The following is a 41710-nucleotide window of genomic DNA, read 5'->3' on the forward strand; positions in this document are numbered from 1 at the left end:
AAAACAGCTTGAAGTCTTCCAATCTGGACAGACCGGCAATGATCTCGCCGAAACGCTCCTGCAGGGCAGTCAACGCGACTTGCCAGCGATCATCGTCCCGCGCCACCACCTCGGCACTGGCATCGAAGGTGAGGCGTTTGCGAGCAAACAGCTCACGAGCACCGCTTTCATCTTCAATCAACATCAGTGAGACCTGAGGCACCTGTTGCAAGTTACGGGCATGACGCGCTATCTCGGAGATAAGCACGTAGTAACCATCGGATTGCAGTACAAAGGGGGCATAGCTGGCATTGGGTCGGCCCTCGCTGTCGACCGTTGCCAACTGCAGGGTGCGGCAAGCGTCACGAAACTCACGGATTTCCGGCTGCAACCGATTCTGAAGACGCTCCTGACGTTCACTCATGCTTTGACTTCCTCTTGATGCTGATGGCGTAGGGCCATGAAACGCTCGACTTGGGCGGGGAGCAGCTGGCGCTTCTCATCCCGCCCCAGATAGACCTTGAAGATGCAGCGGCCAGTGTGGCCAAAGAACTGGAAGGAGTGACCCTCCTTGCCCATGAACAGCTTGCTGACCAGGGCCAGACGTGCATGACGTTGTCGAGTTTGAGATGGCCGTGCATCTCGCCATCACGCCCCATCAGGTTGTAATAACCCCGGGCATTCTTACCCTTGGGGAAAGGCGCCTTCACTTCGAAGATGGATCCCTCAGATTCCACAATGGTGGTCACCTGCCCCCAATCGGCCAGATCCGCCAGCAGCCCCTCGGCTTGCTCCCCCGCCACTAGCGTCACGAGCTCGGCTGGCAGATGGCGAACCACTTCCCATTCACTGACTGCCAGCTGGCTCGCTATGCTCGATGGGTGAGCGCCGGGATCCTGTTCCAGCAGTTCATGAATGCGCAGTGCAATGCTCATCTGTTTTCTCCCTCGGGACTCACATCCCCTCTGCAAATCGTGGTGGCACTCTAATAAAAGAAGCCCAAAAAACACAATTGATAATTATTTGCATTTATGTTCATAATTAAATTCTAGCAACCAATCCTGCTCACCCCTATCTATCTTCTGGAGATTAGCATGGCCCCACGCCTTGCCCTCGCCCTTTGGCTGAGTTGCATTCCCCTGTCCGGTTCCATCATGGCGGCAGAACGCATCATCAGCGTAGGCCCCGCCACCACTGAACTGATCCTGGCGCTGGGTGGCGAAAAACAACTCGTTGCGACCGACATCAGCAGTCAGGATCCCAAGGGGTTACCCCGGGTTGGTTATCACCGGGCCCTGGCGGCGGAGGGGATATTGAGCCTCTCCCCTACACTGGTGGTCGGCAGCGATGAGATGGGGCCCAAAGCCACACTGGAGCAGCTCGGCCGTGCTGGCGTCAAAGTGGAGGTGCAAGCCACCGCACCTACCCTGGCCAACCTGCAACTGCGCATAACCACACTTGCCAAGCTGCTCGGCGATAAGCAAGCCGGTGAAAGGTTGAACGAGCGCGTAACTCAAGAGGCAGCCCGCCTCGCCACTGACGCGAAACAGAACAAGCCGCTTACAGTGGTCTTCCTGCTGCTGCACAAGGGACAACCCACCAGCATTGCCGGTGGCGATACCACGGCCAGCACCCTGATCACCCTCGCTGGCGGTGTCAATCCAGTCGCCACTTTGCGCGGTTACAAACCCGTCTCGACCGAGTCATTGATCGAGATGCAGCCCGATCTGGTACTGGTCAGTGGCCGAGACTGGCAGCAATATCAACATCCCCAAGCCGTGTTGCAGCAAGTCTCCTCCCTTCGTGCGACACCGGCTGGCAAGCGCCTCGCCATTCATGCCATTGATGGTCACGCCCTGCAGGGCGGGCTTAGCCTGATGACCTTGGCACAAGCCAGCAAGGTCGCTGGCTGGATCAAACAGGGTTCATGATGCGACTGCCGCTTTCCTGGCTACTGCTTGGCCTCAGTCTGCTGCTAACCGCGCTCTTGCTCGGCTCCCTGGCGACAGGGCCGCTGCCTCTCTCTTTGACTGAGAGTCTGCAGGCGCTGCTGGCTGGCGAGACCAGTCAGCTTGCACCTCACAAGTTGCTGGTAGTACAGGAGATCCGTTTACCACGTACCCTGCTCTGTCTGGCAGTGGGCGGCATACTCGGCCTGTGCGGCGCCGTGATGCAGGGGCTGTTTCGCAACCCCCTTGCCGATCCCGGCATCATAGGGGTCTCCGGGGGCGCAGCCTTGGGAGCCGCCCTGGCCATCGTACTGCTGGCGCCTCTGGATCAGCAGCTGCAAGCCAAGGTTGGCCTCGGCCTGCTGCCCCTGCTTGCCTTTCTCGGCGGCGCTCTCACCACGACCCTGGTCTATCTGCTCGGCAGCCGCCAGGGGGGCACGTCCGTCACCGTCATGCTGCTGGCCGGGGTGGCCATCACCGCGTTATCGGGCGCCGCGATGGGGCTGCTCAGTTATCTGGCTGACGATCAGATGCTGAGGGATCTCAGCCTGTGGCAGATGGGGACACTCGCGGCAGGGAAGCCCGCCGACATGCTGCTTGCCCTCGCGACCCTGGCTATACTCCTGCTGCTATTTGTCCGGGATGCCGGTCCGCTCAATGCCCTGCTGCTGGGGGAGTCCGAAGCCCGTCATCTCGGTGTCAATGTGCAGTCCCTGAAGCGGCGGCTGATCCTGCTCACCGCTGCCGGTGTCGGTGTCGCCGTGGCGATCGCGGGCATGATAGGTTTCGTCGGCCTGGTCGTGCCGCACCTGGTGCGGCTGCTGTGCGGGCCCAACCATGTCCGGCTGTTACCACTGTCAGCCCTGATCGGCGCGGCCTTGCTGCTGGGGGCCGACATGCTGGCCCGAACGCTGCTGGCGCCAGCCGAATTGCCCGTCGGTATCATCACGGCCCTGCTCGGTGCTCCTTTCTTCCTCTGGCTGCTGCTACGCGGCCGCCGCACACTCTAGGCATCCATGTCCCTCGCCCCCCAACACAATCCGGCCCAGCCACTGCTCAGTTGCCAGGCCGTCAACCTGCGCCGCGGTGACAAACATATACTGCGCGATCTGAACCTGACCCTGAGTGGCGGCACTCTCACCGCTCTGCTCGGCCCCAATGGCGCGGGCAAGAGCAGCCTGCTCAAGTGCATCACCGGCGAACTCGATTATGGAGGAGAGATACGGCTATTCGGCCAGCCCCGCGCGCAGTGGCAGGCCAATATCCTGGCGCATCGACTGGGAGTGCTGCCCCAAAGCTCATCCTTGAACTTTCCGTTTCTGTGTAAAGAGGTGGTGACCATGGGCCGCTTGCCTCATAGCGAGCCGACTGCGCGCCAGGGCGAGATAGTCAGTGCTGCCATGGCACATTGCGGGGTCGAACATCTGGCCAATCGTCTCTACCCCGGGCTATCGGGAGGTGAGCGTCAGCGGGTGCAGTTCGCCCGGGTGTTGGCACAAATCTGGCAGGCGCCCAATGCATTGAGCTGCCCCAGGCTGCTGCTGCTCGATGAGCCCACCTCCGCACTGGATCTCAAATACCAGCATCAGCTGCTCACCCTGGCACGCGCCTTGGCGGCCCGAGATACCGCCGTGCTGGTGGTGTTGCACGATCTCAATCTCGCCGCCCGTTACGCCGATCGTCTGCTGATGCTGGCCGATGGCAGAGTGATGGCCGACGGCTCGCCCGCCGAGGTACTGACTCCGGCCCTTATCCAGTCTCTCTATGATTACCCCGCCGAGGTCATGCTTCACCCTCAGAGCGGCCTTCCCATCGTCAGCTAGGCAGAGTAAAGCAGCGAAAAGAGCGCCCTGAGGCGCTCTTGTCAATGGGATCGTCGTTCTGGATTCAGGCTATCTGATAACGGCCCGGCTTGTGGTTGAGTGTCAACATCAGGTTACAGATGATGGCCGCCACCACGGAAAGTGCCAGCAGCCAAGGGGATACTACGAAGAAAGAGGTGATGACGATGGCGCAATCAAGCCCCATCTGTAGCTTGCCAGCCCGGATGCCGAATCTGTCCTGGATAAATAGCGCCAGGATATTGAAGCCCCCCAGACTCGATTTATGGCGAAACATGATGAGCAGCCCCATGCCAATCAAGGTACCGCCAATCAGTGCCGCATAAATGGGCTCAATCTTGCCTATCTGCAAGACGCCATTGAGGTGATCCGTCATGAAAGATACCGCGGCGACCGAAACGAAGGTGTTGAGGGTAAAACGGGGTCCCATCCTGAGCCAGGCCAGTGCATAAAACGGCAGGTTGATGCCGAAGAACAGCAGGCCAAAACTGAGCCCCGTCAACTGTTGCAGCAGCAACGCCAGGCCAGCGGTCCCACCGGTGAGCAGTCCCACCTGATGAAACAGAAAAATACCAAGAGAGACGAAGCCTGCGGCGATCAGCAAGGCCAGCACATCCTCATAGAGAGGATGCGTACGGGGGTGGGGGGTCTTGTCCATAAGTCATATCCGTTTGCGAAGGGGGGCGCCTTCATTGAGCGAGGCGAGTGCGGGCCCTCTGTCCGGGGCCTTCTTGATTCACACCAGTCTATTTTTTGTGAACAGGATCACAATAGCGTACCGGCATGCACCAACTTGGCTTCTGTCACCTCACCTTGACAGCGGTTGCACCAATATAAAGCGATGCTACCTGACACCCGGGTCCGGGATTGCCAATCGATACCTCTGTTTTTAACAGGCAGCACTCAGCCAGTAGCAGATATTCACCAAGCGGGCATAGACGCAACGCCCATGATCAACAACACGCCATTCACTGGAAAGCCGCCGGTTACTGTCCCATCAGGACGCGGCTCAGCAGAACCCGAATGGGGATGAGAAAGGTATGGGCCAATACCTGTTTGGGTTGCAGCGCCCCCCTCTCAGGAACAGGAAGAAGCTCAGCCCCGTGTGCGGCTGGGGCACGGATCTTGGCCCGTTATATGCCGGCCCGGGCCTGCACCAATGATCCGCAGCTTTACTGATACCATGAGCCAATTGATGTCCAACTCAGGCAAAGAACGCGGGGAGCCATCCACCAGAGACTGGCTCTTCAGTGACAGGAAACAAGAACAAGCTGGACACCCGGCTACAGCGGGCCTTATTGGGAAATATCCATGTCAGCCCCTTCAGTGCAAGGCTCCTCGGCCTGCAACCCTTCAATCATGATGGCAGCAATCTCGTCATAGGCACCTGACCAGGCAAGTGCCAGGGCTGGCGTGAAGTATTCCCCCAGTCGGCATGCCATCACCCGGGTCATGGCCTCCTTGACCAGATCGAAATGGGCGGGCAGCACGCCATACTGCCGATGCCGCTCGCCAAGGTGGCGAATGATGAAGCGCAGGGAGTCAAGTTGCTCCAGGCTGGTCAGGACGGTGTTGAGGGTCTGGGCCACCTTGTCGATCAAACGGTCATCTGTCAGGGAAAACATCGTCTCTAGGCGCTCATCGAGGCGAAACAACTCCTGATAAATCTCTCGAACGAATGCATTGCTAAACAGAGAAATACGACTCCAGGCCCGCTGTACCAGATCGATCTCATCAAAGGTCATAGACAATCCTTAGCCATCCTCGCTCCTCGTCCCGAGGAAGCCACACAGCATTAATAATAAAATAGTTATTAACACTGTGTTTGACATCACCTTAATTCATCAATAGATGGCCATTGCTGCGGTTTACTTCGGCGTCATGGCGCCTGGCGATAAGTTCCAGACCATTTCGTTCTTGAACCTCGCCATACCATAACCACAGGGTCCACCCTCTGGCTGGCACTTACTCCCCGTTTCCCCTATAGGTACTGGTCATTGATGGGAGAGATATCATGGTGAACTGGCCCAATACGCTGTTGTTTATGCTATTGCCCCTGCTGTTGATCAGTACAGGGATAGCAGAGGCAGCCACCAAGGAACCCTTTCGTCAGGCCCCCCGAGCCATCAACGCTCTCCAGCAGGGCCAGGCGGCTCAAAGTCAGGGTAACATCAGCCAGGCGATACGGCTCTATTGCGTCGCCGCCAGCACGGGCAATCCTGAAGGTTATTATCGTATTGGCCGTCTGCTTGCCCCCCGCAACCCCAAACTGGCCAACGGCTATCTCTCAATGGCGATGCGCCTGGGCAACCAGCAAGCCGCCCGCTACTACAACAGCCGGGTCGGCAATGTCCCCATGGGGGACAACTGCGGCGCCGGAGTCAGTGGCGGCGGCGGCCACTTCGCCGTTCCCACAACCCCTTTCAACCTCGACGCCTATCTGGCACGACAATCCCCCGCCAAGCGCAAGCTCGCCAACCAGTTGCGTCAGGCAGCCAATCGCCACGACATAGACCCACGCCTGGTGTTGGCCATCGCCATCGCCGAATCCAATCTAGAAGCTGGCGCCATCTCCCCCAAGAATGCCCAGGGTGTGATGCAACTCATCCCCGCCACCCAGGTCCGCTTTGGTGTTACTCGCCCTTTCGATCCCGAGCAGAACATCCGTGGCGCCATGGCCTATCTCAAGTGGCTGCATCGCCGCTTCGACGGTGACTGGGTATTGATGTCGGCGGCCTACAACGCCGGGGAAAAATCCGTGGATCAATACGGCGGCATTCCCCCCTATGCCGAGACCCAGCAGTATGTGCGCAAGGTGCTCTACTTCGCGGGCAAGGATCCCGCCCCCAATCAGGTCAGCAGCCGAACCATCAAGCCGCCAGCCCACCGCTGAGTCCGCACAAAACCTTGTGCGGCACCTCACTCCTCACCACCATCGCCTGCCATTATCGGCCGATATTTCCACACCGGCATCGACTTTCCCCCCGTCGGCCATTGGTTTACAATCGCACCGTTATTCGGAACCGGCTGGCCCCTGTCGCCAGTTGGCCCCACCACGACATCAGCCTGTTGACACAAGCAAGTTAACCTGATGAAAAGGAAAGAGAATTAGCCAATGGCTCAATTTATTTACACCATGAACCGGGTCGGTAAAGTCGTACCGCCCAAGCGTCATATTCTCAAGAATATCTCCCTCTCCTTCTTCCCCGGCGCCAAGATCGGCGTGCTGGGTCTGAATGGCGCCGGTAAATCCACCCTGCTGCGCATCATGGCAGGGCTGGACACCGAGATCGAAGGGGAAGCCCGCCCGCAGCCCGGCATCAAGATTGGCTACCTGCCCCAGGAGCCGAAGCTGGATCCGGAACAGACCGTTCGCGAAGCCGTGGAAGAGGCGGTAGGCGAAGTCAAACGTGCCATGGCTCGTCTGGACGAGGTCTATGCCGCCTATGCCGATCCGGATGCCGATTTTGACAAGCTGGCCCGCGAACAGGGTGAGCTGGAGGCCATCATCGAATCCCAAGGTGGCCACAACATGGAAAACCAGCTGGAGCGCGCCGCCGATGCCCTGCGTCTGCCCGCCTGGGATGCCAAGATCCAGCACCTCTCCGGTGGTGAGCGCCGCCGTGTGGCCCTTTGCCGCCTGCTGCTGGAAAAGCCGGACATGCTGCTGCTGGATGAACCGACCAACCACCTGGATGCGGAATCCGTAGCCTGGCTGGAGCGCTTCCTGCACGACTACGAGGGCACTGTGGTCGCCATCACCCACGATCGCTACTTCCTCGACAACGTGGCTGGCTGGATCCTGGAGCTGGACCGCGGCGAAGGCATTCCGTGGGAAGGCAACTACTCCTCCTGGCTGGAGCAAAAAGATGCCCGTCTTGCGCAAGAGGCCAGCTCCGAGGCGGCTCGTCGCAAGTCCATCGAGAAAGAGCTCGAGTGGGTTCGTCAGAATCCCAAAGGCCGTCAGGCCAAGTCCAAGGCCCGGATGGCGCGCTTCGAGGAGCTCAACAACAACGACTACCAGAAGCGCAACGAGACCAACGAGCTGTTCATTCCGCCCGGACCCCGCCTCGGCGACAAGGTGCTGGAAGTGAGCAACCTGCGTAAATCCTATGGGGACCGCGTGTTGATCGACGATCTCTCCTTCGCCATTCCGAAGGGGGCCATCGTCGGTATCATTGGCCCGAACGGTGCAGGTAAATCAACTCTGTTCCGCATGATGTCGGGCCAGGAGCAACCGGATTCCGGCACCATCAGCTTGGGCGACACAGTGGTGCTGGCCTCGGTGGATCAATTCCGCGACAGCATGGACGACAAGAAGACGGTGTTCCAGGAAGTGGCGGATGGCCAGGATATACTGCGCATCGGCAACCATGAGTTCCCGAGCCGCGCCTATATCGGCCGCTTCAACTTCAAGGGGGCGGATCAGCAGAAGCGGGTCGGCGAGCTCTCCGGGGGTGAACGTGGCCGTCTGCACCTGGCCAAACTGTTGCAAACCGGCGGCAACGTCTTGCTCCTCGATGAACCGACCAACGATCTGGACATCGAAACCCTGCGTGCCCTGGAGAACGCCCTGCTGGAGTTCCCGGGCTGTGCCATGGTCATCTCTCACGATCGCTGGTTCCTCGACCGCATCGCCACCCACATTCTGGATTACCAGGACGAGGGCAACATCGCCTTCTTCGAGGGTAACTTCACCGAATATGAAGAGTGGAAGAAGAAAACCTACGGCGCCGAGTCGGTCCAGCCACACAGAGCCAAGTACAAACGCATCACCAAATAAGGGTGATGGCATGACAAGGGGAGCTCAGGCTCCCCTTTTTACTGCCTTTTGACTTACAATCTCCCCGTCTTCCCTACAGATGCCCACCGATGACTCAGATGACTGTCACCGCCAAGAGACTCACCATCCAGATCCGGCTCGAACCCGGTTGCCTGGGCCCCGATGGCAAGGCGCACATAGATACCTTCTGTGCCGCCGCCACCCGGATTTTTGCGGCCATCGAGCCCGAACGGCTGCACTGGGTCCTGCTGCCACGCCATGACAAGCAGTTGCCGGAGCAGGAGTTCTTCATCGACGATCGCAAGTTGAGCGAGGAGCAAGCCACGCAACTGATTGCGCGCATGGGGCTGGTCCTTGCCACCTTGCAGGAACGCAGCGATGCCATGCTGGCACTGCTGGTCGAACGCTACTTCAAGACCCTCTGAACCTCCCCAGGACGACAACTGAGCCTCGCACGCCCCCCTCTTTATCCGATAGATGACAAACGTTTGAATTTTTACTCTATTCATTGATCCGCTTCGCAGATCCGGGGTTTGTAAACGACGCCGCCTGTGTGAAAATGTGCGCGCTGTCACGGTATCAGGACGAGTCCGGCTATTCGTTAGCCAACGACGCCAGTCACGGCCCCTCATGGATGGGTCTGGCTGCGAGCCTGCCGCCTATTTCACGTCACCTATTGGAATACAACATGAATCAACCACATCAAGCCGACCACAAGGCCGCCAACCAGGCTGCCGGGCAAGGATTGCTCGAACGCCTGTTTGCCCTGCAAGGCCATGGCACCACGGCCCGCACCGAGGTCATCGCCGGGATCACCACCTTCCTGACCATGGTCTATATCGTCTTCGTCAACCCGCAGATCCTTTCCAATGCAGGTATGGACACCCAGGCGGTGTTCGTCACCACCTGCCTCATCGCCGGTATCGGCAGCATCTTGATGGGATTCTTGGCCAACCTGCCTATCGCGCTGGCCCCTGCCATGGGTCTCAACGCCTTCTTCGCCTTCGTGGTCGTCGCCGGCATGGGCTACTCCTGGCAGGTCGGCATGGGCACCATCTTCTGGGGCGCCCTGGGTCTGCTCATCCTCACCCTGCTGCGGGTGCGCTACTGGCTCATCGCCAACATACCGCTCACCTTGCGAGTCGGCATCACCGCCGGTATCGGCCTGCTCATCGCTCTGCTTGGCCTGCACAACGCCGGTATCGTCGTGGCCAGCCCCGCAACTATGGTGACTGTGGGCAATCTCACCTCTCTGCCCTGCCTGCTGGGGCTGCTAGGGTTCTTCCTGATCTGTATCTTCTCCGCTCGTGGCGTGCACTCCGCCGTATTGATTGCCATCGTGGTCACCACCACCCTGGGCTGGTTGTTTGGCGATGTGACCTTCAAGGGCTTCGTCTCCATGCCGCCCAGCATAGCGCCGGTATTCGGCCAGCTGGATCTGATGGGGTCACTCGACATCAGCCTGGCAGGCATCATCTTCTCCTTCATGCTGGTCAACCTGTTCGACTCCTCAGGCACCCTGATCGGAGTAACCAGCCGTGCCAAGCTGGCGGATGACAAGGGCCGTTTCCCGCGCATGAAACAGGCGTTGATGGTCGACAGCGTAAGTTCAGTGGGCGGTGCCTTCATGGGCACATCCTCGGTGACCGCCTATATCGAGAGCAGCTCAGGGGTTGCCGTCGGTGGTCGTACCGGCCTGACCGCCATCGTGGTCGGCCTCCTGTTCCTGCTGGCCATCTTCTTCTCCCCCATCGCCGCCATGGTGCCCGCCTATGCCGCCGCCGGCGCCCTCATCTACGTGGGCGTGCTGATGTGCTCCGAGCTGACCAAAGTAAAATGGGAAGATTTGACCGAAGCGGTACCGGCCTTCATGACGGCCGTCATGATGCCGTTCAGCTTCTCCATCACCGAGGGGATAGCCGTCGGCTTCATCTCCTACTGCGTGATGAAGGCAGGTACCGGCCGCTGGCGCGAGATCAACCCCTGCGTGCTGGTCGTCGCCCTGCTGTTCGTGATCAAGTTCGTCTGGGTCGACGCCCACTAAGCGCCACCGACACCAACAAAAATGCCAGTCTCTCGACTGGCATTTTTTTGGCTGACGTTCGGTGACGTGGGGCTAGCGGATGCCGCGGGCCTCGCGGATCCACTCCCAGGCTTGCTGGATCTCCTGGGCCTTCTCCTTGGCCATCTCCATCATCTCAGGCGGCAAGCCCTTGGCGGCAAGCTTGTCCGGGTGATGCTTGCTCATCTCCTTGCGATAGGCTTTCTTCACCTCGGCATCCGACATCTCTTCGCTCACCCCCAACAACTGGTAGGCATCCTTGAGCCTGTCCCGGCTAGGCGGTTGCTGACCCGCAGAGTGATGACCCCCTTGATACTGACCCTGGCCGCCATGGCGGAAGAAGTTCATCTGCGCTTCGGCCATGGCAAGGATCCGCGCCAGTTCTATCTGGCTGAAGCCCAGTTCCTCGGCAATGGTCTGCAAGATGGCGCGCTCGGCAGCCTCGACCTGACCATCGGCAAATGCCGCCTGCAGTTGCACCTCAAGGAAGAAGCGCAAGATGTCGCGCTGGCCCTGGCTCGCACTGCGAAACCCCGCCAAGGTCTGGCGCAGGGGAAAATCAGCCTCTTTACCCTCGCGAAACGAGCGCTGGGCGTTGCTGCGCTGCTCGGGGGAGAGGCGCATCCGCTCCATCAGTGCCGCAGCGACCCGGATCTCCTGCTCGGTGACCTGCCCCCCCGCCTTGGCAATGTGGCCCATGACCGCGAAGGTGGCATGGAAGAAAATAGCCTGTTGCTCGGCGGTCGGGGTGCGACGAAAGGCCCCCTGGATGCCGATACCACGGTCGAATCTGTGACCGAGCCAGAGGCCTATCAGCAATCCAAAAATATTGCCGAGCAGAAAACCGAAGAAGGCGCCAAGCACCTTGCCCCAAATACGCATGACTCAAAACCTCATATTAATTAGTGGAGCTTACCAGCTCATCGTCCAGGGCACGCAGCCGTGCCACAGTGCCGATATCGCGCCAGTCTCCAGTAAGAAGCGAACCGCCTACCCGTCCTTGCGCCATCCAGTCGCGCAGCAGCGGGGCAAGTTTACGACTGCCCGGAGTGAGGGCACTGAAGGCCTCGGCTTGATAGAGACCAACGCCGCTAAACGTCAGGCCGGGGCGATCCCAGACTCTATCCCCCTCAAGGGAAAAATCCCCGTCCGGATGCTGGGGAGGATTGGTGACCAACCAGAGATGGGCGAGATCCCCCCCCAGCTCCTGAGATACCAGAGGCGTGTAATCCAGCCCCAGCCAGGTATCACCGTTGATCACCAAAAAAGGGGCATCTCCCAGCAGAGGCAGCGCCTGTACTATGCCTCCCGCCGTCTCGAGGGCCGTCGCCTCCGCAGACCAGGCTATCTGCACCCCGAACTGGCTGCCATCGCCAAGGACCGCCACCAGTTTATCACCGAGCCAGGCATGGTTGATGACCAGCTCGCGTACTCCGGCAGCTTTTAGCTTCTCGATATGATGGACGATAAGCGGCTTGCCCCCGACCATCAGCAGCGGCTTGGGCAGGCTGTCGGTGAGCGGGCGCATCCGCTCACCGCGACCGGCCGCCAGAATCATGGCTTTCATTGACCCTTACCCTCAACTACCGTGCCAGCAAAACCGGGCAGGACCCGGCGCACCAGCCAGTCACCAAACTCGGCCAGTACAGGATAGGTGGCGCCATGTAGCTGGCAGCTATCCACCACATAACCCAGAGTGCGAGGAATGTCCTTGAGATAACCTGATTTGCCATCTCTGTGGTAGAGACGGGTGAATAGACCCGCCGCCTTCAGATGACGCTGCATACCGGTCAGGTCGGCATGACGACGGAAGCTGGCATAATCAAGCTCACCAAGCAGCCCGGTTTGGCTCAGCTGTTCAAAGCCAAGCTGCATGCCCTGCTCGATCACCGCGTCCGGCCAGCGCACGTAGCAGTCTTTCAACAGGGAGACGAGATCATAGCTGAGGGGGCCCATGACCATGTCTTGAAAATCGATGATGGCCAACTCGCTCAGGGCAGGAACGGGGGCCCCTTCCGTCACACAGCACACCATCAGATTGCGACTATGAAAATCCCGGTGCATCACCCCTTGTGGCTGGGCAAGGTTGTTGGCGGTCAGGCAGGCGAAGGTGTCGTCAAGCAGACGCTGCTCTGCGTCGCTGAGCAGCAGCTGCAGATGCTTGCCGAGCAGCCATTCCGGGAAGATGGCATTCTCCCGGGCCATGAAGAGCTCATCGAAAGGCTCCAGAGCCAACGCCACATCCCCAAGCTGAGGCAGCAGGGCGATGGCTTTCTCATACCAGGCCAGTACGCTGGTCTCGTCCAGGCAGTTAATCAGCTGGATGTCGCCAAGATCCGTCACCGCCAGCAGACCAAGACGGTAATCGACCGCTCGCACCTCGGGCGCCAGCAGACCACAGGCATGCAAGGCGGCCGCATTGCGGACGAATTCGTGATTCTTCTCGGTTTGGGGATTGGCATCCACCCAGACGAGACCTGCCCCCCGGTAGTAACGGCGGAAACTGGCATCACCAGAGATAAGCGTTGGTGTTAGCTGGGGGTCACCGGTGTATTGGCGAGCGAACTGGAGCAGGGCATCGAAACGATTGGACATGAGTGAAGGACCGCTGAAGGAGGAAAGCAGCGCTAGGCTGTTAGCCCTGGCCGCAATAATGCTTTATCATTGCTGGCTAACATAAAGCAATGAGATGCAATGTCAACTCGATGAGTCCTGGCGTATTATGCATGCTCTTGAATCAGCCGTTTCGATACGGATTGCGCGAGTCTTCTAAATGACAAAATGGACACTGGGGCGTGCCTGTCCCATCGCCCTGACCATTGGCCTTGCCAGCCCGGCATATATCCAGGCTGCGCCATTGGGCGTACCCGCCGCCACTGGTCTGCTGGACGGTCTCTGCTATGACTATGTTCCCAAGATAGAAAAAGCCCCCGCCAATCAGGATGCCAACGCCCTGCCGGTGGAGGTGGATGCTGATCGTCTCGAGGCCAAGCAAGGCGGTACTGCCGTCTATCAGGGCGACGTAAAAGTTCGCCAGGGTGTCCGCAAGTTTGATTCTGACTATGCCCAGGTTGATCAGAAGAGCCGGGATGTGATCGCCATCGGCAACATCTACTACAACGATGGCCAAATCACTGTGACCAGTGACAAGACCCTGAAGTCCAACCTAAACACCAAAGATTCCGAGCTGGAAGAGGGTGTCTATCAGGTTCATGGCTCGCCGGTGCGCGGCTCGGCCGAGCGGGTCATCATGACCAATAACAACCAGAACATCACTCTGGAGGGGGCGCAGTACACCACTTGCCCACCGGGCCAGGAAGCCTGGACCCTGAAGGCGGGAAGCATCGACATCGATCAGAACGAGGTGTTCGGCGAAGCCTGGAACGCCAGCCTCTGGCTCTATGACTACCCGGTGTTCTATTTCCCCTATATCAATTTCCCGATCAAGGATCAGCGCAAGACGGGTCTGCTCTACCCCAGTTATGAGCAGAGCTCCAAGAACGGCATGGACATCAACCAGCCCTTCTACTGGAACATAGCCCCCAACTACGACGCGACGATCAGCTCCCGCTTCATGGACAGGCGCGGTCTGATGGAACAGCTCGAGTTCCGCTATATGCCGAACCCGTCCCATACCGGCAGCCTCTATTTCGAGAACCTGGCCGACGACAAGCAGTATGACGAGACGGATAGCCTCAATGACTATCTCGCCGATGGTCACCGCTATCTGCTCAGTGCCCGCCATACGTCACGTTTCCTCGATAACGCCCTGGTGATGTCCCTCGATTACACCAAGGTGCGTGATAAGGATTACAACTATTTCAACGACTTCTCGCCGCCGGTCGGCACTCAGGTCGACAACCAGTTGCAGCAATCCTTCAAGGCCGGTTATTACCAGCAGGACTGGAACCTGACCACAGAGGCTCGGACCTACCAGATATTGCTGGCCGGTGCCCAGCAGCCCCACTCCATGCTGCCGCGTATCAATCACAACTATTACCGTCAGGGCAATTGGTTCGATCTTGCCTGGAATACCGAACTGACCAAGTTCGGCTATGACAACGATCAGTCCACCATAGGGGAAGCCTACACCGGTACCCGCCTCTATAGTGCGCCGACCCTGACGGTGCCGCTCATTGACGCTGCTGGCTACTATATGGATAGCCAGTACAAGCTGATGTACACCCAGTACAATCAGGATGTCCCTGACAGCAGCAAGCTCACGGCCTATTACCGTAACAAGGGGTTGACCAGTCTTGATGACAACGTCACCCGGGTGTTGCCCTCGTTCCGCCTCAAAGGTGGCATGACCTTCGATCGCCAGCAGGATTGGTTTGGTGAAAATGCCAACCAGACCCTGGAACCCGAGTTTCAGTACCTTTATGTCCCCTACAAGGATCAGGACAACATAGGCATCTATGACTCGACCAGCATGCGCCAGGACTACTACAGCCTGTTCAGCGATCGCCGTTTCGCTGGTCTGGACAGAATAAGTGACTCCAACCGGGTCTCGGTAGGCCTGACCAGCCGGGTCTATGATGCCGTAGGGGATGAGCGCCTCCGTCTGGCAGTGGCCCAGGCATTCGATTTTGTCGCCCCCAGGGTCACCCTCTATCCCAGCGATGAGGCGAGCACCAACACTCGCTCTCCCCTGTCGTTCGAGGGAGACGCCAAGATAAGCGAGCAGTGGTTCGCCCATGCCGGCGCTCAGTATGACGTGCAGGAAAAAGAGTTCAGCGCCGCCAACAGTGCCCTGGAATACCGCCGTGAGAAGCTGGTGAGCCAAGTCAATTACCGCTTCGTTCGTGATGCCAACTATGACCTTACCCGCAGTGGTGAGACGGCCAATATCAACCAGGTCGGCATGGTAATTGGTTCTCCTATCAATGAGCAGTGGCACATGTATGGTGGCTACTACTACGACCTGGATCAGAACGTAAAAGTTGATCGTAAGATTGGCGTCAAATATGACTCCTGTTGCTGGAGCATCAACTTCAATCTGGAGTGGGTCAACAGCCCGGATAACGTCACCTACCAGCCCACCTCGGAGCGTAGTTTTGGCATCCAGTTTGAAATGAAAGGATTGGGTAGTGTGGGTACAGGGGCCAAGGGCACCAGTCTGGATACAGATGCCCTGCCCTACATTCGTCCGTTTAACCTGCGGGACAAATGAGTCATCGCAAAACGCCTTGAGAGATGGATATGAAGAAGACGTGGATTTCCCTGCTGACCGCAGGTCTGTTAGGTGTCATGAGCCAGAGCGCCTTTGCCGCCCCTGAGCTCATCGACAAAGTGCTGGCTGTGGTCAACAAAGACGTAGTACTCGCCAGCCAGCAGGAGGCTCTGGTCAACAAGATCAAGTTCTCTGCCAGGGAGAGCGGCCAGGCGCTGCCCGATGACGTCACCCTGCGCAAACAGGCGCTGGATCGCCTGATCCAGGAGAGTCTGCAATTGCAGCTGGCGGACCGGCAAGGTCTGAAGATAAGCGACACCCAGCTCGAACAGGCCATCAACAGCATCGCTGCCGACAACAAGATGAACCTGGAACAATTGCGTGCCCAGCTTGATCGGGAGGGCATCAGTTATGCCCAGTACCGGGAAGAAGTGCGTCGCGAGATCCTGATGAACGAGGTGCGCCGCAACCAGATCCGCCGCCGCATCAACATCTCGGATCAAGAGGTCAAGCAGGTGGTGCAGGCGTTGCAGAAACAGGGCCAGCAACAGCAGGAGTTTCATGTCGGTCACATCCAGATAGCCCTGCCGGACAACCCGAGTGCCGAGCAGCTCAATGCAGCCAAAGCCAAGATCGACAGCCTGCTCAAGCGCCTGCGTAACGGCGCAGACTTCCGCGAGCTGGCCATCGCCGAGAGCAATGGCCCCAAGGCCCTGGAAGGCGGCGACTGGGGCTGGATGAGCCCACAAGAGATGCCAACCCTGATGGCCGATGCGGTACAGGGTGCCAAGAAGGGTGACATCGTTGGCCCGCTGCGTTCCGGTGCTGGCCTGCACATCGTCAAGGTGTTCGATGCCAAGGGGATACAACAAGTGGTGCAGACCGAGGTCAAAGCCCGCCACATCCTGATCAAACCCTCGATCATCCTGAGCGAAGAGAAGGCCAAGGGCATGCTCGATGGCTTCCTCCACGATATCAAGAGCGGCAAGGCTGACTTCGCCGCCCTGGCAGAGAAGTACTCCGAAGATCCGGGTTCTGCGGTACAAGGCGGCGAGCTCGGCTGGTCCGATCCCAACGTCTATGTCCCTGAGTTCCGCGACATGGTCAATCGCCTGCAACCCGGTCAGTACAGCGAACCGTTCCGTACCAGCCACGGCTGGCACCTGGTTCAGCTGGAAGAGAGACGCAGCCAGGATGCCACCGACAAGGCTCAGGAACAGCGTGCTTACCAGCTGATCTACAATCGCCGCTTCGTGGAAGAGTCCCAGGCCTGGCTGGATGAGCTGCGCGATGAAGCCTATATCCGCATCGAAGGCGCCAGTAGTTGATGATTTGCCAACGTCTCGCAATAACGCCGGGTGAGCCGGCAGGCATTGGGCCGGATCTGGTGCTCGAGATCGCCCAGCGCGATTGGCCTCATCAGCTAGTGGTGGTGGCCGATCCTGCGCTGATGCGCCGCCGAGCCGCCATTCTGGGACTCGATATCGAACTCGTCCCCTACGATCCCGCCCTGCCCGCCACCCCCCAGCGGGCAGGTAGCCTGACCCTCTGTCCTGTCACCCTGGGGACAACCGAGGTGGCGGGCGAGCTCGACGAGGCCAATGGTGCCTATGTGCTGACTACCTTGCAGCGCGCCTGTGATGGCAACCTGAGCGGCGAGTTTGCCGCTGTGGTCACAGGCCCGGTGCACAAGGGCATCATCAACCAGGCTGGGGTCTCGTTCAGCGGCCACACCGAGTTCTTTGCCCAGCAGGCCGGGGTCGGCGATGTGGTCATGCTGCTCGCCACCGACGGCCTGAGGGTGGCACTGGCCACCACCCATATTCCCCTCGCCAATGTCGCTCGAGCCATCACGGCGGAGCGTCTGGGCAAGGTGATCCGCATCCTCAATGCGGATCTGAAAAGCAAATTTGGCATTGCGAGTCCCAGGATTTACGTCTGCGGCCTCAATCCCCACGCCGGGGAAGGGGGTCACCTGGGCCGGGAAGAAATAGACGTGATCGAACCCGCTCTGAACGCCCTGCGCCAGGAAGGGATCGATCTGGTTGGCCCCCTGCCAGCCGATACCCTGTTCCAGGAGAAGTACCTCAAGGATGCGGACGCGGTACTGACCATGTACCACGACCAGGGGTTGCCCGTGCTCAAGTACAAGGGCTTCGGGCGCTCGGTCAATATCACCCTCGGACTCCCCTTTATCCGTACCTCGGTGGATCACGGCACTGCGCTGGACTTGGCAGGCAAGGGCCTGGCAGATTCTGGCAGCCTGATCACCGCGCTTAACCACGCCATTCTGATGGTAGAGAAAAAAATATGAGCAGTAAGATGCACATGGGCCACACGGCCCGTAAGCGTTTCGGTCAGAACTTCTTGCACGACAGCTATGTGATCGATCAGATAGTGGCCGCCATCAATCCACAGCCGGGTCAGAACCTGGTGGAGATAGGCCCGGGTCTGGCAGCACTGACCGAACCGGTCGCCTCCCAGATGGACAAGATGACAGTGGTCGAACTGGACAGGGACTTGGCCGCGCGTCTGCGCGAGCACCCCACTCTGAAAGAGAAGCTGACCGTGATCGAAGCCGATGCCATGCGTTTCGACTTTGGGACCCTGATGGGCGAAGGCAAGGGGCCGCTGCGCATCTTCGGCAACCTGCCCTACAACATCTCTACCCCGCTTATCTTCCACCTGTGCGAGTTTGCCGACCGGGTAGCAGACATGCACTTCATGTTGCAAAAAGAAGTGGTATTGCGGATGTGTGCCGGCCCCGGCAGCAAGGCTTATGGCCGCCTGAGCGTCATGGTTCAATACTACTGTCAGGTGATCCCGGTACTGGAAGTGGGTCCCGGCGCCTTCAAGCCAGCCCCGAAAGTGGACTCTGCCGTGGTGCGCCTGGTGCCTCACAAAAATCCGACCATAGTCGCCAAGGATCTGCGCTGCCTGAGCCGGGTCTGTACCGAGGGCTTCGGCCAGCGCCGCAAGACCATTCGCAACAGTTTTGCGAACTTCATCACCGTGGACCAGCTCACCGAGCTTGGCATAGACAGCACCCTGCGCCCGGAGAATCTCTCCCTGGAACAGTTTGTGACCATCGCCAACTGGTTGGCTGACCAGCAACAGGCCTGACATCATGGCGACACCGACCATTCATATCCGCCCTCATCCCAGCTATATCGAGGACAGCCAGGATCCCTACCAGTTTCTCTATCTCATCGAGATCCAGAATCTGGGACCTGGCTCGGCACAACTGCTCGCCCGGCGCTGGATCATCACCGATGCCAACGGCAAGATAGTGGAGGTCGAGGGGCCTGGCGTGGTCGGTGAACAACCCGTCATCCCCCCCGGTGAGACCTTCCGTTACCAGAGCGGCGTTCCCCTCGATACCCCCCTCGGGGTCATGGAGGGGAGTTATCGGATGCGGGATGACGCGGGCAATGAGTTCGATGCCCCCATAGCCCCCTTCACCCTGGCCGTTCCCCACATTATCAATTGAGGTTTCATGGCAAACTGTTTTGTCGGTGATATACAGGGTTGCTATGACGACCTGCGCCGCCTGCTCGAGCTGGCTGATTTTGATCCCGTAAAGGACAGACTCTGGCTGGCGGGGGATCTGGTGGCACGGGGACCAGACTCTCTCTCTGTGCTGCGCTTTGCCAAGTCTCTTGGGGATAGCGCCGTCTGCATACTCGGCAATCATGACCTGCATCTGCTGGCGGTCGCCGAAGGGGTGGCGCCCCTCAAGAAAAAAGACAGGCTGCAGACCCTGATGGAGGCGCCGGACAGGGATGCCCTGCTGGAATGGCTGCGTCATCGACCACTGCTGGCCGAGTGCAGCCACCCGACCAACCCTGTGATGATGGTCCATGCAGGTCTCTCTCCGGCGTGGGATGCCGATACCGCCCGCCGCTGTGCCAGGGAGGTGGAGAGCCTGCTGCGAAGCGACCAGTATCAATGGCTGCTGCATCACATGTATGGCGATCATCCCGACAGCTGGGATGAAGGCCTGATCGGCATAGATCGCTATCGCTACATCATCAACAGCTTCACCCGGATGCGCTTTTGCCACGCCGATGGTCGGCTCGACTTCAAGTGCAAGCTGGGGCCTGATGAGTCGACGCCCGGACTGCACCCCTGGTTCGAACTGCGGGAACGTCATAGCGACGATCCCACCCTGGTATTCGGTCACTGGGCGGCCTTGATGGGCAGCACTGGCCGCAGCCATATCAAGGCCCTCGATACCGGCTGCGTCTGGGGCAACAGCCTCACCCTGTGGCGTCTGGAAGATGATGCCCTGATCAGCACCCCCTGCCCCGCGCATGCTCGCTGAGATATGGGCCCAGCGGCGATCCGCAGAAGCACAGACCAATAAAAGGCCCCTCACGGGGCCTTTTTATTGTCAACACCCTACACCTAGGGCGACACCGCCGATGGGCCGTGGCGCACCAGGGTCTCGAAGCGATAAGCGTGGGGGTTCTTCTCATCCGGCTGATGAGCCTCGCTCGCCACACAATGCCACTCCTGCGCCTCATAGGCCGGGAAGCGGGTGTCACCCTCCACATTCAGGTCAATCTGGGTGAGATAGAGGGTGTCGGCCTGGTTCAGCAACTGACGATAAAGATTGCCGCCGCCAATCACCATCAGCTCCTCCACCTCTCCTCCCTCATCAAGGCTGCTCAGCACGGCCTCCAGGGAAGAGAACACCTCGACACCCTCGGGGGCATAGTCCGCATTGCGGCTGATCACCAGATTACGCCTTCCCGGAAGGGGACGACCGATGGACTCGAACGTGCGACGCCCCATCAGGATAGGTTTACCCAAGGTCACCCGCTTGAAATGGGCCAGATCGGCGGGCAGATGCCAAGGCATCTGGTTGTCCTTGCCGATCACGCGATCACAGGCCATGGCGGCAATCATGGAAATCTTCATGGCGTCAGTCTCACAGCATCTCTCACACAATGGGCCGGTTACGGTACACGACCAGCGAGGGTATCGCCAGCCCGAAGCTCAGGGCGCCGACGATAAAGATAGCCTTCAACCCATTCTCCAGGGCGCTCTGGATAAGCTCCAGGGTCACCCCGTGAATATTGAGTTCGACAATGGCAATCATCGTCTTGAAGGCATAGCTGCCGGGGATCATGGGGATAATGGAGGCCACGCTGAACACGGGACGCGGGGCCAGCAGCCGCCGCGACCAATGGACACAGACAAAGCCGACAGTGGTCGCCGCCGCCAGAGTTGCCCACTCGATGGGCATCCCCTCATGCATCAACAAGGTTCGCAGGCTATGGGCCAGGGCGCCGCCCATGGCGCAATACTTGAGCATACGGGGCGGCACGTTGAACAGCATGGCAAAGCCCACCGCCGGGATAGCCGACCAGAAGGCATCCTTGAGCAACAGCCAGAGCAGATCCATCATGGCCGCCCCCCCCAGATCCCGCGGTCTGACGATGTGACCAGTCGGGTAACGAGACTGAGACTTCTATCCGAGCCCCTCGAAGCAACCACCAGCTGCAATGGCATCATACTTTCCACCCCCAGATCCCGGTGACCGACATGGCAAGCACTATGCCGACAGCGGCACTGATGGTGAGCAGGGTCGCGGTCCCCCAGCGGGCCAGCCCCATATTGAAGTAGCCCTTGACCATGTCGGAGACCGCATTGATGAGGGGAAACCCTGGCACCAGCAACAGGACGCTGGCTGCCATGGCGAGGTAGGGTTGTTCACCCCAGCCAAAAAAAGTGGCACTGGAGGCAAGTAGTGTGGCGATGAAGCCGGTCACGGCAAAGTTGATGAGCGGACTGTGGTGATGGCGCGCCATCAGCTGGCGTCCCCGCATGGCGACGGCGCTGGCGACAAAACTAACCAGGAAGATGGGCCAATCGCCGCCAAACAGCAGGCTGAAGGCACCACAGGATAACCCCACCATGGGGACCACCAGCCAGGGATGATAGTGGAAGGGTTTGATGGCATCGAGTCGCTGCCTGACTTCCCGCGCCCCGATGAGGTGCTTCTCCGCCATGATGCACAGTCGTTGTACCTCGCATACCACCTGCATATTGATGCCGTGCTCGCGCACCCGGCGGGTGGTGGTGACGCAATGCCCCTGATAGAGGCTGGTCAGCACGATGGCGCTTGAGGAGATGGCCATTTCGACACTCTCCAACCCAAGCGCCAGACCCAGCCGCATTGTGGTTTGCTCGATGAGCCGGCTTTCGGCACCAAACTGGGCCAACATCTGTCCTGTCTTGACGAGGATGCGGGTGACCTCTGTCTGCTGTTCCCGGGACAGCACCCTTCTTGGACTGATACTTCTCATATTCCCTTCGAGTCGTAGCGTTAAAGGCGCTATCTTAGCCTAGCTGGCCAGGCTATTCACCCATCCTTGGTAGGGTATATTAGGGTGAGAGATCAACTAACCGAATGAAAAATAGCTTGAAAGCGATATCACTCATAATAATGGGTGCAATCAACAACCAGCATGGGATAGTAGTCTCCTTAACATCACAACATGCCAGCGCGACAAATAAAACTCGATAAAACAATGTTTGACTCATCCGCCAGGTCATCCGGAATAATAATTTTCCACGCTATAACACGGCACAGGTCATTGCCGAATGGCACTTATTTATGGCGATGGTCCTGCAACGAGACCACATTATCGCGCGGTGGCAATGGGGGAAGTTCATCCTCTTCCGAGAAATAGCAGAGCCGGCTCATCTCGCTTCGCATCAGGAAGAAGGAGTCTTGCATCATGTTGACGATGCGAAGACAGCTGTCGATGGGGTTCTTGGCCAGTCTGCGCTGGCAGTCGACCTGAAACTGCAATCCTCTCAATCTGCGCTGCTGATCCGGATTGGCTGTTTCTATCACCGCCTCTATCTGTTCATAGAGCAGGGTCTCAAGCAAGTGAGGCTCTGTTGCGGCCAGTCGTTTCAAGGTATCAAAATCAGGTAATTCCATATCGCCCTCCACTCTCGCATCGAGAGGGTGTGATGCCGGAACATTGCCTGTTCCAGCCTCTCCTACTGGTTATATATGCCAAGGGGGAGCGGAGTTCAATTTACCATTAAATCGCTTGCGGGCTTCCATTGAATACAATTCCCTACGACAAGAACATATTAATCATTGCAGATCAGCATCTTGAATTTTTAAATCGAAGCTCATCCCGAACCATGATCTCTTATACATTTTTAACAAGCCGGGTAGCACTATTATTCCCATTGCGGACTTTACGTCTGAAAATGTATTTTCAAGCTGTTCGACAACCCCATGAACAATCACGCGACATATTGGCCACCGAGCCCAGGATTTAACATATCTATCTGATTATGCTATTTTATTTCCCTATCTATCGCGACAGACAAGGGATCGTATGAATAAGGCAAAGATCGGCATAGTCACCGTCAGTGACAGAGCCAGTGCAGGCATCTACGAGGACCTCTCCGGCAAGGCCATCATGGACACGCTTGGGTGCTACCTGAGCTGTGAGTGGGAAGCCGTCTACCGCCTGATCCCGGACGAACAGCCCCAGATTGAGGCATGCCTGACTCAGCTGGCGGATGACGCGCAGTGCTGCCTCATCGTCACCACCGGGGGCACAGGGCCCGCCAAGCGTGATGTCACCCCTGAAGCGACCGAGGCGGTGTGCGATCGCATGATGCCGGGCTTTGGTGAGCTGATGCGCGCCGAGTCGCTCAAGTTCGTCCCGACCGCCATTCTCTCCCGCCAGACCGCAGGCCTGCGGGGCAGTACCCTTATCGTCAACCTGCCAGGCAAACCAAAATCCATTCGCGAGTGCCTGGATGCGGTCTTCCCCGCCATTCCTTACTGCATCGATCTGATGGAAGGGCCCTATCTCGAGTGCGATGAGAACGTCATCAAGCCTTTTCGCCCCAAGCAGTAAGCTCTGCTCACCCCCAATAAAAAGAGGCGCCCAAGGGCGCCTCTTTGCCATGCCGGCCATCACGGCCAGCGCTTGAAGATGAGCGAGGTATTGATGCCACCAAAGGCGAAGTTGTTGGACATCACGTACTCCACATCCAGCACCCGGCCGCCGCTGCGGATATGGTCCAGCGGGGCGCAGGCGGGATCCGGCTCGTTCAGGTTGAGGGTGGGAGAGAACCAGCCCTCATTCATCATCTCCAAAGAGAGCCAGGCCTCGATGGCGCCGCAGGCTCCCAGGGTGTGACCAAGGTAGCTTTTCAATGAGGAGATGGGGGTCTTGTCCCCGAAAATAGCACCTGTGGCATGACTCTCGGCAATATCGCCACGCTCGGTCGCCGTGCCGTGAGCACTGATATAGCCAATGTCCCCGGCCTGCAAACCGGCATCGTTCAAGGCCATCTCCATGCAGAGTTGCATGGTTTCTCTCTGGGGCTGGGTGACATGGGCGGCGTCGCAGTTGGTGGCAAACCCCACCAGCTCGGCGAGGATGGTCGCGCCCCGCGCCAGGGCATGCTCCAGCTCCTCCAGCACAAGGGTGCCAGCCCCCTCCCCTATCACCAAACCATCGCGATCCCTGTCAAAGGGTCTGGGGCTCTGCTGCGGAGTCTCATTTTGCAAGCTGGTCGCGAACAGGGTGTCAAACACCACGGCCTCAGAAGGGCAAAGCTCCTCCGCGCCACCCGCCACCATCAGATCCTGATAGCCATGCTTGATCGCCTCATAGGCATAGCCAATCCCCTGACTGCCGGAAGTGCAGGCGCTCGAGGTGGGAATGACCCGGCCACGCAGCCCAAAGAAGAGGCCAGTATTGACCGCCGCCGTGTGGGGCATCATCTGCACATAGGTGGTTGCCGTGATGCTGGCCGTGGTCTTGTCGTTGAGCATGGCGCCGAAGGCGCTGATGGGCGCAGTACTGCCGGTGGAGGAGCCGTAGGCGATGCCGGTGCGGCCACCGGTCAGTACCGGGTGGCCAATCAGGCCAGCCTGGCTGAGGGCCAGCTCGGTCGCCACTGTGGATAGCTGTGAGACGCGGCCCATGGCACGGGTCTGCTTGCGGGTATAGTGGCTCGGCAATGCAAAGCCCGGGATGGGGGCGGCCAGTCGGGTATTGAGCCCCTCATAGACGGCCCACTCCGGCATCTGGCACACCCCATTGCGCTCGGCCTTGAGGCGCGGCCCCACGCTCTGCCAGTCGTTGCCAAAGGCGGTCACTCCGGCCATGCCGGTCACCACGACCCGCCTGTTGTTCGCGCTCATATCAGGCCTCCATTGATGGAGATCACCTGGCGGGTCACGTAAGCCGCTATGTCCGACATCAGGTAGGAGACCAGCCCCGCCACTTCGTCAGCCTGGCCCATGCGCTTGAGCGGTATCATCTTCATCGCCTCGGCCTCTACCTCGGCATTGACCATGCCGGTGTCGATGAGCCCGGGGGCCACGCAATTGACGGTGATCTTGCGTTTGGCGAGCTCCAGCGCCAGAGCCTTGCTGGCCCCGATGATGCCCGCCTTGGCGGCGCTGTAGTTGACCTGACCTCTGTTGCCCATGATGCCTGAGACGGAGGAGAGAGTGACGATGCGCCCGCCCCGGCGCAGCCCAATCATCGGCATGATGCAGGGCTTGAGCAGGTTGTAAAAACCATCCAGATTGGTGTGCAGCACCCCATCCCAATCTTCATCGGTCAAGGCCGGGAAGGCGCCATCGCGGATGACACCGGCGTTGCTGACCACGCCGTAATAGGCGCCATGGGTCTCGATGTCCGACTCGAGCCGGGTGCGGCACTCTTCCCTGTTCGAGATATCGAACTGGATCAGTCGCCCCTGGCCCCCCGCCGCCACTAGCTCGGCCAGGGTTGCCTCTGCGCCTGAGCGGTCACCGTGATAGTGCACCACTATGTGAAAGCCATCCCGGGCCAGCGTCAAGGCGATGGCCCGGCCTATGCCCTTGCTGGCACCCGTCACCAATACGGTGGAACTCATAATCAATCCTTCCCTAACAAATTCAAATAATTCGGTCCCAGGCCCCCGCACAGACCATCAGGCTGCACTGGATTACCCGACATCAAGACTGAGCCAGACCGGCCACGCTCACGCGGTGTCCAAGAGAGTGGCCAGCTCGCCCTCACTGGGCAGATAAGTACTGAGCCGCGCCTCGGCGCAGGGCCGATCGCCACTGAGGATCCGGCACTCGAAACTGGCCATGCCACCATCTTCCAGCAGGCATTCGGCCTCGATGATTAGCCGCTGCCCCGCCGCGAAGGCGGACACCTGACTCTGATACTGGCGACTGCCGAGCAGCATGCCGATACGCACCGGCTCGTCTCGCTCACGTCCCCGCATCCCGGCCCAGGCGGCGATGGTCTGAGCCATCAGCTCTATGCCGACCCAGGCGGGCAAGTTTCCCTGCTCATCGAGCAGCAGCGCATGCTGCACGCCGACCCGGGTCTCGCAACGCACCCTTGCGCCCTGATAATCGAGCAGGCGATCGAGCAGCAGCATGGGGGCCTGATGGGGTAACAGCTCGGCGATGGTTATCTTATTCATGTTCTGTAGTCATCTCTTGTGCCGCGAGGCCGCGCTCCCCATCGGGGCATGCAAGATCGCGGCGGCCCAGCAGCAGGCTGACGTTATTGCCACCAAAGGCGAAGGAGTTCGACAGTGCCAGAGTGATGGGGTCAGCCAGGCTCTTGCTGGAAAACGCGGGCCCGCCCCCTTGCACCAGTTGAATCGGCACCAGCGCAGGATCCTGCACTGAACCCTGGTCGGGGGCAGCCTGTCCCAGCTCCATCAGCAGACAACAGAGCGCCGCCTCGATGGCGCCTGCGGCCCCAAGACAATGGCCGGTCAACATCTTGCTGGAACTGCAAGGGACCGTCTCGCCCTCCCCAAACAATCGGGCGAGTGCACGGCTCTCCATCTCATCGTTGAGCCGGGTCGCGGTGCCATGCAGGTTGATGTAATCGAGTTCGCTGGCATCAATGCCCCCCTGGCACAGGGCCATGCGCATCGCCGCCTCTGCCCCCAGCCCCTCCGGATGAGGCGCCGAGATATGCCAGGCATCGGAGGATTCACCAGCCCCCAGCAATGCCAGCGGGGCCGGGGTCTGGCTCAGCACAAAGAGGGCTGCCCCCTCCCCGATGTTGATGCCTCGTCTAGCTTCGCCGAAGGGACGGCAGCGCGTCAGGCTGAGAGACTCCAGGCTATCAAAGCCATTGAGAGTCAAGCCGCACAGGCTGTCGGCCCCCCCGACGATCACCGCATCGGCCATCCCGGCCGCCAGCAACCGCTGGCCGCTGATAAAGGCGCGCGCACTGGAAGAGCAGGCGGTCGAGATGGTATAAGCCGGCCCCGTCAGGGCCAGTTGGCGCGCCAGAAACTCGCTCGGCGAGCCCAGCTCCTGCTGGCGGTAGTCAAAGGCAGGGGGGAGTGACGCCCCCCGTTCGCAGGCGGCGACCGCCAGCTCCGCCTCGGCAATCCCGGCCGTGCTGGTGCCAAGCACGATGGCGATGCGATCAGCCCCCACCCTGGCCTTGAGCTCATCGAGCCTGGGCTGGATCTGAGCCAGGGCCGCCAGCAGCAATCGATTGTTGCGAGAATCATAGGCCGCCAGCGCGTCAGACACCGGGGGCAACTCGCTCCTCACCCGGCCAACCGGCGTGAGTCTGCCATCGCTCAGGGCCTGATGCTCGGTGTCGAGCGGGCTGATGCCCTCCGCCTGCCAGGCGGCCAGGGCCTCGCTTACCGCCAGCTGGCCCTCGCCCAGGGCACAGATCAGGCCGTAATCCTGGATAAAACAGGGGGACACGGGATTGATGAGCACAGTCATGGGGCCAACTTCTCCATCAGTAGCTGGTACTCGAAGGCGTGCTGCACCAGACGCACAGGCTCACGCTCCCCGCCGATATCTTGATAGAAGATCTCGCTCACCAATTTGCCCCCGGGATCCCTCAGGCGCCGCACCATGCCCTCATCCTTGAGCTGCCACCCTCTGGGCAGCTGCGTCTGCCAAGCGGGGATGGGCCAGTAGCTGAGCATCACATCGGCCACTACCTGGGCCACGGGCGGCAGGGCCGTGCCGCCCAGCAGACTGGAGAGTTGCTCGGTACGGACAGCCTCGCCGTCATAGCTCACGCGAAACAACCGGATCCCGCTCGGGGTCAGCCCCACCAGGGTGAGCTGGCGACCATCGGCTTCCAGTACCGCCAGCAGCTGATGCTCCCCACTTTGGGTCCGGGCACTCAGCAGCTGCTGACGATAAAGTGGCTGCGCCAGGGTTGGCACCGGCAACACCAGGCTGGTGCCGGGGGTCAGGAAGGCGCGATTATCCGGCGCAGGGGCTGGCGGGCTGGCACAGGCGCTCAGCAAGCTGGCGCATAAACAGAGAGGCAGAAGCGGCTTCATCTTGTGTCCCGGGGATCTAGCGTGGGCCAAACAGGGGTGAGGGTCATGGGGTCATCGCCTGTCTAGCACCAGAGGAGATAAGAGGAAAGCGGTAAAGATACCGCCGCTCAGCACCAGACCGAAGCCCGCAATGGCCGGAGTGTGACTCAGGGCCAATAGCCCGAACGCCAGCTGGGTGGTCAGGTTGGCCAGCAAGATGGCGAGCAGGGTCGAGCGCTGACGATGGGGATCGGCACCGCTGTGGGCAAAGAAGAGCCCGTAGTCGATGCCGATGCCAAAGATGAGACTCAGCGCCAGGACCCCGAACAGGGTGAGCGGCTGGCCGCAGGCCGCGAGCAGGGCCAGCCCCGCCCCCAGCGCCAGGACGTTGACCAGCAGGACTCGCCCCCCCCTGCGCCAGCCGAGCCGCCAGCCGAGCAACAGGGCGACCAGTCCCATGGCCAATCCCAACAGCTCGGCCAGCTTGATGCGGTAGTGAGCGAACAGCTGGCTCCACTGAGCCCGCTTATCCTGCCAATAGACGCCAGGCTGGTTCGCGGCCAGGTTTGCCATGGCAGCGGGCGCACTCACCCCCGAGATCGGCAGCCAGATGGCGACCCGGCCATCGGTCAGGCGGTGCCAGAGCAGACGGCTCCCCTCGCTGACCGGGCTGGCCAGCCACAGCGCGGGCGTAAGAGGTTGCCAGGGTCTGGCGATCCCCTTGGCCGGTACGCCGGCCTGGTTGAGCGTCGTCACCACCTCGGGCAAGAGCTTGCCAAGGGCGTCGTGATCCGCCTTTTGCTGCGCCAGGGATGGCAGCCACTGCGCCAGCGAGACAAACCCGGTCAATTGTCCCTGCGCCTTGGCCAGGGTGAGCGTCCGAGTCAGGGCCTCTAGCCGCTGCAAGACCGCCTCCCCGTCCTCCCCCGTGACCAGGAACCCCAGCATGCCCCCCTGCTGGCCGGTGAGATGCTGGATCTGGCGCTCCTGGGCTTGCAACTCAACGGGCAGGGGTTGCAGGCGACCAATGTCATCGTCAACCTGCAACCGGTTCAGCCCCGCGACCACCAGCAACAAGCTGATCAGCGGCAGCCCCCAGCGCAACGTGCGTCGCTCGCGCCACAGCTTGAGCCAGCCGCTCAGCCACACCAATACTGCCGGCTCCTCTTGCGGCAGAGGGCCCAGCCAGAGCGGAAAGAGACAGACAACGGTCACGAAGGCGGCAGAGAGTCCGACCAGAGCGCACAGCGCCAGCTGCTGCAGGCCGGGGAAGGGCGCCAGCCAGAGCAGGCCATAGCCGATCAAGGTAGTGAGCAGCGCCAGCCAGAGGCTGGGTAACAGCCGGGCCCGGGTCTGATGAGGGCTCTCCTCGGCCCCATGCAGGCGCCGCTCGCTGAGAAAATGCAGGCCGTAGTCGATGGCGATGCCGATGAGACTGGTGCTGATCACCAGGGTAAATAGGTGAACCTCGCCAAACCAGATCAGGACGGCCAGCAGCCCCCAGCCCAGGCCGATAATGATGGGCAGCAGGGCGAGGCAGAGCGCACGGGTCGAACGAAACACCACCCAGATAAGCAGCATCACCCCAATCAGCGAGCCCAACCCTATGGTGGAAATATCTGCCTGAGCCAGGTTGCTGGCGTGCTGGCTATAAAACAGCGTGCCACGGCGGAGCAGCTCAGCCCCCGGATAGTGTGCCTTGAGTCTCTGCTCCGCCTCGTCGAGCCGACTCAGCAAGGCACCATTGCGAGCGAGGTCGAAGGCCGAACGGTCCAATTCTGCCCGCAGCAGATACCAGCGCCGCCCGCTCTCATCCTGACTCACCAGCCAGTCATGGTCCAGCCGCAAGGCGGTGGCTACCTGACCCTGCACCCCGGCCCGTGTCAGCAGCAGGGGATCGTTTTGCCACTCGGCGCGCGAGACACCGCCAAAGGGGCTGTAGATCTGGCCGAGTACCCACTGGCTCCAGGCGTGCGGCCCTGCGGCGAGCCGCTCCCGGCTGACACCATCGAGGCGCTGCCAGGCGTAGTCATGCAGATACGCTTGCCAGGCACCGGCCAGCTCGGGTTGGGCGCCGCGAACGCTACTGAGCTCGGGCAGCGCCCTCAGGGCATCTGCCCAGCTTTGCGCGGCGATCCGGCCATCCTGACCCGCAGGCAGACTCAGCATCCAGACCAGTTGACCATCAAGCTGATGCAGCAACCCTTGCTGCAAGGCCGGATCCAGAGAGGATCGCTCACTTTCGGGTAACAGATCCATCAAACTGGTGTTGATGCGGCTATGGGGCAGCAGATAGCCCAGTGATGCCAGTGCCAACAGGCAGAGCAGCAGCCAGCCCAGGGCCAGCCTGCGCCAGCTTGCCTCGCTGATGCCGGCGGCAAGGGGTGGCGGTGGTGGGATGATGGGTAATTTAGGGGGCAAAATGAGCCTCTTGCTCAGGGGAAAGCGGCAGGTTCACCGTCTGCCAGTGAGAGAAGTGGATAAGGGTCTCATCCCCTTGCTTATCCACGATCAGCAGCCTGTCCAATTGCTCGCCACCGCTCAAGCCAAGCCGGGCAAACACCTTGTCCAGGGGAGGCGCCAGCGGAGTCAGGGTCAAGGTCCAGCCCTGCTCGTCCGATTCAAAAGCCAGCTCAAAGTAGCGGGCCAGTGCCTGCTCATCCGAGCCGAACAGTGCCAACAACATCTTGCTGAACTCGAGCAGTTGGGGGTTATCGATCACCTCGGCGCGCCCCTGACCAACTCGCTGGCTCATGCGCTGGTCGGTGAGACTCAGGCCCAGTTCGAACGGCGCCTGCTGATGCCACCAGAGCCCCTTGCCACGCACCAACAGCAGATCACCGCTGGCGCGCAGGGGCTGGCTTAAGCCCGCCACCTGCTTCTCCTGCTCAAACTGGGCACGCTGGGCCTGATGCTGACTCAGCAACTGGCGCACCTCATCCTGGCTCAGGACCTTGGCCTGCAAACAGACTGGGCTCAGGGCTGCCAACAGCAGCAGGCTGGCTCGCAACCAGGCCCTCATTCGCTCACTCCGAGCTTGTCGAGCAACACCCGAGGGGAGGCCAGGCACATCTCGCCACTCTCCTTGTTCACCGCCACCTGAATACTGTAGCCCTTGCTGGTGCGTGCCCCGCTCAGGAGATCGAACAGCTGGTACTCAATCTTTAGCCGGTTCTGGTACTCACAAAGCCGGGCTTCGACCCGCACCTTCTGGCCAAAGCGCAGGGGAGCCATGTATTTGAGCCGCAAATCGATGATGGGCCAGAGGTAGCCGGAGGCCTCCATCTGGGGGTAGTTGTAATCGATCTGTTCAAGCAGGGCACAGCGGGCCAGCTCGATGTAGCGCACATAATGGCCATGCCAGGCGACAGCCATCATGTCCACGTCATGAAAGGGGATCTCGACCTCTATGCTGTGGCTGATCATCCAGGTTTCACTCTGCATGTGTCTTGTCTCCATAGAGTGGATAGTGGCGGGCCTGCAGCCGGGCGATCAGGGCTCTTAGCTCCTGCTCCAGGGGCCTGTCCTCCACCAGAGGGGCATGATGCGCTCGCACCGTCAGCACCATCTCCCGCAAGGCCGGGCTCAGATCGGCCAGGCTAAGCTGCTGCAAACCGAGGCGCAGCTCGACCCCCTGCACAGCCGCCAGCAGACAGGCGGCACCGACCTGCTCGCTGAGGGTCAGCACCCGCAGGGCATCCCGCGCCGCTATGGTGCCCATGCTCACCTTGTCCTGATTGTGGCACTCGGTAGATCGGGAGAAGACGCTGGCCGGCATGGTCAGCTTGAGGGCCTCGGCCGTCCAGGCTGACACCCCGATCTGCACCGCCTTGAAGCCGTGGTTGATCATCTGCCGCTCGCCGCAGGCACCGGAAAGGTTGCTCGGCAGGCCGCCGTTGAACTTGCTGTCCACCAGCTGGGCCAACTGGCGATCGAGCAGGTCGGCCAGATTGGCCACCGCCGTCTTCATGCTGTCCATGGCCATGGCGATGTGGCCGCCATAGAAGTGACCGCCGTGCATCACATGCTCGAAATCACCATCGATGAGGGGATTGTCGTTGGCGCTGTTGAGCTCGTTTTCGATGAGCTGACGCCACCAGGGCAGGCTGTCGGCCACCACGCCGATGACGTGGGGGGCGCAGCGCAGGGAGTAACGGTCTTGCAACCGGTCGCTGTGGCGCGGCAACTCGCCGCTTTGCAGATCGCGTCTCAGCCAGGCGGCGATGCCCTGCATGCCGGGATGGGGCTTGGCCGCGAACAGGCGCTCATCGAAGTGGAAGGCGTTGCCCTCCATGGCGACGCTGACCAGGGCGGTGATGCGCGTCGCCAGCTTCATCAGATAGTCGGTGCGGGCATAGGCCAGACAAGCGAGCGCCGTCATCACGGACGTGCCATTCATCAGCGCCAGCCCCTCCTTGGGTCTCAATACCAGGGGGGTGACGCCCAGGGCGTCATAGACCTCGGCCGTGCTCGCCAGCTGGCCATCCCGATAGAGTTCGCGCTCCCCCACCAGCACGGCGGCCACATAGGAGAGCGGGGTAAGATCGCCGCTGGCACCGACCGACCCCTCTTCGGGAATACGGGGGATCAAGTCCTGCTCCAGCAACCAGCAGAGCCGCGCAAGCAAAGCCTGGCTGACTCCCGAAACGCCCTGGGTCAGGGAGCAGAGCCTGGTCGCCAACACGGCGCGCCCGGCCTCAAGACTCAGATCGGCCCCCAGGCCACAGCCGTGGAAACGGGTCAGGTGCAGGGGCAGTTCGGCCACCAGGGCGGGAGGGACGGCCCGGGTTACCGAGTCACCATAGCCCGTCGTCACCCCATAAATGACCCCCTCCTCGCTCAACAAGCGATCGAGAAAATCGGCGCCGCGCTGAATACGGGCCCGAAAGGCGGGATCCGGATTGAGTGTTGGCACGGCCCGCCCTTCGGCCAGGGCGACCACCTGCTCTATGCACAGGGGCCCGGCCCCGAAGGTGACTTGTTGCTGGTCATCATCGGCCTTGCGGGTATAGGAGGTATCACTGTTCATCATGAGTTAGCTGCCAGAAATCGAAGAAGTTGAACCAGTCCAGCGGCGCCCGCAGGCAGTGGTGTTGCAGCCTGTCCGCATAGGCCTGCACCCAGCGTTGCAGCGCCGCCTCCCGGTTGCTGCGTGGCAGCAGTAGCCGCTCGGCGAAAGGCTCGAAATGGACCCGGAAACGGCCCCGTTCCTTGAGGCCGAACATCAGGTAGACAGGGCAGGCGAGCACGCTCGCCAGGGCGAAGGGACCCAGAGGGAAAGGGGCCTGGGCGCCAAGGAAATCGGCCCAGACTACCCGTTTTTCCCGGGTGACCGAGGTGCGATCCCCGACGATCACCACCCACTCCCCCGCCTCTATCTTCTCCTTGAGCAAGATGGCGGTGTCGGCCCCCATCTCCTGCACCTGGATGAGGTTGAGACCGGATCCTGGATTGATCTGTTTGAGCAGGGCGTTGAAACGGGCCGCATGACGGGTGAACACCAGGGCGTTGATGGTGACCTGACCGGCCTGGGTACCGAGTGCCCGGCACAGCTCGAGATCGCCGAGGTGGGAGCCAAGCAGCAGCAGACCACGCCCCGAGGCAAGTGCCGCCTCGTGGTGCTCGCGCCCCACCAGCTCGACCTGCTCGGGCACTATGTCGCCGCGCCAGCCCGCCAGCTTGTCCAGGGCCGCCTCGCCAAAGCGCAGCAAGTGGCGAAAGCTGGATCTCGGCTCAGCAGGCAGACTCACCCCTTGGCTCCTGGCGAACGCTTCGAGCCGGGCCAGATACTGCTCGGAGGCCTCCCGTTGACGGCGGCCGGTCAGCCAGAAATAGCCGATCACCGGGTAGAGCAGTACCTTGAACCCTCTGCGCCCGAGCAACCGGTAGCTGACCAGCATGATCTGCAACCCCAGCAAGCTGCCCCGCTCCGGGGTGCGCGACCAGTGCGCCTTGCCCTGACGCCACAGCCTGGTCAGCCAGCCCTCGGAACGGGGACTGTTGCCATGAGAGATGCCCGAACCGGGCGCTTGCCGCGCCCCCCGGAGGCGGGCGGGCCAGCTCAGCAGACGCAGCAACAGATCCCAGAGAAGGCGACACACCAACCGGGTATGCATCCAGGAGATGTCCAGGTTGTCTTGCCAGAGCCGAAAGTGCGAGCTGCCATCGGCGGGATAGATGACCCGGGTCGGCACGAAGCGGGTTTCCACCCCGCGCCAGTGGAGGCGCACCATGATCTCGGTGTCAAAATCCATCCCCTCGCCAAGGGGGACCGCTGCCATCAAGGCGCAGCTCCCGTCCAGCGGATAGACCCGAAAACCGCACATGCTGTCCTTGATGGCAAAAGAGAGCGTTTCAATCCAGACCCAGACATGGGTGATGTAGCGGCCATAGAGGCGCCCTTTGGGTACGGTGTCGTCATAGAGCGGGCGGCCCGAGATCAGCGCCTCGGGATGGGCCTCGGCCTCGCGCAGCAGACGCGGCACGTCAGCAAGATCGTGCTGACCGTCCGCGTCTATCTGCAACCCATGGCTGAAGCCACGCGCCAAGGCAGTCTTGAGCCCCGTCATTACCGCGGCGCCCTTGCCAAGATTCCGGGGATGGCGCAGCAGGCTCACCCACGCCTGATGCTCGCGAGCCAAGCCGTCGAGGTCTGCGGCGGCTCCCGGCTCGCTGCCATCGTCGACCAGCAAGCAAGGCAGCCCCAGGGGGGCCAACGTGGCCAGCACCCCGGCCAGGGGGGCCGAGTGGTTGTAGCAGGGGATGATGATGCAGCAATTCAGGGACATAGCGTCACCCGCCCACTGCTGGCGTGCTCGCCCGCAATCTTGTAGCTGAACAGCAGCTGGCCCTTGTCGGCTTGCCAGGTCAAATGCAGGCAGCACTCCTGACCCGGGCGCAGCGGACGCTGGAACTTGAGCTGACTCATGCCGCCAAAGGCCCTGTCCAGGCCAAGCAGCTGACCTGCGTAGTGCATGGCCCAATGTACCTGCGTCACGCCGGGCAGCAGAGGCGCGCCCGGAAAGTGACCGATAAACCAGGGCAACTCGGGATCAAGCCGAAGCCGCAGCACCAGCGCGTCTTGGGTCATGACTTGCTCGAGCAGAGTCGGCAGTGTACTGATTTTCATGACGGCTGCGCCTGAGTCGGTCTTGTCCATCTCTTGCCTCGTCGGGTGACATGCTTCGGGCCCCGCCATCTCCTTGGCAAGCCCTCCATCAAACAGCGCCTTCAGCTCGGACCAGGGGCGCTTGCCCTGACTGCTCAATGGCAATGTCGCCAAGACCCGCACCCGGCGCGGCAGCGCCACCGGTTCGAGCCAGGGTCGCAACTGCTCACGCAGGGCGATGAGAAAGCGCCCGGGCCCCAGAGTCTGCCACTGCCGTTGCCCTTCTGAGGTCAGCACCAGCACGGCACCGAGTAGTTGCCGGGCCGCCACCGTCAGGGGCAGCACGGCCGCCTCCTCGACCCAGGACAAGGCCTGCAGCCGGGTTTCAACCTCATCGAGGGAGATGCGCTTCTCTTCGAGCTTGATGAGGCGATCCCCTCGTCCCAGCAGATGAAAACCCGCCTCTGCCAGTTGAATACGATCGGCGCAGAGCAGCGGCGCATCATCGGGCAGAAAAGGGGAATGCAGCAGCAAGCGCTCCTCGGCCGCCACCAGGGCCCTGACCCCCGGCATGGGGCACCAGGGGGTTTGGGGGGCCAGGCTCTGACGCCAGGCGATACCGCCGGTCTCGCTGCTGCCAAATACCTCTATGGGCAGTTGGCCAAACAGCTGACCGGCCCGAGTCGCATCCGCCAGCGCCAGGGGGCCGCCGGAGGAGACAATCAGGTGGCATCCTGCCCCCCCTATCTCGGGATCGAGCCGGCTAAGGAAGGCAGGAGAGGCGATCAGCGCCCAGGGCCCTCGCTGGCCTTTGAGCTGCTCCGGGTAGAGGGTCAGGGTACGAGCGAAAGGGATGCGCAGCACCAGAGGCAACAGGATCCGAAACAGCAGGCCATAGATGTGCTGGTGACTGACGCTCGCCAGCAGGTGAGTACCGACTAACCGCTGACCCCAAAGCGTCATCAACACGCGCAACTCGGCCTCGAGTTGATGCCATGACTTGGGGATGGCCTTGGGGGCACCGGTCGAGCCTGAGGTGAACAGCGTCAGTTGCAAACGGCTGGGGGCATGCCAGCGCTGCGTCGGGATCTCATGCGCTCCATCCGTCAGGGGCAGACGCAACCAGGGATGCTCGCTCCCCTCCCCCAACTGCGGGCTATCGGTCAATATGCCGTCAAAACCCGCCCCGAGTTCGGCCAGGGCAGCCGGACGCTGATGACCGGGCAGCACGGCCTCACGCCCCGACAAGGCGCAGGCGAGCAGCGCCTGAGCAAACAGCAGGCTGTCGTCAAAACAGAGCGCCCAGCGCGCTGCCGATGAGCTGGCGAGCACGCCCGCCAACGCCTCGGCGCCGCATCTCAGCTCACCGAAATGGCTATCTCCCTGGGGGCCGAACGCCACCAGCTCCTCGTCTCCCCGCGCCCAGATGGCGGCGAGCAAGTCCTGGCAAGGCGCGCCAGTGTGGAGAGCATCACTCATCAGGCAAAACCCCGCTTGACCCGCAGCCGCACCAGGTACTCCCCGCCCATCAAGAGTCCCATCAGCAGGTAACTGATCAAGCCGTTGTAGAGGCTCCACAGAGCCAGGTCTCCGTGCCAGATGGTGGCGGCGGCAAGCGCGCCGTTGACCACGAAGAAACCGCACCAGACCTGGGTCACGGTGCGGGTGTAACGCACTCCCGCCAGCGGCAGATCAGGATCGGTCAGGCGGGCAAGCCGCTCAACCAGACTCATGGGCTGGGTCAGGCTCCAACCAAACAGGCAAAGCAGCGCCAGAGAGACGGCCAGGGGATAATAGAGCAGCCAGTGCTGGGCCGAAAAGATGGCACTCAAGCCCGTCAGCAGCAGGCCAACACAGGCGAGCAGGCGGCCGAGCAGCAGCCACTCGCGCACCGGGGAAACACCGGGCAGCAGCCGCAGGGCAAAGGTGACCAGCAAGATGGCCAGCAGGGCGGAGCCACCCCAATGGGTCAGCCCCCAATAGACGGCCAGGGGATAGGTCAGCAGCAGCCCCCCTGCCAGCAGGGAGAGCAGCCGCAGCATGGGTCTGGCCTTGGGATCAGGCATCGGCCAGCAGGCGCTCGACCGCGTCGACCACGTCGGCCACGCTGCGCACCGACTTGAACTCTTCGGGCTTGATCTTCTTGCCGGTCAATTTTTGCAGGTGCACCACCAGATCGATGGCATCTATGCTGTCGAGTTCCAGATCCTGATAGAGCTGGGCATCCAAGGTGATGTCCGCCTCATCCACCTCGAACAGCTTCACCAGGGTGGTCTTGATCTCGATAAAAATCTCGTCTCTGTTCATCTGTCTTTCTCCGAAAAGGGACGGGCTCAGGATTGGGACTGAACCAGGGCAGCCAAGGCTGCGACGCTGGCAAAGTGACGACGGGTATTCTCGTCATCGGCGGAGAGCACTATGCCGTAGCGCCCCTTGATGGCAAGGCCGAGCTCGAGCGCATCGATGGAGTCCAGGCCCAGACCATCGCCAAACAGGGGAGCCTGGCTGTCGATGTCGTCCGGGGTCAATCCTTCCAGATTGAGGCTGTCGATAATGAGTTGCTTTATCTCTAGTTGCAGGTCTTGCATTGCTGTTCCATACGCTGTCATTGGGTCCCGGGTTGCAGGACCTTGGTGAGAAATCGGGTTAACTGGCGGGCGGCCAGGGCACTGCCCTGCTCGTTGCCGACCACCTCTGCGGCAGTGACCTGCGGCAGGAACTCCAGAATGAAGCTTGGCTTGCGCCTCGGCGTCCTGAACCATTTGTCCTGCTTGGTGAGGAAGCGCTCACTGCAGTAAATGCGTACCGGCTGCAGCGGCACCTGACTGCGAACCGCAAGCTGGGCCGCACCCCGTTGCAGACGCAATGGCTCTCCTGGGGTGGTGCGAGTACCTTCCGGAAACACCAGCAGCAAGCCGCCGCTGCGTACCCGGGCCATACAGAGCGGCAATAATCGCTCTGCCTCCACATTGGGAATGTAGTCGGCGGCACGTACTACGCCGCCCAGAAAAGGATTATGCCACAAGGCTTGCTTGACGATGCAGTCACATACCGGCAGCTCGGCGGCCAGCATCACATAGTCGAGCAGACTGGGGTGATTGGCGACCACCAGAGCGCCGCGCAGATCGTGGGGCATGCCGATCACCCGATAGTCCAGCACCCCCAACCCCTTGAGCAGCCCCATGAACAGCCGAAAACTCTGCTTGATGCTGGCCTGGGCCAGGGTGCGACGTTGCTCGCCACGCAGGCAGAGGGCCAACAGCGGGAACCAGCAGAGGCTGAGCAGCAGGCCTCCCACGCCAAATACCGTGAAGCCAAGGGCGGTGCCAAACAGCCGCCAGAGCCGGTTCAGCCGCGCCGCCATGCCCACTCCTGGCGCCCATCTCCCAGCAGACATGTGGTTTGCTGCAACAAGCGAGCACGCCAGAATGCCAGCGGCTGGGCCAGCTCGGGAGTGTGAGCCAGCGCCACCGCTCCTTCGCAGTACCAACGCTCGCCCTCTTCCTCATCCCCGAGTACCAGGGCGAGCGCATAGGGGGCCGTCGCCGGGAGCCAGACGTGATGGAAGGCGGGGATCTCTCCCTCGAAGATAACCAGCAACACGCGCCGGTAACCGGCCTGCAGGTTGGCGATCGCCTCGGTCACCCCCGCCATCAGGCTCCCTTCCCCTGCCGCCAGCGAACTCATGGGCAGCGCAGCCTTGCCCTGGATTGAACAGAGCCCGGCCGCCGTGTTGTGCACCGACATGGAGAAATCCGTGGGAGAGAGGGGCTTGGCCGCCGCCAGCCCCTGCAACAGTGTCATGGAACGCGCCAGCTCACCGTGGCGACTGACGAAGATGGCATTGTCGATGGGGTGGCGGGCCAGCATGTCCAAGCCGAGCTGCACCGCGAGCCGGGCCCCGGCACTGAGGCGGCGGGCCATCATCATGGGCAGCAGCGGAGTCGGCGGCAACAGGGCAGCATCGGGCCACTGACCCTCTGCTGCCCACTGTTGCCATTGGGTGTCGTGGTTCAGCCCGGGGGAGAGAGCCTGCGCATCAAGGAGTGAAAATGAGAGCATGATGGCGAGCTTCCGTCCTGGTGCGGCGCAATGGCTGATGAGTTGGATTAATCAGAGTACCGGCTGTCATCCGGCTAGAAACATGGCGAAATAATGCTACTTTGATGCCTGCCATTAATTCGGCGGCCATCATAGCATTATTTTCCATAAATAATAGATGACAGAACATATAAGCCCTTGTCTACAGTCATATTTTATTGAAAATAGTGCCATTATGTTGTCTCATTGCCCCGCTTCATAAGAAACCTACCTCGGGGAAAATAATGAATTTCATAACCAAATCAGGATTGTTGCTCGGCTGCATTCTGCTCGCCGCCTGCTCCACTAGCCAACCTGTCCGCAATCTGCCAGCCAATCAGGTGACCTTCACTCTGAGCGAGGAGCAGGTCGGCAATGCCATTCTCAATGGCGGCCTGAGCAAGGGCTGGGTGATGAAGAAAGAACAACCCGGTCTTATCCGCGGGCAATTGAATGTGCGCCAGCATCAGGCGGTGATCAATATTCCTTATACCGCTCATGACTACTCACTCAATTACGTCAGCAGCATCAATCTGGATGACAATGGCAAGGGCGCCATCCACCGCAGTTATAATCGCTGGATCCAGGGATTGAACCAGGCCATCCAGATCGAGCTGTCCCGCACCAGCAATAATAAATAACCCCGGAGTGGCAGATCCTGTGAAACATTACCAAAGCGAGGGGCATGATGCCCTCTCCGCCATCAGCCAGGCTCAGCGTATCGCTTTTGCTCCCATGCTGTTCCAGGCGAGCTGGTGCCTGCGTGAAATCGGTGTGCTCGCCTACCTGGAGGATCGCGGCAAAGAGGGGGCAACGACGGCGGAGATCGCCAGCCACTGCGCGATCGGCGAATATGGCGCCGGGGTGCTGCTCGACATGGGGCTGGGGGGCGGGCTCTGCCATCTGGTCGGTGACCATTATGTGCTGGGCAAGGTGGGCAAATACCTGCAAAACGACCCCATGACCCGGGTCAATATGGATTTCACCCAGCATGTCTGCTATCAGCCCCTCGCCCATCTGCTCGACGCCATTCGCGCAGGCAAACCTGAGGGACTGCAGGTATTCAACCCCGAGTGGGCCACCATCTACCCTCATCTTGACGCGCTGCCCGAACCCGCCCGCGCCAGCTGGTTCGCCTTCGATCACTTCTACTCTGACTGGGCCTTCCAGCAGGCCCAGGAGCATGTATTGGGCTATGCACCGCGTACTCTTTATGACGTGGGAGGCAATACCGGCAAGTGGGCCCTCTCCTGCGCGGCCCGGGATCCGGAGCTCGAGGTCACCATACTGGACTTGCCCGAGCAGCTCGCCCTCGCGCAGCCCCGAATTGAGGCCGCCGGAATGACTGCCAGAGTCACTGGCCATGGGGTCAACATGCTCGACGCCGAAGGTCCGTTACCCGGTGAGGCAGACATCTGGTGGATGAGCCAGTTCCTCGACTGCTTCAGCCACGCGCAGATAGTCGTCATCCTCAAGCGCATTCGCCAGCACATGAAACCGGGGGCCCGGGTCTGCATCCTTGAACTGTTCTGGGACAGGCAGAGCTTCGAGGCGGCCAGCTTCAGCCTCAACGCCACCTCTCTCTATTTCACCGCCATCGCCAACGGCAACAGTCGCTTCTACCACTCCAAGGAGATGTACCAGTGCCTGCGCGAGGCCGGTTTCCATGTGGAAGCCGAGCACGAGATCCCGGGCCCGGGCCACACCCTGCTGGTTGCCCGCCCGCTCCCCCAGCCGTCATAATGGCCTCCCCCCTTATCGAGGTGATTGCAATGCATCGTTTGAGACCCCTGGTGGCGCTGCTCGTCCCCCTCGCCCTTGCTGGCTGCGCCGACATCAAGGAAGCGGGCCGCACGGTCGGGCACACCACCAAGAACGTGACCCGCGACATTGGCCACACCACCCGGGACGTCACCCGTGAGATAGGCCACAGCACCCGGGACGCGGTCAAACAGGTCGGGGATGAGCTGAGCGACTGATTTCGTCTCTGCCAATAAAAAAGAGAGCCCAGGGCTCTCTTTTTTATTGGCGAACGGCGTGGCCTCAGAGGCTGCCGGCGATGCGCGCCCCGAGGGCTGCATTGTTCAGCACCAGCTGGATGTTGGCCGCCAGCGAGTTGCCACCGGTCAGCTCGCACACCCGGGCCAGCAGGAAGGGGGTCGATGCCTTGCCCTTGATGCCCTGTTCATCCGCCTCGGCCAGCGCCTGTGCGATGGCGCTGTCGATGTCGGCTCGCGCCATGGCAAATTCGCTCGGTATGGGGTTGGCCACCACAGCGCCCCCCGCCAGTCCCAGATCCCACTTGATGCGCAGCGCCTCGGCCACCGTCCTGGGGGGATCGGAGCCGGTAATCCACCGTTGAAGCCGCTCTCGCGGGTATAGAAGGCAGGCAGCTCCTCGCTCTGATAGCCGAT

The 41710-nt window shown here is 60.8% G+C and carries 43 protein-coding genes and 2 pseudogenes; 17 read left to right on the forward strand and 28 right to left on the reverse strand.

Annotated elements, in window-relative coordinates:
- Both hutZ and hutX read right to left on the reverse strand, forming a co-directional pair.
- Nucleotides 1-403, reverse strand: a 403-nt coding sequence (gene hutZ / locus G113_RS03765) for a heme utilization protein HutZ (protein ID WP_005893754.1), incomplete at its 3' end; no start/stop codon positions are given.
- A pseudogene (gene hutX / locus G113_RS03770) lies at nucleotides 400-914 on the reverse strand (heme utilization cystosolic carrier protein HutX). The pseudogene hutX and the gene hutZ, both read right to left, overlap by 4 nt.
- A gap of 159 nt (nucleotides 915-1073) precedes the next feature.
- Here hutX and G113_RS03775 point away from each other — a divergent pair.
- The 3 genes from G113_RS03775 to G113_RS03785 are packed head-to-tail and all read left to right on the forward strand — an operon-like array spanning nucleotide 1074 to nucleotide 3751.
- Nucleotides 1074-1910: a heme/hemin ABC transporter substrate-binding protein gene (locus tag G113_RS03775; RefSeq protein WP_005893756.1), complete on the forward strand. Its 837-nt coding sequence runs from the start codon at nucleotides 1074-1076 to the stop codon at nucleotides 1908-1910.
- Nucleotides 1907-2938, forward strand: coding sequence for a FecCD family ABC transporter permease (locus tag G113_RS03780; protein ID WP_040318880.1), 1032 nt, complete (start codon nucleotides 1907-1909; stop codon nucleotides 2936-2938). Before G113_RS03775 ends, G113_RS03780 begins: the two co-directional genes overlap by 4 nt.
- A 6-nt stretch (nucleotides 2939-2944) precedes the next feature.
- Nucleotides 2945-3751: a heme ABC transporter ATP-binding protein gene (locus G113_RS03785; RefSeq protein ID WP_005893758.1), complete on the forward strand. Its 807-nt coding sequence runs from the start codon at nucleotides 2945-2947 to the stop codon at nucleotides 3749-3751.
- 64 nt (nucleotides 3752-3815) lie between these two features.
- On the opposite strand, the gene G113_RS03790 is transcribed toward G113_RS03785, so the two are convergent.
- On the reverse strand, nucleotides 3816-4427 hold the full coding sequence (locus G113_RS03790) for a YitT family protein (RefSeq protein WP_005893760.1): 612 nt from the start codon (nucleotides 4425-4427) through the stop codon (nucleotides 3816-3818).
- 637 nt (nucleotides 4428-5064) lie between these two features.
- The gene (locus G113_RS03795) at nucleotides 5065-5514 is read right to left on the reverse strand and encodes a globin domain-containing protein (protein WP_005893762.1); all 450 of its coding nucleotides are present in this window, start codon (nucleotides 5512-5514) and stop codon (nucleotides 5065-5067) included.
- 269 nt (nucleotides 5515-5783) lie between these two features.
- Here G113_RS03795 and G113_RS03800 point away from each other — a divergent pair, with 269 nt between their 5' ends.
- The 4 genes from G113_RS03800 (at nucleotide 5784) to G113_RS03815 (ending at nucleotide 10596) form a co-directional block, all read left to right on the forward strand.
- A complete protein-coding gene (locus tag G113_RS03800) occupies nucleotides 5784-6662 on the forward strand; it encodes a lytic transglycosylase domain-containing protein (RefSeq protein WP_005893763.1) in 879 nt (292 codons plus the stop codon).
- A 222-nt stretch (nucleotides 6663-6884) separates the two neighbouring features.
- Nucleotides 6885-8552 carry an energy-dependent translational throttle protein EttA gene (ettA, locus tag G113_RS03805; RefSeq protein WP_005893764.1) on the forward strand — a complete coding sequence of 556 codons (1668 nt, stop codon included), beginning with the start codon at nucleotides 6885-6887 and terminating at the stop codon, nucleotides 8550-8552.
- A gap of 89 nt (nucleotides 8553-8641) precedes the next feature.
- On the forward strand, nucleotides 8642-8977 hold the full coding sequence (locus G113_RS03810; protein WP_005893765.1) for a hypothetical protein: 336 nt from the start codon (nucleotides 8642-8644) through the stop codon (nucleotides 8975-8977).
- A gap of 263 nt (nucleotides 8978-9240) precedes the next feature.
- A complete protein-coding gene (locus G113_RS03815; protein WP_005893766.1) occupies nucleotides 9241-10596 on the forward strand; it encodes an NCS2 family permease in 1356 nt (451 codons plus the stop codon).
- A 72-nt stretch (nucleotides 10597-10668) separates the two neighbouring features.
- Here G113_RS03815 and djlA read toward each other — a convergent pair whose 3' ends face one another.
- The 3 genes from djlA to G113_RS03830 are packed head-to-tail and all read right to left on the reverse strand — an operon-like array spanning nucleotide 10669 to nucleotide 13209.
- The gene (gene djlA / locus G113_RS03820) at nucleotides 10669-11496 is read right to left on the reverse strand and encodes a co-chaperone DjlA (RefSeq protein ID WP_005893767.1); all 828 of its coding nucleotides are present in this window, start codon (nucleotides 11494-11496) and stop codon (nucleotides 10669-10671) included.
- 16 nt (nucleotides 11497-11512) lie between these two features.
- Nucleotides 11513-12181 (reverse strand): N-acetylmuramate alpha-1-phosphate uridylyltransferase MurU, encoded by a 669-nt coding sequence (gene murU, locus G113_RS03825; RefSeq protein WP_005893768.1) that lies wholly within the window; start codon nucleotides 12179-12181, stop codon nucleotides 11513-11515.
- The gene (locus tag G113_RS03830; protein ID WP_005893769.1) at nucleotides 12178-13209 is read right to left on the reverse strand and encodes an aminoglycoside phosphotransferase family protein; all 1032 of its coding nucleotides are present in this window, start codon (nucleotides 13207-13209) and stop codon (nucleotides 12178-12180) included. Before G113_RS03830 ends, murU begins: the two co-directional genes overlap by 4 nt.
- Before the next feature lie 178 nt (nucleotides 13210-13387).
- On the opposite strand from G113_RS03830, the gene lptD reads away from it, so the two are divergent.
- Genes lptD through G113_RS03860 form a run of 6 tightly spaced genes read left to right on the forward strand, consistent with a single transcriptional unit; the run spans nucleotide 13388 to nucleotide 20111 of the window.
- Nucleotides 13388-15787, forward strand: coding sequence for an LPS assembly protein LptD (gene lptD, locus G113_RS03835; protein WP_005893772.1), 2400 nt, complete (start codon nucleotides 13388-13390; stop codon nucleotides 15785-15787).
- Between the two features lie 29 nt (nucleotides 15788-15816).
- Nucleotides 15817-17115, forward strand: a complete 1299-nt coding sequence (surA, locus tag G113_RS03840; protein ID WP_005893773.1) for a peptidylprolyl isomerase SurA — start codon at nucleotides 15817-15819, stop codon at nucleotides 17113-17115.
- Nucleotides 17115-18101, forward strand: a complete 987-nt coding sequence (gene pdxA / locus G113_RS03845; protein ID WP_005893775.1) for a 4-hydroxythreonine-4-phosphate dehydrogenase PdxA — start codon at nucleotides 17115-17117, stop codon at nucleotides 18099-18101. Before surA ends, pdxA begins: the two co-directional genes overlap by 1 nt.
- Entirely contained in the window at nucleotides 18098-18910 is an 813-nt protein-coding gene (gene rsmA, locus G113_RS03850) for a 16S rRNA (adenine(1518)-N(6)/adenine(1519)-N(6))-dimethyltransferase RsmA (protein ID WP_005893776.1), read from the forward strand. The genes pdxA and rsmA overlap by 4 nt, the downstream gene beginning before the upstream one ends.
- 4 nt (nucleotides 18911-18914) lie before the next feature.
- Nucleotides 18915-19277 (forward strand): Co2+/Mg2+ efflux protein ApaG, encoded by a 363-nt coding sequence (gene apaG / locus G113_RS03855; RefSeq protein ID WP_005893778.1) that lies wholly within the window; start codon nucleotides 18915-18917, stop codon nucleotides 19275-19277.
- Nucleotides 19278-19283: 6 nt separating this feature from the next.
- Nucleotides 19284-20111 carry a symmetrical bis(5'-nucleosyl)-tetraphosphatase gene (locus G113_RS03860; protein WP_005893779.1) on the forward strand — a complete coding sequence of 276 codons (828 nt, stop codon included), beginning with the start codon at nucleotides 19284-19286 and terminating at the stop codon, nucleotides 20109-20111.
- Between the two features lie 83 nt (nucleotides 20112-20194).
- On the opposite strand, the gene folA is transcribed toward G113_RS03860, so the two are convergent.
- From folA to G113_RS03880, 4 genes are all read right to left on the reverse strand, one after another.
- Nucleotides 20195-20710 (reverse strand): type 3 dihydrofolate reductase, encoded by a 516-nt coding sequence (gene folA, locus G113_RS03865; protein ID WP_040318881.1) that lies wholly within the window; start codon nucleotides 20708-20710, stop codon nucleotides 20195-20197.
- A gap of 22 nt (nucleotides 20711-20732) precedes the next feature.
- Nucleotides 20733-21200 (reverse strand): threonine/serine exporter family protein, encoded by a 468-nt coding sequence (locus G113_RS03870; protein ID WP_005893781.1) that lies wholly within the window; start codon nucleotides 21198-21200, stop codon nucleotides 20733-20735.
- 103 nt (nucleotides 21201-21303) lie between these two features.
- A complete protein-coding gene (locus G113_RS03875) occupies nucleotides 21304-22101 on the reverse strand; it encodes a threonine/serine exporter family protein (RefSeq protein WP_051106561.1) in 798 nt (265 codons plus the stop codon).
- 305 nt (nucleotides 22102-22406) lie between these two features.
- The gene (locus tag G113_RS03880) at nucleotides 22407-22745 is read right to left on the reverse strand and encodes a DUF3135 domain-containing protein (protein WP_005893784.1); all 339 of its coding nucleotides are present in this window, start codon (nucleotides 22743-22745) and stop codon (nucleotides 22407-22409) included.
- A 412-nt stretch (nucleotides 22746-23157) separates the two neighbouring features.
- Here G113_RS03880 and mog point away from each other — a divergent pair, with 412 nt between their 5' ends.
- Nucleotides 23158-23688, forward strand: coding sequence for a molybdopterin adenylyltransferase (gene mog, locus G113_RS03885; protein WP_005893786.1), 531 nt, complete (start codon nucleotides 23158-23160; stop codon nucleotides 23686-23688).
- A 59-nt stretch (nucleotides 23689-23747) separates the two neighbouring features.
- Here the strand turns inward: mog and G113_RS03890 are convergent, their stop codons facing one another.
- From G113_RS03890 to G113_RS03965, 16 genes are all read right to left on the reverse strand, one after another.
- Nucleotides 23748-24986, reverse strand: a complete 1239-nt coding sequence (locus G113_RS03890) for a beta-ketoacyl-ACP synthase (protein WP_005893787.1) — start codon at nucleotides 24984-24986, stop codon at nucleotides 23748-23750.
- Nucleotides 24983-25708 (reverse strand): 3-ketoacyl-ACP reductase FabG2, encoded by a 726-nt coding sequence (locus tag G113_RS03895; protein ID WP_005893789.1) that lies wholly within the window; start codon nucleotides 25706-25708, stop codon nucleotides 24983-24985. Before G113_RS03895 ends, G113_RS03890 begins: the two co-directional genes overlap by 4 nt.
- Before the next feature lie 108 nt (nucleotides 25709-25816).
- Nucleotides 25817-26272 (reverse strand): ApeP family dehydratase, encoded by a 456-nt coding sequence (locus G113_RS03900; protein WP_005893790.1) that lies wholly within the window; start codon nucleotides 26270-26272, stop codon nucleotides 25817-25819.
- Nucleotides 26265-27554, reverse strand: coding sequence for a beta-ketoacyl-[acyl-carrier-protein] synthase family protein (locus G113_RS03905; protein ID WP_005893791.1), 1290 nt, complete (start codon nucleotides 27552-27554; stop codon nucleotides 26265-26267). Before G113_RS03905 ends, G113_RS03900 begins: the two co-directional genes overlap by 8 nt.
- Complete coding sequence (locus G113_RS03910) at nucleotides 27551-28129, reverse strand: DUF3261 domain-containing protein (protein ID WP_005893792.1); 579 nt, start codon at nucleotides 28127-28129, stop codon at nucleotides 27551-27553. The genes G113_RS03905 and G113_RS03910 overlap by 4 nt, the downstream gene beginning before the upstream one ends.
- Before the next feature lie 51 nt (nucleotides 28130-28180).
- A complete protein-coding gene (locus G113_RS03915; protein WP_005893793.1) occupies nucleotides 28181-30529 on the reverse strand; it encodes an MMPL family transporter in 2349 nt (782 codons plus the stop codon).
- Nucleotides 30519-31130 carry an outer membrane lipoprotein carrier protein LolA gene (locus G113_RS03920; RefSeq protein WP_083940350.1) on the reverse strand — a complete coding sequence of 204 codons (612 nt, stop codon included), beginning with the start codon at nucleotides 31128-31130 and terminating at the stop codon, nucleotides 30519-30521. The genes G113_RS03915 and G113_RS03920 overlap by 11 nt, the downstream gene beginning before the upstream one ends.
- On the reverse strand, nucleotides 31127-31552 hold the full coding sequence (locus G113_RS03925; RefSeq protein ID WP_005893795.1) for an acyl-CoA thioesterase: 426 nt from the start codon (nucleotides 31550-31552) through the stop codon (nucleotides 31127-31129). The genes G113_RS03920 and G113_RS03925 overlap by 4 nt, the downstream gene beginning before the upstream one ends.
- Nucleotides 31542-33137 (reverse strand): HAL/PAL/TAL family ammonia-lyase, encoded by a 1596-nt coding sequence (locus tag G113_RS03930; protein ID WP_005893796.1) that lies wholly within the window; start codon nucleotides 33135-33137, stop codon nucleotides 31542-31544. Before G113_RS03930 ends, G113_RS03925 begins: the two co-directional genes overlap by 11 nt.
- Nucleotides 33127-34890: a glycosyltransferase family 2 protein gene (locus G113_RS03935; RefSeq protein WP_152435943.1), complete on the reverse strand. Its 1764-nt coding sequence runs from the start codon at nucleotides 34888-34890 to the stop codon at nucleotides 33127-33129. The genes G113_RS03930 and G113_RS03935 overlap by 11 nt, the downstream gene beginning before the upstream one ends.
- Nucleotides 34887-36695, reverse strand: a complete 1809-nt coding sequence (locus G113_RS03940) for an ApeI family dehydratase (protein WP_005893801.1) — start codon at nucleotides 36693-36695, stop codon at nucleotides 34887-34889. Before G113_RS03940 ends, G113_RS03935 begins: the two co-directional genes overlap by 4 nt.
- Entirely contained in the window at nucleotides 36695-37282 is a 588-nt protein-coding gene (locus G113_RS03945) for a COG4648 family protein (protein WP_040318882.1), read from the reverse strand. The genes G113_RS03940 and G113_RS03945 overlap by 1 nt, the downstream gene beginning before the upstream one ends.
- Entirely contained in the window at nucleotides 37275-37523 is a 249-nt protein-coding gene (locus tag G113_RS03950; protein ID WP_005893804.1) for an acyl carrier protein, read from the reverse strand. Before G113_RS03950 ends, G113_RS03945 begins: the two co-directional genes overlap by 8 nt.
- A gap of 26 nt (nucleotides 37524-37549) precedes the next feature.
- Nucleotides 37550-37804: a phosphopantetheine-binding protein gene (locus tag G113_RS03955; protein ID WP_005893805.1), complete on the reverse strand. Its 255-nt coding sequence runs from the start codon at nucleotides 37802-37804 to the stop codon at nucleotides 37550-37552.
- A gap of 17 nt (nucleotides 37805-37821) precedes the next feature.
- Nucleotides 37822-38580 carry a lysophospholipid acyltransferase family protein gene (locus tag G113_RS03960; RefSeq protein ID WP_005893806.1) on the reverse strand — a complete coding sequence of 253 codons (759 nt, stop codon included), beginning with the start codon at nucleotides 38578-38580 and terminating at the stop codon, nucleotides 37822-37824.
- Nucleotides 38565-39278: a beta-ketoacyl synthase chain length factor gene (locus G113_RS03965; protein WP_005893807.1), complete on the reverse strand. Its 714-nt coding sequence runs from the start codon at nucleotides 39276-39278 to the stop codon at nucleotides 38565-38567. Before G113_RS03965 ends, G113_RS03960 begins: the two co-directional genes overlap by 16 nt.
- Before the next feature lie 263 nt (nucleotides 39279-39541).
- On the opposite strand from G113_RS03965, the gene G113_RS03970 reads away from it, so the two are divergent.
- Genes G113_RS03970 through G113_RS03980 form a run of 3 tightly spaced genes read left to right on the forward strand, consistent with a single transcriptional unit; the run spans nucleotide 39542 to nucleotide 41275 of the window.
- Nucleotides 39542-39937 carry a hypothetical protein gene (locus tag G113_RS03970; RefSeq protein ID WP_005893808.1) on the forward strand — a complete coding sequence of 132 codons (396 nt, stop codon included), beginning with the start codon at nucleotides 39542-39544 and terminating at the stop codon, nucleotides 39935-39937.
- 19 nt (nucleotides 39938-39956) lie between these two features.
- Nucleotides 39957-41039, forward strand: coding sequence for a methyltransferase (locus G113_RS03975; protein WP_040318884.1), 1083 nt, complete (start codon nucleotides 39957-39959; stop codon nucleotides 41037-41039).
- A 29-nt stretch (nucleotides 41040-41068) separates the two neighbouring features.
- The gene (locus tag G113_RS03980) at nucleotides 41069-41275 is read left to right on the forward strand and encodes a hypothetical protein (RefSeq protein WP_005893810.1); all 207 of its coding nucleotides are present in this window, start codon (nucleotides 41069-41071) and stop codon (nucleotides 41273-41275) included.
- A 64-nt stretch (nucleotides 41276-41339) separates the two neighbouring features.
- On the opposite strand, the pseudogene G113_RS03985 reads toward G113_RS03980, so the two are convergent.
- Nucleotides 41340-41710, reverse strand: a pseudogene (locus tag G113_RS03985) (pseudouridine-5'-phosphate glycosidase); the annotation flags it as partial.

This window comes from Aeromonas molluscorum 848, assembly GCF_000388115.1.
Taxonomy (GTDB): domain Bacteria; phylum Pseudomonadota; class Gammaproteobacteria; order Enterobacterales; family Aeromonadaceae; genus Aeromonas; species Aeromonas molluscorum.

Excerpts from the sequence above, each read along its gene's own strand:
- G113_RS03775 (WP_005893756.1), top strand. The coding sequence starts at position 1,074 with ATGGCCCCACGCCTTGCCCTCGCCCTTTGGCTGAGTTGCATTCCCCTG.
- G113_RS03780 (WP_040318880.1), top strand. The coding sequence starts at position 1,907 with ATGATGCGACTGCCGCTTTCCTGGCTACTGCTTGGCCTCAGTCTGCTG.
- G113_RS03785 (WP_005893758.1), top strand. The coding sequence starts at position 2,945 with ATGTCCCTCGCCCCCCAACACAATCCGGCCCAGCCACTGCTCAGTTGC.
- G113_RS03790 (WP_005893760.1), bottom strand. The coding sequence starts at position 4,427 with ATGGACAAGACCCCCCACCCCCGTACGCATCCTCTCTATGAGGATGTG.
- G113_RS03795 (WP_005893762.1), bottom strand. The coding sequence starts at position 5,514 with ATGACCTTTGATGAGATCGATCTGGTACAGCGGGCCTGGAGTCGTATT.
- G113_RS03800 (WP_005893763.1), top strand. The coding sequence starts at position 5,784 with ATGGTGAACTGGCCCAATACGCTGTTGTTTATGCTATTGCCCCTGCTG.
- ettA (WP_005893764.1), top strand. The coding sequence starts at position 6,885 with ATGGCTCAATTTATTTACACCATGAACCGGGTCGGTAAAGTCGTACCG.
- G113_RS03810 (WP_005893765.1), top strand. The coding sequence starts at position 8,642 with ATGACTCAGATGACTGTCACCGCCAAGAGACTCACCATCCAGATCCGG.
- G113_RS03815 (WP_005893766.1), top strand. The coding sequence starts at position 9,241 with ATGAATCAACCACATCAAGCCGACCACAAGGCCGCCAACCAGGCTGCC.
- djlA (WP_005893767.1), bottom strand. The coding sequence starts at position 11,496 with ATGCGTATTTGGGGCAAGGTGCTTGGCGCCTTCTTCGGTTTTCTGCTC.
- murU (WP_005893768.1), bottom strand. The coding sequence starts at position 12,181 with ATGAAAGCCATGATTCTGGCGGCCGGTCGCGGTGAGCGGATGCGCCCG.
- G113_RS03830 (WP_005893769.1), bottom strand. The coding sequence starts at position 13,209 with ATGTCCAATCGTTTCGATGCCCTGCTCCAGTTCGCTCGCCAATACACC.
- lptD (WP_005893772.1), top strand. The coding sequence starts at position 13,388 with ATGACAAAATGGACACTGGGGCGTGCCTGTCCCATCGCCCTGACCATT.
- surA (WP_005893773.1), top strand. The coding sequence starts at position 15,817 with ATGAAGAAGACGTGGATTTCCCTGCTGACCGCAGGTCTGTTAGGTGTC.
- pdxA (WP_005893775.1), top strand. The coding sequence starts at position 17,115 with ATGATTTGCCAACGTCTCGCAATAACGCCGGGTGAGCCGGCAGGCATT.
- rsmA (WP_005893776.1), top strand. The coding sequence starts at position 18,098 with ATGAGCAGTAAGATGCACATGGGCCACACGGCCCGTAAGCGTTTCGGT.
- apaG (WP_005893778.1), top strand. The coding sequence starts at position 18,915 with ATGGCGACACCGACCATTCATATCCGCCCTCATCCCAGCTATATCGAG.
- G113_RS03860 (WP_005893779.1), top strand. The coding sequence starts at position 19,284 with ATGGCAAACTGTTTTGTCGGTGATATACAGGGTTGCTATGACGACCTG.
- folA (WP_040318881.1), bottom strand. The coding sequence starts at position 20,710 with ATGAAGATTTCCATGATTGCCGCCATGGCCTGTGATCGCGTGATCGGC.
- G113_RS03870 (WP_005893781.1), bottom strand. The coding sequence starts at position 21,200 with ATGATGGATCTGCTCTGGCTGTTGCTCAAGGATGCCTTCTGGTCGGCT.
- G113_RS03875 (WP_051106561.1), bottom strand. The coding sequence starts at position 22,101 with ATGAGAAGTATCAGTCCAAGAAGGGTGCTGTCCCGGGAACAGCAGACA.
- G113_RS03880 (WP_005893784.1), bottom strand. The coding sequence starts at position 22,745 with ATGGAATTACCTGATTTTGATACCTTGAAACGACTGGCCGCAACAGAG.
- mog (WP_005893786.1), top strand. The coding sequence starts at position 23,158 with ATGAATAAGGCAAAGATCGGCATAGTCACCGTCAGTGACAGAGCCAGT.
- G113_RS03890 (WP_005893787.1), bottom strand. The coding sequence starts at position 24,986 with ATGAGCGCGAACAACAGGCGGGTCGTGGTGACCGGCATGGCCGGAGTG.
- G113_RS03895 (WP_005893789.1), bottom strand. The coding sequence starts at position 25,708 with ATGAGTTCCACCGTATTGGTGACGGGTGCCAGCAAGGGCATAGGCCGG.
- G113_RS03900 (WP_005893790.1), bottom strand. The coding sequence starts at position 26,272 with ATGAATAAGATAACCATCGCCGAGCTGTTACCCCATCAGGCCCCCATG.
- G113_RS03905 (WP_005893791.1), bottom strand. The coding sequence starts at position 27,554 with ATGACTGTGCTCATCAATCCCGTGTCCCCCTGTTTTATCCAGGATTAC.
- G113_RS03910 (WP_005893792.1), bottom strand. The coding sequence starts at position 28,129 with ATGAAGCCGCTTCTGCCTCTCTGTTTATGCGCCAGCTTGCTGAGCGCC.
- G113_RS03920 (WP_083940350.1), bottom strand. The coding sequence starts at position 31,130 with ATGAGGGCCTGGTTGCGAGCCAGCCTGCTGCTGTTGGCAGCCCTGAGC.
- G113_RS03925 (WP_005893795.1), bottom strand. The coding sequence starts at position 31,552 with ATGCAGAGTGAAACCTGGATGATCAGCCACAGCATAGAGGTCGAGATC.
- G113_RS03930 (WP_005893796.1), bottom strand. The coding sequence starts at position 33,137 with ATGAACAGTGATACCTCCTATACCCGCAAGGCCGATGATGACCAGCAA.
- G113_RS03940 (WP_005893801.1), bottom strand. The coding sequence starts at position 36,695 with ATGAGTGATGCTCTCCACACTGGCGCGCCTTGCCAGGACTTGCTCGCC.
- G113_RS03945 (WP_040318882.1), bottom strand. The coding sequence starts at position 37,282 with ATGCCTGATCCCAAGGCCAGACCCATGCTGCGGCTGCTCTCCCTGCTG.
- G113_RS03950 (WP_005893804.1), bottom strand. The coding sequence starts at position 37,523 with ATGAACAGAGACGAGATTTTTATCGAGATCAAGACCACCCTGGTGAAG.
- G113_RS03955 (WP_005893805.1), bottom strand. The coding sequence starts at position 37,804 with ATGCAAGACCTGCAACTAGAGATAAAGCAACTCATTATCGACAGCCTC.
- G113_RS03960 (WP_005893806.1), bottom strand. The coding sequence starts at position 38,580 with ATGGCGGCGCGGCTGAACCGGCTCTGGCGGCTGTTTGGCACCGCCCTT.
- G113_RS03965 (WP_005893807.1), bottom strand. The coding sequence starts at position 39,278 with ATGCTCTCATTTTCACTCCTTGATGCGCAGGCTCTCTCCCCCGGGCTG.
- G113_RS03970 (WP_005893808.1), top strand. The coding sequence starts at position 39,542 with ATGAATTTCATAACCAAATCAGGATTGTTGCTCGGCTGCATTCTGCTC.
- G113_RS03980 (WP_005893810.1), top strand. The coding sequence starts at position 41,069 with ATGCATCGTTTGAGACCCCTGGTGGCGCTGCTCGTCCCCCTCGCCCTT.